Here is a 55,235-nt window from a genome sequence, read left to right as displayed (position 1 = left end):
CGTCGCGCCTGAGCCCTCTTCCGGGTGAACTGCCGGGCACGGACCCCGGCCGGGGCGCGTCGATCACCCACACTCCGGGGAAAGCGCCGAGCACCGCCGGCGCCGGATCAGCCCGAACGACTGGAGCCGCCCGGTGTCCCAGCAGCCCTTCCGCCGTTCCCTCCCGCGACCCCGACGCACCCTGACCCGAGCGGTCCTCGCCGCCGCCCTGCTCCTCGGCGCGGCGGTGACCGGCGGCGTCGCGGCGCACGGAGCGGGGCCCGCGGAGCCGGCCGAGCCCGTCTTCTGGGTCGACCCCTACAGCGCCGCCGCCCGCCAGGTGATCCAGTGGCAGGCGGCGGGCCGCACCGAGGACGCCCGCCTCATCGAACGCATCGCGGGGCGCCCCCAGGCCGTCTGGCTCAGCAACGAACGCCCCGGCGCCGTCGTCCGCACCCATGTCGAGGCGGCGGCGACGGCGGGGCGCACCGCGGTCCTCGTCGCGTACTACATCCCGGACCGCGACTGCGGCGCGTACTCCGCGGGCGGCGCCCGCGACGCCGCGCACTACCGCCGGTGGATCGACGACTTCGCCTCCGGACTCGGCACCCGGGGCGCCTACGTGATCCTGGAGCCGGACGCCGTCGCCCACCTGGTGGCGGGCTGCCCGCAAGCCGACGCCGCCGAGCGGTACGGGCTGCTGGCCCACGCCGTCCAGCGCCTCAAGCAGCAACCGGCCACGAAGGTCTACGTCGACGCGGGGAACGCCGCCTGGATCCCCGACGAGCGGCGCCTGGTCGCCCCGCTGCGCCGCGCCGGGATCGCCGAGGCCGACGGCTTCGCGCTGAACGTGTCCAACCACCAGACGGACCAGGTGACCTCCGAGTACGGCCTGCGGCTCGCCGCGGCACTCGGCGGCGACAAGCACTTCGTCATCGACAGCAGCCGCAACGGCAACGGCCCCTACGCGGGCAGCCAGCCGTGGTGCAACCCCCCGGGCCGCGCCCTCGGCACACCGCCCACCGCCCGCACCGGCACGCCCCTGCTCGACGCCTACCTGTGGATCAAGCGCCCCGGCGAGTCCGACGGCACGTGCCGGGGCGGGCCGCGGGCGGGCCAGTGGTGGCCGGAGTACGCACTGGGCCTGGCGCGCAGGTCGCGCGACTAGGGCCGGTGTCCCCGGCCCTCGGCGACCGGGCCGTCGGGGACGACCGCGGTGGCGGTGATCTCGACGAGCTGGCCGGGGTAGCCGAGACAGGACACGCCGAGCAGCGTCGAGGTGTGCGGGCCCGCGTGCAGGTCGGTGCGGCTGACGGCCTCCCAGGCCGTGCCGAGCGCGGCGGTCGCGTGCCCGACCACGTACACGGTGCTGGCCACCACCTGCGACAGGTCGCTGCCCACCGCGCGCAGGGCCTCGTCGAGGTTGGCGATGACCTGCTCCGTCTGGCGGGCGATGTCGCCCTCCCCGACGAGGTTGCCCTCGGGGTCGAGCGGGACGGAGCCCGCCATGAAGGCGAGCCGGGTGCCGGCTTCGACGACGGCGGCGTGGGCGTAGCCGGGGGGCGGGAAGAGGGTGGGCACGACGGTGCGGGTGGGCGCGGGGGCGCGTTCCGGGGCAGACATGCGGCGATCGTGCGTGAAGCCGGTCGGTCACGCATCCCAATTTCCGCGACACCGGCACCGGCACCGGCACCGCACCGGCACAGGCACCGCACCGGCACCGGCGCCCGACCGGCTCCCCGCGCCTCACACGCTCACGTGCCTCCCGTGCCTCAGCGCACCGCCGCCGGTGAACTGCCGCCTCGTACCCGGAGCGTGGGTTTCCCCGAGCCGTTCGCGGGCGTCGACCAGATGTCATGTTTGCGGCCGTCCTCGCCCGGCAGGGCGTACGCGAGGGTGCCGTCGTCCAGCCAGGCGGCCTGGTCGTCGACGTTGCGCCGCTCGGCCAGGGGGCGCTCGCGCATCGTCCGGAGGTCGAGGACGTACAGCCGCCAGGGGTCCCGGGTCCCCTTCCGCACTCGCTTCTTGAAGGCGATGCGGGTGTTGTCGGGGGAGAGCGAGGGGCACTCGACGTTCGAACGCAGGGCGGTCGCCGCCCACTTCTTCATGTCGCCGCGCACGAGGTACGTCTTGCCCTTGGTGGAGACGGTCGCGTAGAAGACGTTGTCGTCCTTGGTGAAGGTCACGCCCCAGTAGTTGACGTCGGGGGAGTGGTAGCGGCGGCCGTCGAGGGTGAGGGGTATCTCCTCCATGTTCTTGATCAGGTAGCCGGTGCGGGTGTCGAGGATCGAGGTGCGGGTGGAGAAGGACGAGCCCGCGTAGGAGTCGCCGGTGGCGAACATGGTCCAGGACAGCATCCGGCCCGACGCCGAGACCCGGGCCCGGTTGGGAATCCCGGTGAGCGCGATACGCCGCTTCTCGCGGAGCTTGGCGTCGAGGACGACGGCGTACGACTTGGGCGGGATGCCGGCTCGGCGCTGGAGGCACAGACCGGTGCCCCCGGCGGCGTAGAAGCGCTCGCAGGAGGGGCCGCCGGTGGTGCGGGCGCCGGTGGTGCGGGCGGCCTTGCCGGACGCGGGGATGCGGGCGACCCGGCCCGCGCCCGCCTCCGTGCTGCGGAAGTAGAGCTTCCCCCGGTCGAGGCCGAACTCCGAGGGGGCGTCGGCCGACTGGGCGTCCTGCGCCGCGTGCACGGTGTAGGCGACAGCGACACCCGCGAGCACGGCGGCGGACGCGGCGACGGCGACGATCCGGGAGCGGAGGGAGTGGAGGGAGCGAGACGCCCCGACGGTGTCGGTGGCGCTGGTGTCGGGAGGCGAGGTCATGTGGGCCTTTCGGAGGACGGAAGCAGGGCGGCCGCCCCGGCGAGCGCCCCGGTCAGTGCGATCGCCGCGCAGGTCAGCGCGGTCCCCACGCCCCACAGCGTCCAGGCCGCACCGAATCCGGCCGCGGCGAGAAGCCGGGCGAGCGCCTGCCCGGTCTGTAGGACGGCCATGCCGCTGGCCCGCCGCTCCTGGGCGACGACGGGTGCGACCAGGGCCATGAGGACGCCGTCGGTGGCCGCGTAGAAGAGACCGAGCAGCAGCAGTACGCCGATGAGCAGGGGCCAGCCGTCGGTGGGCGAGAGCAGCAGGAGGTAGCCGCCGAGCAGCGCCACGTGCCCCGCGAGGAACGGCATGCGGCGCCCGACGCGGTCGGCGAGCCGCCCGGCCGGAACGGCGAGCAGCAGGTACACGGCGGCGGAGCCCAGCGGCAGCAGCGGGAACCACGAGACCGCGAAGTCGAGCCGCCGCTGGAGGAGGAGGTAGAGGAACGCGTCGCCGATGGTGGCCGCGCCGAGCAGCGCGGCGGCGAGAAGGACGCGCCGGAAGGCGGGGACGCGCAGCAGGTCGAGCGCCTTGGCGCGCCGCCCGGCGGAACCGGACGCGGGCTGCGCGGCACCCTGCGCCCGCACTGGAGTGATCGCTTGCTGCGCCCGATGCCCCGGCACGAACGCGACCAGCATCAGCACCCCGAGCAGTCCGAAGCAGAAGCTGACCACGAACACGGCGTCGTACGCGTCGGCGGTCGCCCACAGCAGCGCGAACGCGGCGAGCGGGCCGAGCAGCGCGCCCGTCGTGTCCATCGCCCGGTGCACACCGAAGGCGCGGCCCAGCGCGTCGGGCGGGCTGCTCAGCGAGATGAGCGCGTCGCGCGGCGCGGTGCGCACACCCTTGCCGATGCGGTCGGCGGCGAGCGCCGCGCCGATCCCGGCGGTGGCGCCGCCCGCGAGGAGCAGCCCGAGCCGGGACAGCGCGGAGAGCGCGTAGCCGCCGCCCGCCACCAGCTTGTGCCGCCCGCCGCGGTCGGCGGCGTATCCGCCGGCCAGCCGCACCAGGGCCGTGACTCCGTTGTAGAGCCCGTCGAGGAAACCGAATTGAAGAGGGGAGAGACCGAGTTGGAGGACGAAGTAGAGCGGCAGTACGGCGGTGACCATCTCCGAGGAGATGTCCGTGACCAGGCTGACCGCGCCGAGCGCGAGGACGGGGCCCGCGACGCGGCCGCGCCGGGCCTCGGACTTCTCCGAGGCCTTGGCGACCGCGTCGGTGGAGGCGAGGTACATGGCGCTCGTCTCAGCGGCAGGTGTAGGACGGGCTGGTGTCCTTCGTCGAGCCGTCCGTGGCGACGAGGTTCCAGGAGAACCCGGTGTCGGTGAAGTTCAGCTTGACGACGCCGAAGGTCTTGGTGAGCCGCTTCTGGCTGTTGGGCTGGACCTCCTCGATGTCGTACGGGTTGGCGCCGCCCATGCCGCCGAGGAGTTCGACGATGCCGTCGTCGTCCGCCTCGCCGTCGGCGTTCTGCGGGGCGAACCGCTCGTAGTGGTGGTCGTGGCCGTTCATGACGAGCTCGGCCTTGTTCTCCTGGAGCAGCTCCCAGACCGGGCGGCTCACCGGGTCGTTGCCGTGCCCTCCGGAGGAGAAGAGGGGGTGGTGCCAGTACGCGGCCACGCACTTCTTGGAGTTGTCGGCGAGGTCGTCCTTGAGCCAGTCGATCTGCTCGTCGTCGTCGAACTTGTTGGAGTCGAGGGCGATGAAGTGCCAGTTGCCCTGGTCGAAGCTGTAGTAGCTCTTGCCGTCGGGGTAGGCGATGGACCCGAAGTAGGACTTGTAGCCCTTGAACGGGCCCGCCGGGTCGTAGCTCTCGTGGTTGCCGGGGACGGGCCGCGTCTTGTTCTTGAAGGCGCCCCAGGTCTTGTCGTAGTACTTCTGGAAGTCCTTCAGGCGCGCGTCGTCGTACTGGTTGTCGCCCATGGTCATGATGAAGGACGGGTTGATCTGCTTCACCAGGGCCGCGGTCTTGGGGTGCTTGCAGCTGCTGCTGCTCGCCGTGCACTGCTCGGCGATGTCGCCCGCGGCGACCGCGGTGAAGGCGCCCGCCGCCGGGGCCGCGGCGGGGGAGGCGCCGGCCTCTTCGGCGGGCGACCACAGCAGCACGCCGCCGACCAGGGCGAGCGAGGCGCCGGTGGCGATGGGGATGCCCCAACGGGCTTTGCGCGTACGGGAGTTGCTCGTGCCGGAGTTCGTGGCGCGGGGGGTGGGCGGCATGTCCGTCTCCTCGGTTGGCGTGGGGGTGCCGGGCCGTCTCGGGGAATCCTGGCGATGCGCCATGTGCGCGTCAATGACTTCGGACGATAATTGTTAGGAAACTTTCCTTCTAGTGTCGGCGGGGGGCTGAGCGGGGCCCTGCGCGGAGGCTGCGCAGGGCCGGTGCGGTCCGCTTTGTCAGTGGCCTCGCCTAGGGTGGCGAGCACGGGTGACAGGTGGCGTGACGCGGGCGTGAGCAGGGGATGAGTGAGGCGGCGGTGGTGATGACGGCGGAGGCGGCAGGGGAGGGGCAGGCCCTTGAGGGCGCCCTTCTCGTCCGTTCGTGCGCCGCCGTCTTCCTGCCGGCGGAGGTGCCCCGGGAGGGACGGATCGCCTTCTGGCGGCCGGATGGCGGGGAGCTGCCGGGGGACATTCCGGCGGTAGGCGACCTTCCGGACGAGGGCGGGCCCGGAGGCGTACGGGAAGGGCTGCCCGGCGCCACGCGGGGCGACCTCGTCGTCGCCCGTAAGCACGGCAAGGGCGCCCGCGCCCGCACCGTCCCCGCCCTGTTCCTGCCCCTCGCAGACGCCGTGTCGCTCCTGCTCCGCACCGCGCGCCCGCACCCCACCGCGGCCTGCTGGACCGCGGCCGCGCGGCACGCGCTGCACCTCGCCGCACGGGGCAGACTGCTGCCCGGCCTGACCGCGCGGGACATGGACGCGTGGCGGGCGGGCCCGATGGACGAGGCCGACGTCGCGCACCTGCGGGCCATCGCCGCCGCGCTGCCCGCAGAGGCGCACGCGGTGCCGCTGGCGGGCCCCGGACCGCTTCGGCTGCCGCAGCCGTTCGCCCTGGTCAGAGCGTTCGTCGACGCGGTGGTCGACGCCCTGCCGCGCACCCCCGCCGCCGCGCACGCGGTCGGCGCGCCCTTCGCCGCGCGCGAGCCGCAGCACCTGCCGGGCGCGCGCGAGTGGGCCGCCGAGGTCGCCGCCGGAATGGACGCCGGAGTCCGGGTCTCGCTCCGCCTGGACCTGCGGACCCACGAGGTGTTCGACGGGGGCGAGTACTCCAGGGACGGGACGGACGACACCGAAGGCGCATCGCGCTCACCGGCTGCCGCCGTCGTCCAGGTGCACAGCCTCGCCGACCCGGCGCTCGTGACGGACGTGCCCCGACTCTGGGCGGGCGCCGACCACTTCGGGCCGCGGGCCCGCGTCGACACGCTGCTCGCGCTGCGCCGCGCGGCCCGCGTGTGGCCGCCGCTCGGCAGACTCCTGGAGCGGCCGCGCCCCGACGTGCTGCCGCTCGGCGAGGAGGAGTTGTACGACCTCCTGGGCGCGGCGGCCGGCCGGCTCGCCGCGGCCGGTGTGGCCGTCCACTGGCCCAGGGAGCTCACCCGGGGCCTCACCGCCACCGCCGTCGTCCGCCCGGCCCCCGGCACCGCCGCCGACAACTTCGACTTCTTCAAGACGGAGAAACTCCTCGAATTCCGCTGGCAGGTGGCGTTCGGCGACCAGGAGGAGCCGCTGACCGACGCGGAGCTCGACGTACTGGCGGAGGCGCACCGCCCGGTCGTCCGCCTCCGCGACCAGTGGGTCGTCGTCGACCCCGAGATGGTCCGCAGGGCGCGCAAGCGGGACCTCGGCCTGCTCGACCCGGTCGACGCCCTGTCCGTCGCGCTCACCGGCACGGCCGAGGTGGACGGCGAGCGCGTGCCCGCCGTCCCCCTCGGCGCGCTGGCCCGGCTGCGCGAGCGCGTGACGGGCGACCTCGACGTCCTCGCCCAGCCGCCGGGCCTGCACGCGACCCTCCGGGACTACCAACTCCGCGGTCTGGCCTGGCTCGACCGCATGACCTCCCTGGGCCTCGGCGGCTGCCTCGCCGACGACATGGGCCTCGGCAAGACGATCACACTGATCGCCCTCCACCTGCACCGCAGGCACCCCGCGCCCACACTCGTCGTCTGTCCCGCGTCGCTGCTCGGCAACTGGCAGCGGGAGATCGAGCGGTTCGCGCCGGGCGTGCCGGTGCGCCGCTTCCACGGGGCGGGCCGCACCCTCGCCGGCCTGGACACCGACGGCGGCTTCGTCCTCACCACGTACGGGACGATGCGCACGAGCGCACCCGAACTGGCCGAGCAGTCCTGGGGCCTGGTCGTCGCGGACGAGGCACAGCACGTCAAGAACCCGCACGCGGCGACGGCGAAGGCGCTGCGCACGATCCCCGCGCAGGCCAGGGTCGCGCTCACCGGCACCCCCGTGGAGAACAACCTCTCCGAGCTCTGGGCGCTGCTCGACTGGACGACGCCGGGGCTGCTCGGCCCCCTCAAGGCGTTCCGCGCCCGGCACGCGCGCCTCGTGGAGGGCGGCGACCCCTCGGGGACCGGTGCGGACGACGAGGCGCTGGAGCGCCTGGCCCGCCTCGTCCGCCCCTTCCTCCTGCGCCGCAAGAAGTCCGATCCGGGCATCGCCCCGGAGCTGCCCCCGAAGACGGAGACCGACCACCCGGTCACCCTCACCCGCGAACAGACCTCGCTGTACGAGGCGGTGGTGCGCGAGACGATGGCCCGCATCGAGGCGTCGGACGGCATGGCGCGCCGCGGCCTGGTCATGAAGCTGCTGATGGCGCTCAAGCAGATCTGCAACCACCCCGCGCAGTATCTGAAGGACGGCACGCTCACGACGCGCACCGGCCGCCCCCGCTCGGGCAAACTGGAGCTGCTTGACGAACTCCTCGACACGATCCTCGCCGAGTCGGAGAGCGCGGGCGCGGTCCTGATCTTCACGCAGTACGTGCAGATGGCCCGCCTCCTCGAAGCGCACCTGACCGCCCGCGGCATCCCGAGCCAGCTCCTGCACGGCGGCACCCCGGTGGCGCGCCGCGAGGAGATGGTGGACCGCTTCCAGTCCGGCGAAATCCCCGTCTTCCTGCTCTCCCTCAAGGCGGCGGGCACGGGCCTCAACCTCACCCGGGCGGGCCACGTGATCCACTACGACCGCTGGTGGAACCCGGCGGTGGAGGAGCAGGCCACCGACCGCGCGTACCGCATCGGCCAGACCCAGCCGGTCCAGGTCCACCGCCTGGTCACCGAGGGCACGGTCGAGGACCGCATCGCCGAACTCCTCGCGGCGAAGCGGGCGTTGGCGGACGCGGTGCTCGGCGACGGAGGCGAGGCGGCCCTCACGGAACTGTCCGACGCGGAGCTCGCGGACCTCGTGGCGCTGAGGAGGACGGCATGACGCAGCGGAGCGGGCGGCCCGGCCGCGGTGGTGGCCTGGGCCGGGCCAGCGGAATGAGCGAGACGAGCCGCATGGGCAGCGGCCGCGTCTTCCCGGCCCTGCCCGCGAACCCCGACCCGGGCGCCCCCTTCGCCACCTCCTGGTGGGGCAACGCGTGGCTCGACGCGCTGGAGGGCAGCGCCCTGGACCAGGCCCGCCTGGCCCGCGGCCGTGCGTACGCGCGCGAGGGCGCCGTCGACACCATCACCGTCGCGCCGGGCCGCATCGTCGCGTACGTCCACGGCAGCCGCCCCCGCCCGTACCGCGCGGAGATCCGCCTGCGGACGATGCTTCCCGAGCACTGGGACCGCTTTCTCGACGCCGTGGCCACCGACCCCGCGCGCATCGCGGCGCTGCTCGACAAGGAGATGCCGCACGCCCTGGCCGACGCGGCGGTCCGGGCGGACGTGCCCCTGCTCCCCGGCGCCCGCGAGCTGGCCCCCTCCTGCACCTGCCCGGACCGGGGCCACCCCTGCAAACACGCGGCCGCCCTCGCCTACCAGACGGCCCGCCTCCTGGACGCGGACCCCTTCGTGCTCCTGCTGCTGCGCGGCGGCGAGGAACAGGACCTCCTGGACGAACTCTCGCGCAGGAACACGCGGTTGTCGGCGGCGGAACAACACGAGTCGGCAGCACGGCAGTCACTGGCACCCCACACACCCGCGCCCCACACAGCCGAGTCCCCGCCGGACCAGACCACCCCCGACCCTGCCTCCGCGACCCTCCCAACCCCCCCGACCCTCCCGACCGTCCTGGCGCGAGAGGCACTGGCCACGGAGTACCGCTCCCCGCTCCCGCCCCCGCTCGCACCACCGGCGCACGCGGGCGACCCCCCGGTCCTCCCGTCCCTGCCCGGCGCGCCGGACCCGACGGCGCTGGAGTTCCTGGTGACGGACGCGGCGGCCCGCGCCCACGCGTTCCTCACGACGGGCACGGACCCCTTCACGGCCGTCTCCCCCTGGCACGACGCGGTCCGCCTGGCCGCCTCGCACCCCGGCCTCACCGGCCGCCGCACGTTCAGCCGGCAGTTCGCCGAACTGGCCAGGTCCGTGGGGCACACCCCCGCGGACCTCTCCCGGGCCGCGGCGGCCTGGCGGCAGGGCGGCGAGGAGGGCCTGACGGTCCTCGAATCCCCCTGGGACCCCCCGGCGGGCCCCTTCGACCGCGCCCGCGGCGCCCTGACCGCGGCGGACCTCCCCCGCATGACGATCCACCACAACCACCTCACGAACCCCGAGGGCACCCTCCAACTCCGCTACGGCCGCGACGCCCGCTGGTACCCGTACCGAAGCGAGCCGGGCGCGGACGACTGGTGGCCGGAGGGGGAGGCGGACGTGGATCCGGTGGGGGCGCTCGCGGGAGTTGTGAGGGACTAGCCGGAGCGCGGTCGTAGGACAGTCATCTGCAAACCGAAAGGAGGCCATATGGTTCGCGTTCTGATCTCTCCGTCGTACGGGAGTGCTGAGACGCGGCGCCACTGGGCGGACACCGTTGATCAGGAAGTCGACTTCACCGCAGCGCGATATGAGCGGTTGCTTGCCCCGGTGCAGCATGAGCAGTTACAGATTCTGCACTCTGACGGGCGGGCTCGATTCTGGGGAGCGACGCCCACCCATGACAGGAAGATGGCCGATGTCGCCACAGGTGATGTGGTGCTCTTCACTGGGCAGAACAGGGTGCGCGCGATCGGGGAAGTAGGGGTGATCTTCCGCAATCGAGCGTTCGCCGATCTCTTGTGGCCGCCCGAGAACAGTGGGAAGAGCTGGCACACCGTCTACACGCTGATGGATCTCGTCCCCGCGGACATTCCGTACGCGCAGTTGAACGCGTCCATCGGTTACAAGGCGGCGCACAGTTTCCCGGGGCAGATGGTTCTACGGGGTGACAAAGCGCAGTCGGTTCTCGAAGACTTCATGATCACTCCAGGGGCGGCATGGGACGGTAGCTCCTCCTCGGCTCCGGTGCGACCGCGGACGACCCCGGCGCGCGACGGTGTGCGCATAGCGGCCATGGAGGAACTGCGTACACGTCGTGCGGGCTATGAGCGTGCCAAGCGGCTGGTCGTCGTCGAGCGTCGCGAGGCCGAACTCGTTCGTGCATTCCGTCGGCACCTTGCCGTCGAGGGCCGATCCGCCAAGCGCTTCTTCTGCCCCGCTGGGATCAGTGACATATACGTCGAGGACGGTGCGAACACTGAAGTCATAGAGGCAAAGAGCGCATCGGGTCACCACCATGTTCGCCAAGCGCTGGCACAGCTCCTGGACTACGGGCCGCACAGCCCGATCCCCGCGCAGCGTCTGGCCGCGTTGTTCCCCAGTGCGCCGTCGAGCGAGGACGTCGGGCTGCTGCACAGGTACGGCATCGACTCCATCCACCAGGTGGCCAGTGGGGGTTTCCGGCGGTTGCCGGCGCCGAGTGAACGGAGGTCGCTCATGCGGAAGATCTGGTCCGACGGGCGCGTTTGAGAGTTTTTCCGGCTCAGTCCCGGACGAGATGGGTCAGGACATGAGATGACACGCTCGGCGAGCGACGCGGCCAACGGTGTGAGCGCGGGGCATCGGAGGCGACCACGAACAGGCGTGTGGGGGCGCGGCCCACTGGGCAACGCCCCCACATAACGCTAACCGCCCTGCTTCTTGACGTAAGCGACGGCCATCATGCAGAGGCCGAAGGTTCCGGCGAAGACTGCGGCTCCAGTACCGACCGCCGACTCCGGCGGCATACCGAGCGCAGCCCAGAGGAGGCCGCTCACCAAGCCCGCGACCACGGACACCAGAAACACGATCACGACTTCGTAGACCCGGTGGTTACACACCGGCACCTGAGTGGACAACGACGATCCTTCCGAGTTCTGTCAGAACATCGGCGTCCGGATCTTGCAGGGTGCAACACACATGCCGGCCGGACGACCAATGCCTACGCACTGAGGTCGTAGCCAGAGCGCCTCGCCTGTATAGCGAACGCCTGGGCACCACGGGGTGGAGTCCACGTGGTCTAAGCACTGCATGTGATGTGCATCCCCCTGATCTTGTCCTCAACCGCCGCTGAAAGACGGGCGGTTGAGCAAGCCTAGCGCGTATGGCGCTCAATGTCCGTGGACTGTGCGGGAGTTGAGGGCCCTATAGGTGCTGCGGCGGGCTGGCCACTCAGTCGCTCACCCACGTTCTGGGGGGTCAGTTGGCGCCGAGTGACGTGTGATGGACGAAGCGCGATGGTGACCCAGGCCAAGCCTTGTTCAGGGTTCTCTCCGTGGGCGGTGCGCCGTGCACGGAAGTGACGGGAAGAGGGCGGCCACGGCGGCAACGAGGAAATCGTCGTACAGGACAAGCGCTATCGCCACACGGTGCCGCTCACTGCCGCATGTGACTTGTACGGGACCGCGCAGGGCGGATCTGATGGTTCATGATCGAACAGCGTGCAGCCGGTGGCGTCGGGCCGCCAGCGAATTGTCGGTGCTGCGCGCTACCGTGAAAGCCTCGTGTACGGAGAAGGGGGTCCGGTGGACGCTGAGTTGACGGCGCTGGCGGCGGCGGGGGCGACGGCGCTCGTGCAGCAGATGGTGACCGAGAGCTGGGCCCAGGCGCGGGACCGGGTCGCCCGGTTCTTCGCGCGGGGCAGCGGTGACGAGGACGCCCTCGCGGGGGAGCTGGAGGAGGCGCGCAGCGAAGTCGTCGCCGCGCGGGGCGCCGCGGACGAGGCGACCGCGGCCGATGTGCAGGCGGAGTGGCGCTCCCGCCTCCGCCGCAGACTCGCGGCGGACCCCGAGGCAGCCGCCGAGCTGCGTGCCCTGCTCGACGAGCTGGCCCCGCGGCCCGACGCGCGGGCACAGCACGTCAGCATCACGAACAACACCATCAGCGGTGGCACGTTCAACACCACGGCGATCCAGGCAGGGACCATCGGCACCCAGCACAACTACGGCACCGGTCAGTGAGGTGGCGGTGGTGAGGTGGCGGCGGTAGCAGCTCGCTGCCGGCTGCTTCCGTCCGCCTGTCCGTCCGCCCTCCCCACGCCGGGCCGTTCCGTCGTCTAGAAGTCGACCCGCGTCCGCTCGTCCAGCCGCGCCACCGAGTCCTGCGCGAACGCCTTCTCGTAGTCGCTGCGGATCTCCTCGATCTGCCTGTCCCGCTTGCGCGCCTCCGTCGTCGGGTACAGCAGGATCAGTTCGTACGACCGCTCCCGCTCGATCCTGCCGTTGGAGTCGCGCCACTGCCCGCGCCCGTCCTGGATCGTCAGCCCGTCCGGGAAGCCCGGCGTGACTTCCTTGTCGATGAAGGCCATGAACTGCTTGTCGGTCACGGCGGGCCCGCCGTCGGGCCGTTCCGTACCGAAGAAGAGCCGCGTCTCGGTGTACGGCTTGCCGCGGGCGACGGTCGATGTGGCGGCCGGGCCGGCGCCGGACGGGCCGTCGTCCTCCAGCGAGGCGTACGCGGCGGGAGCGCCGACGGCCAGCACGGTGGTGGCAGCGGCGGCCACGGCGAGCCGGGTGCCGGAGACGCGGGGGAAGGTGAGGGCCACAGGGCGTTCCTTTCGAGGGGGGGGCCATGACGGCGGCAAACCGTAGCGGACCACCGCGCGTCCGGTGCCCTTCATCCGGCGATATGGCCTGATTGGCCCCCACCGGTTTCACGCTCGTGTCGCACGCCCGTCACAGAGGCGCGGATTCGCCCCGAGGCGCGGATTCGCCCCGAGGCCCCGGATTCGCCCCGCCCAGCCGGTACGTCGTGAGGTCCCGCCAGCCCTTGCCCGCCCCGTCCGTCACGATCAGATGGACGGTGGCCACGTGGCTGACGATCGGGAGCGCCGGGGCGAGGGCCGTCTCCAAGGTGTCGTAGGCCGCCTCGTAGGTGGCCGGGCCCTCGTGGTTCGCGAGGGTGAGGTGGGGGGCCAGGGGCGGGGTGAAGATGCCGCGGTAGGGGACGGCTTCGGGCCAGCGCGCCGTGAGGGAGCGGGTGAGGGCGCGGACCGGGGCGTCGGGGGCCGGGGGGAGGTAGAGGACACCGGGGTAGCGGCCGAACTCGCGGAACGTGAGGGTGAAGGGGGCGTGGGCGGCGAAGAGGTCCGTGAGCTCCGTGTGGGTGGAGGGGGTGAAGCGGGCCTCGTTGAGGAACGGGTAGAGCACCGTCACGTGGGCCGGGAACCCCGCCTGCACCAGGGGGTTCGCCTCGGGGATGCGGATGGTCAGGGCCGTGTCGCCGGGAAGGTCCGGCCAGCCGTCCCGCTCGGATGCCCCCGACCTCGCCGTCGTCCGTTCCCGTGTCCCGGTGCTCACCGCGCGCGGTGCAGGCGTGCCGAGAGGTGGTGCTGCAACGGCTGGCCCACAGCCGCGAGGTCGTGGGTGAACGTGAGGGTGGCGTCGTCGGTCAGCGTGTAGCGGCGGCGGGTGGCCGTGACCTCCTTTGCGGTGGGGGTGAGCGCCACGTCGTGCGTGGCGAGGTCGACCGTGCCGTCGGCCGCGTGGCCCACCGCGATCTCCGCGATGCCGGTGGGCTGGGTGACCAGCGCCTCCACCCGGCCGTCGGGCTGCAACCGCCACCAGCCGCTCTCCCGGGCCGCGGGGCGCAGCGGAACAGCGTCGGCCCCGGCGCCGACATCGGAGTCAGCGTCGGCTCCGGTGTCGAGCAGCCACGCCCGGGCCTCGTAACGGAGGAAGGGCCTGCCGTCGTGGCTGAAGGTGACCTCCTGCGCGTACACGAAATCCGCGGGGAGCGTCGGATACCCGCCGCGCCCCCGCCCGTGCCACGTGCCGAGGAGCCCGAGCACGGGCCCGAGCAGCGCGTGCGGCGCGGGCGCCTCGTCCGGGTGGTGGCTGTCGGGGTAGGGGTGCTCCGGTGCGGGCTCGAACACGGTGGGGGCTCCTGGGGCTAGACGGTTGGGCTAGACGGGCGGGCTGGTCGGTCGGGCTAGACGGGCGGGCTGGTCGGTGGGGCGCGGCGGGGTGCCGGGGTGCTGGGGTGCCGGGGGGAAGCTTAGGGGGCGCGCCCTTCGGTGGGCGGCACGCACTCCGCCGCCGTAACGTGCCGTCTTCCCCCGCGTCACCCAATTCCCGTACGTTGCCCCGGACTTGCCAAGGTGTGGCGGGAGAGGGCGGTGGGCGTGATGGTGCGCAGGGGTTCGGGCAGGAGTGTGGGCGGGCTGCTGGTGGGGGCCCTCGTGTGCTGGGGCGTACTCGGCGGGGCCGGGGCCGGGGCCTCCGCGGCCCCCCGCGGCGCCGACGACCCCGCCCCGGGAACCCCCTACTCCGCCACCACCGGCGTCGGCGTCCACAACGCCTACGAGAAGGCGAAGTACCCGTACTTCGCCGACGCCCTCGACTCCGGTGCCGCGATGCTCGAACTCGACGTATGGACCAACGCGTCCGGCAGCGGATGGCGGGTGTCGCACAACAACCCCGTCGGCAACGACAACAACTGCGAGAACGCCCAGAGCCCGGCCGAGCTGCGCACCAAGGCGCGCAACCAGAGCCTCGCGGGCTGCCTGAAGGACATGCGCAGCTGGCACGACGCACACCCCGGCCACCGGCCGGTCCTCGTGAAGGTCGAGTTGAAGGACGGGTTCCAGGGCAGACGCGGGCGCGGCCCCGCCGACCTGGACGCGCTCCTCACCGGCGTGCTCGGCGACGCCGTCTACCGCCCGGGACAGCTCGCCGCCGGACACGCCACCCTCGACGACGCCGTACGGGAGAAGGGCTGGCCCGGACGCGCCGAGCTCGCCGGCAAGTTCGTGGTCGAGCTGATCCCCGGCACCGTCGAGCGCGGCAACCCCGCCGACACCCTCTGGACCGACCGCGAGTACGCCACCCACCTGCGCGACCTCGCCGCCGCGGGGCGCCTGGGCGACGCCGCCGCCTTCCCCGCCGTGCTCGGCGCGGAAGCGGGCGATCCGCGCGGCCGGTACCAGGACGCGTCACTGCGGCCGTGGTTCGTGCTGTTCGACGGGGACGCCGCCGCGTACGCGGGCGGCGCCATCGACACCCGCTGGTACGCCGACCGGCGCTACCTCGTCGTCATGACCGACGCCCACAACGTCGCCCCCGCCATCGACGGGACGCGTCCGACCGAGGCCCAGGCCAGGGAGCGGGTCGCGCTGCTCGCGCGGAAGCACGCCAGTGTCGTGTCCGCCGACTGGTACCCGCTGCCCGGCGTCCTCTCGACCGTGCTCCCGCGCGGCTGAACCCACGCCCGTCTCCCCGCGGGGCCCGAGCTCCCGCCCCCCCCGGGACGACCCGAGGCCCCGCCACAGCGCACGCTCAGGGCTGGATCCGTATCCACACCGGCGCGTGGTCCGACCCGGTCGCGTCCCTCCGTACCGCCGGATCGCCGTCCGCCACCGACGGCAGCGCGCCGGCCGCGGCACCCGGCGCGCCCGTGTCCGCCGTCCGCACCTGGTCCATCAGGCTCCGGCTCACCAGGACGTGGTCGATGAGCTCGCGGCGGCCGGCGTGGATGCGGGAGAAGCGCCGGTCCGGCGGGATCAGCGGGGCCACGTTCCACAGCCGCGCCGCGTCGCCCTTGTCCGGTCGGTCGAAGCCGGGCGTGCCGATCTCGGAGCCCGGCGGGCCCAGCAGGATCTGCGTCGTCGCGGCCCCGACCTCGTCGTTGAGGTCGCCGAGCACGGCGACCCCGTGCTCGCGGCCGTCGCCGTGCAGCAGCCGGTCGGCGAGCGCGCGCACCGCGGTCGCCTCGGCGGCGCGGCGGTGCAGGGCGTACGCCGCGTACCGCGCGCGCTCGCCCTCGTCCAGGGGCTGGAAGCGGCCGCCGGGATAGGACAGCAGCTTCGACTTGAGGTGGCACACCACCACGTCGAAGAAGAACGCCCGCGTCGACACCGTCACCGCGAGAATCCCGCGCCCGGCGCGCGCTGTCGTGCGGCCCGTGTCATCGGTCTGCACCGGCCGCACCGGTTCCGGGAAGGCGTCCTCGTCGGCGACGACGGAGACCGGGAGATTGCTGAGGAAGCCGACCCGGATGCCCCGGTCGTCCGCGCGCCGGGAGAGCGTGACGTGCCAGGTGCCCTCCAGCAGGCCCGCCAGATCCTCCAGGGCGGCCCGCTCGCCGACCTCCTGCACACCGAGGACGCTGGGGCCCAGCGCGGTGACGGTCGCCGCGAGCGAGGCCAGCTTCGCCTCGTAGGTGGCCTTGTCCTTGGGGCCGAACTCCCCGCCGGGGCGGTAGAGGTTCTCCAGGTTCCATGTGCCGACGATCATGTCCGCCTCCCGTGCGGTCGGACCCGTTCCCCTCGGCCGGTCGGCGGGTGAGGCCAGCGTGCCCGCGAAACCGTCCCCGCGACAGGGCCGCCGGATGCGCACTCGCACTACCGTGAAGAGATGACGCCGCCTCCCGCGCCGGGCCCCGCCGGACTCACCCCCCACGGCGACCGCGCCCCCGCCGACCTCGTCGTCACGGGCTGCACGGCCCTGACCCACGACGCGCACGGCGAGATCGTCTTCGTGGACGACGCCACGATCGTCGTACGGGACGGGCTCATCGCCTCCGTCACGGCGCCCGGCGCGGAAACCGCCACCGCAGCCGACCACCGCCCCGCCCCCGAGCACCGCACCGCCACTGAGCACGGCACTGCTCCCGAGCACAGCACCGCATCCCAGCCCCGCGCCGCCACCGACCACCGCCCCGCATCCCAGCCCCGCGCCGCCACCGACCACCGCCCCGCATCCCACCACCGCCCCGCCCTCGAGCACATCGACGGACGCGGCACCGTCGCCCTCCCCGGCCTCGTCAACTGCCACACCCACACGCCGATGGTGGCCCTGCGCGGCCTCGCCGAGGATCTGCCCGCCCACGCGTGGTTCAACGACTGGATCTGGCCCGTCGAGTCCAACCTCACCGAGCGTGTCGTCGGCCTCGGCGCGCGGCTCGCCTGCGCCGAGATGATCCGCGGCGGCGTCACCACCTTCGCCGACCACTACTTCGCCATGGACGAGGTCGCCGCCGCCACCGACGAGAGCGGCCTGCGCGCCGTCCTCGGCCAGGCCTACTTCAGCACGCAGGGTCCCGAAGGGCGCGCCGCCTCCCTCGACTTCGCGCTGCGGCAGCGCGGCGCGGCCGACGGGCGCATCACCACCTGCCTCGCCCCGCACGCCCCCTACACCGTCGACGAGCCCGACCTCGCCGCGACCGCCGAACTCGCCCGCCGGCACGGCCTCCTCGTCCACATCCACGCCGCGGAGAACCGCGAGCAGACCGACAACAGCCTGGCCCGCCACGGCCGCACCCCCGTCGAGATCCTGGAGCGCGCCGGACTCCTCGACGTCGACCTCCTCCTCGCCCACGCCACCGGCCTCGACACCGCCCGCGACCTGCCGGTCCTGCGCCGCGCCGCGGAACGCTCCGGCGGCCGCGTCGCCGTCGCCTCCGCACCGCGCGGTTACCTCAAGTTCGGCTGGGACACCACGCCCGTACGGGCCCTGCGCGAGGCGGGCGTCCCGGTCGGCCTGGCCACGGACGGCGCCGCCTCCAACAACACCCTCGACGTGTGGGAGTCCACGACGCTGACCGCGCTCGTCCAGAAGTACGTGGAACGGGACCCGACCTGGCTGACCGCCCGCCAGGCCCTGGACCACGCAACCTTGCAGAGCGCGCGGGCCGTCGGGCTCGGGGGCGAGATCGGCAGCCTCGCCGAAGGGCGGCGCGCCGACCTCGTCCTCGTCGACGTGACCGGGCCGCACACCCAGCCCGTGCACGACCTCGCGGCCACGCTCGTGCACAGCGCGCGCTCCGGCGACGTGCGCACCACGATCGTGGCCGGCCGTGTCCTGATGCGCGACCGCGAGCTGCTGACCGTCGACGTGCCGGACGTGGTGCGGGAGTTGAACACCCTGCTGCCGGATCTCGTCGACCGGAGCCACGGGAAGCGCATCCAGGAGTACGAAGGATGATCCCTCGGAAGTACGAGGGATGATTCCCCGGAAATTCTTCGCCCGCGAGCGATGAGTTCCGCGAACCCGGCCGGTCCACCCTTCGCAGACGTACGCCCGAAGGGTGGAGGAGACACGCCATGGGACTTCCGGACATCGTCACGCGCGAGGAGTGGCTCGCCGCGCGTGAGGAGCTGCTGGCCAAGGAGAAGGCGGCCACCCGCGCACGCGACGCGCTCAACGCCGAGCGGCGCCGGCTGCCGATGGTCGAGGTCGACAAGGAGTATTACTTCGACGGCTCCGACGGGAAGGCGACGCTGCTCGACCTCTTCGACGGCAAGGACCAGCTGATCGTCTACCACTTCATGTTCGCCCCGGAGTGGGACGCGGGCTGCCGCAGCTGCTCCGGTTTCCTCGACCAGATCGGGCACCTCGCGCACCTGCGGGCCCGCTCCACGAACTTCGTCGCCGTGTCGCGCGCGCCGTTCACCAAGCTGCTGTCCTTCAAGGCCCGGATGGGCTGGACAGTGCCCTGGTACTCGACGAACGGCGGCGACTTCAACTACGACTTCAAGGCGTCGTCCCTGGAGGAGCCGCACGACGTGCCCGCCATCAACTGCTTCCTGCGGCACCGCGACCGGGTCTTCCACACCTACGCGACGTTCGCCCGCGGCTTGGACGGCATCGGCTCCACCACCAGCCTCCTCGACCTCACCGCGCTCGGCCGGCAGGAGGAGTGGGAGGAGCCCGCGGGACGGGCCTCGGTGTACGGGGCCCCGGCGGGCAGCTCCCGGGTGCGGTACCACGACGAGTACGAGGACTGACCCGAGCCGGACCCCCGCCTCAGCCCTGGCCTCGACCCCAGCCCCGGTCCCGGTCCCGTCCCGGTCCCGGCCCCGGGAGAACCCTGGGAATCGTCCCCACTCCGTCTCAGTTGCGTCACGCCGCGCATCCGCGGGGCCGCCCCGCGCGTTCTCCTCAGTACGGAAGCGACAGAACGGCACGGGGGACAGGGATCATGATGAACGGACGAGTGGTGTTGGAGCGGTTCCCCGCGGGCGGCCCGCGCGGATCGTGGCCCGCGGAGGAGTTCGCGCGGGCCCGGCGGCAGGAAGGACAGCCCGCGGAGGTCGTGATGGACCTCGCGTCGGACGCCTTCCTGGTGATCGTGCGCGCGCGGCCTCAGGCCACCGTGGAGCGGGAACCGGAACCGGCGCTCACGCGCTGAGGGCCCGCGACCAGCCCGGCGTGGTTCCCGTGACCCGGCACAGCGCCAGATACAGCGGGATCGGCGGCGTGTAGGGCACGTCGTCGGCGGGACGGTTGATCAGGACCGGCCGGCAGTCGGCGTCCCGCACCACCGCGCCCGCCGAGTAGGCGACGGGCGAGGGCCACTCCATGGCGACGTCCGAGTCCGCCGGCACGATCCACCACCAGCGCGCCCCGTCCTCGTACACACACCCCACGCGGGGCAGCCTGGACATCAGCCGGGGGCCGAAGGCCGCGGGCACCGCCACCGCGTCGCAGCCGAGCGGCTCGGTCATCCCCTCGGGCAGATCGAGCCGCAGGGGCGGTGGTGTCGGTCTCCCGGTGCGCTGCCGCCGTCGCGACAGACGGACCAAGGTGTTCAGATCCAACGGCCGCACCGTACCCGCGCTCACATGCCCCCCGCCCGTGTCACTGCCACGCTCGTTCGATTCGTTCTCCGCGTGCGCCGGTCCGCGCACACGCCATTCCGTACAACTCGTTCCGTACAACCCGTTCCCGGCACACGCCGGCGCCGGTCAGGACGCCGACCGCCGCAACTCCGCCCACACCGTGAGCCCGAAACCGGGCCCCGCGTCGTGGACGCCCCACGCGCTGCTCACCGCGTCGACAAGGAGCAGTCCCCTCCCGTGCTCCTCGTCGGCCCCCCTGTGCGCGGGGCGCGGCATCCCTGAACCGCACCCCTCGTCACGTACGGCTATTCGCAGCTTCTCCGGATCCGCGCAGAGCTCGCAGATGATCCGCCGGCTCGCGGTGTGCACCACGGCATTGGTGACCAGTTCGGAGAGAACGAGTGCCGCCGCGTCGCAGGCGTCGTCGTCACGCACCGCCCACCGGTCCAGCTGCGTGCGCATCAGGCGTCTCGCCTGTGCGACGGAGCCCGGACGCGGTGCGAGGGCGAAACTGACGCAGACCTCGGCGGCCTCGGGCCAGGCCTCGGCGAGATCGCCAAGTCGGCCTTCAGCGGCGTCGGTTCGTAACGGCGCGGGCGGAGTCACGCTCTCCACTATCGCCCCGCCCAGAACACCTTGGCAAGACCCACTCTGAAAAGTGCACAGTGGCGTGTTCCTCTGTGACGGCACATGGCACACTGCTCGCTACAGCTCGCGGTGCGGTGTGAGTTGAAGCAACGCGGAGTCAGGTGGAGGTAGGAGACGTGAGCGAACCGCGGTCAGCCCCGACCGTCGGCCAGGTCGTTCTCGGTCGTCGCCTGCAGGATCTGCGCGAGAGCGCGGGCCTGAAACGCGAGGAGGCCGCGAAGATCCTCCGCGTCGCCCCCGCCACCGTCCGGCGCATGGAGACGGCCGAGGTCGCGCTGAAGATCCCGTACCTCCAGCTGCTCCTGAAGTCCTACGGCGTCGCGGACGACGAGGCCGACGCCTTCGTCACACTCGCCGAAGAGGCCAACAAACCCGGCTGGTGGCAGCGGTTCCACGACATCCTGCCGGGCTGGTTCAGCATGTACGTCAGCCTGGAGGGGGCGGCCAGCCTCATCAGGTCGTACGAACCCCACTTCGTGCCCGGCCTCCTCCAGACCGAGGAGTACGCGCGCGGCGTGATGCGCTCCGGCGCCATCGGCCAGACCCGGCCCGCCGACATCGAGCGGTACGTGGCGCTGCGCATGGAACGCCAGTCGCTGCTCACCCGTGAGGACGCGCCCCGGCTGTGGGTGGTCATGGACGAGACCGCGCTGCGCAGGCCCGTGGGCGGCGCCGACGTGATGCGCGAGCAGATCGACCGGCTCCTCGAAGCCGCCGAGCTGCCCCATGTCACCTTGCAGGTCGCCACCTTCGCGGCGGGCCCGCACCCCGGAACGTACGGACCGTTCGTGCTCTTCCGCTTCGCCATGGCGGAGCTGCCCGACATGGTCTACAGCGAGTACCTGACCGGCGCCGTCTACCTGGACGCGCGCAAAGAGGTGGCCACCCACCTGGAGGTCATGGACCGCATGGCGGCGCAGGCCGCCACCGCACAACGCACGAAGGAGATCCTCCGGGACCTCCGCAAGGAGCTGTGACATGGACCGACATCGAGCCGGAACGCGCCCTGCCGGTCCGCGTTCACCCGGAGCCCGCGACGACTCGCGCACCGAGCTCAGGGAGTCCCGGATATACAACGGCATGCCCGCCCGCGACCTGGGCACCGAGGGCTGGCACAAGCCCTGGAGCGGCGGCAACGGCGGCAACTGCCTGGAAGCCATGAAGCTGGCCGACGGGCGCGTCGCCGTGCGCCAGTCCGCCGACCCCGACGGTCCCGCGCTCATCTACACGCACGGGGAGATCACCGCGTTCATCGAGGGCGCCAAGGCGGGCGAAGCGGACTTCCTGCTGTCGTGACCGCCCACGGCCCGTCACTTTCCGCCCGCCGCCCGGCCGTACGCCGTCGACGCTTGGAGTCCGCATGACCGACCCGTCGTACATCGACACCAGCAAGCCGCACCCCGCACGGATGTACGACTGGTTCCTCGGCGGCAAGGACAACTACCCGGTGGACGAGGAGATGGGCCGGCAGCTCGTCGCCATGGACGGGCGGGTCCTGACGACGGCGCGGGCCAACCGGGCGTTCATGCAGCGCGCCACGCGCTGGCTCGCCTCCCGGGGCGTACGGCAGTTCCTGGACATCGGCACCGGCATACCGACCGAGCCGAACCTCCATCAGATCGCGCAGGCGATCGTCCCGGACGCCCGCGTCGTCTACTGCGACAACGACCCCATCGTCCTCGCCCACGCCGAGGCGCTCCTGCGCTCGACGCCGCAGGGCGTCACCGAGTACATCCAGGCGGACTTCCGCGAGCCGGCGAAGATCCTCGAAGAGGCCGGGCGCGTCCTGGACCTCGACCGGCCCGTCGCCCTGTCGCTCGTCGCGCTCCTGCACTTCATCGCGGACGAGGACGGTGCGTACGACCTGGTGGACCGGGTGATGCGGGCCCTGCCGGCCGGCAGCCACCTGGTCCTCTCGCACGGCACGGCCGACTTCACCCCGGCCACCGCGAAGCAGGCCACGGAGCTCTACAAGGCGCGCGGCATGACCCTGGCGCTGCGCACGCGCGCGGAGGTGGAGCGCTTCTTCGAGGGGTACGAACTGGTCGACCCCGGCGTGGAGATCCTCGACCGGTGGAAGCCGGAGCCGGGCGAGCCGGGGCCGGCGCCGGAGGACGGGCCGACGCCGGGATACGGCGGGGTGGCGCGGAAGGTCTAGGTCAGGCCGAGGATGAAGCACGCCGTCGCGGCGAGCGACGCGGCACCGCGGACGTGATTCCAGGCGGTCCACTCTCCGACGTACGTACGCCAGTACGCGGCGCCCTCCGCGCTCTCCGGGTCGACCTTGGCGAGGGCGTCGTTGCGGGGGATGTTCGCCACGACGGTCACGCCGAACGAGCCGACCAGGAACAGCGCGCTGCCGAGCAGCAACTCGACCGTGCCGTCGTCCGGCCAGAGCACGAACGTCACGACGGCGAGCACCGCGCACAGGCCCGTCGCCCCCAGGAACACGGCCATGAAGGCCGGGGTGACCGCGGTGACGTTGATCCGGTTCATCGCGGCGATGCCCCGGTCCGGGGGCAGCGCCGCGAGACCCTTCATCACGAAGGTGGAGAACGCGGCGAACACCCCGGCGACGAGGCCGCAGGCGAGCGCCCCGAGCACGGTGAGCACGAAGTACGGTCCGTCGATCATGACAACTCCCGTGTGGCTGGGGCGGTTGCTTCGGTGGAGACCACGTCGGCCGGTGGGGGAGTGATCCTCCAGCGCGGCCCCGATCACCACAAGTCATTTGCCGTGCGGCCTCGGCCCACCGCAAGTCGATTCCCGTCGGCCCGCGACCGTCATACGCGACGCTCGCCGCCGCATACGCCGCCGTCCCGGGGCGTCACCCGCCCGCCCGGCGCAGGCCGGCCTCGTCCGGCGGCTCGCGCCACTCCCGCAGCGTCGCCTGCACCGCGGCGCCGATCCGCCGCCGCGCCTCCCCGCGCGGCACCCCGCTCATCAGCAACCGGTCGTACGGCGTGGCCGTGTGCCGCACCGCCGCCACGACCGCCGCCGTCACCGCCCCCTCCGAGAGCGCCCGCCCCGCCGCACTGCGCCCCACCCGGCCGCTGCCGCGCACCGAAGCGTGGGCGGCGACGGCACGGGCCCGCTCCGGCGGGCAGCCGGGAAAGATCCGGCGTATCTCCGCGGCGAACGCGTCCGTGAACCGCACGTCCTCCGCGGCCCGCCGCGCCGCGTCGCGCGCCCGGCGCCGCGCCCGCGCCTCCGCGTCGGCCAGGCACCGCTCCTCGGCGCGCGCGAGCGCCGCCTCCTCGACGAGCACCCCCTGCCGTTCGTAGCGGGCGCGGCGGCGGTGGAAGCGGACGACCACGGCCGAGAGGCCGCTGTCCTCGCGGGCCCGCCGCGTGAGTGCCGTGTCGCCGCGCGGCAGGTACACGAGGTGCCCGAGGTCGGTGCAGTCCAGGCAGCGCGGCTCGCCGCCCTCGAGGACGAGCAGCGGGAGCGGTCCGGAACGGCACTCCGCGCAGTGCCTCCGCCGCAGCGGCTGGAAGACCAGGAGTCCGGCGCGGGCGGAGGGGATGGCCGGGGAGCTCGTCATGCCCCTTTCATCCCCGCGACCGTTCTCCGTGAAGCGGCGCCTGCCGGTGCCTGTGGTGCCGGTGACTGTGCCGGCACCGGGCATCATGGGCCCGTGCGACTCGAACCGATCACCTGGGAACGCCTGGCCGACACCCTCGCCGACCGCCTGCTCGACCTGAAGACGGCCGACGGCGGTCCGTGGCCGCGGGTCGCCGTCGACGGGGCACCGGCCGGCGGCACCGGTGAACTGGCGCGCCTGGTGGGCGACGCGCTGCGCACGCGGGGGCGCGGCGCTTTGGTCGTCGGCGCGCAGGGCTTCCTGCGGCCCGCGTCGCTCCGCTTCGAGTACGGCCACGAGGACGTGGAGGCGTACTACAGCGGGTGGTTCGACACGGGCGCGCTGTGGCGCGAGGTCTTCGGGCCGCTCGACCCCGGCGGCACCGGGCGGGTCCTGCCCGATCTGTGGGACCCGGCGACCGACCGCGCGACCCGCAGCCCGTACGTCGAACTCCCGCCCGGCGGACTGCTGTTGCTGCACGGGCCGCTGCTCCTCGGCCACTGGTTCCCCTTCGACCTGACCGTGCACGTGCGCCTCACGCCCGGCGCCCTGAGGCGGCGCACGCCGGAGGGCGAGCGGTGGACGCTGCCGGCCTTCGAGCGGTACGAGGCGGAGGTGGACCCCGCGGCCGCGGCCGATGTGGTGGTGCGGGCGGACGACCCGCGGCATCCGGCGTGGAGCGGCTGATCACCTGCGCGCCCCGCCCGGCCCCGGATGCGGGCCGCCCCGGCCGCCGCGAGAATGAGGTACGCCGGGACCAGCCGCGCCTCCGCGCCGCTCCGGACACTGCCCGGCAACGGGAGGTAGTGATGACCACCGCCGGAGACATCATGCACCGGGGTGCCCAGTGGATTCCCGCTCACGAGACCCTGGACCGCGCCGCCCAGCTGATGCGGCGACTCGACGTCGGCGCGCTGCCCATCAGCGACGAGAACGAACGGCTCTGCGGCATCCTCACCGACCGCGACATCGTCGTCGGCTGTGTGGCCATGGGGCACGACCCCGCCCAGGTCACGGCGGGCGAGATGGCGAAGGGCACGCCGCGCTGGATCGACGCGGGCGCCGACGTCGACGAGGTCCTGCGGGAGATGCAGGGCCACCAGATCCGCCGACTGCCGGTGATCGAGAACAAGCGGCTCGTCGGCATGATCAGCGAGGCCGACCTCGCCACCCACCTCACCGACGACCAGCTCGCGGGCTGGGTCGAGAGCGTGTACGCCAAGGGGTGACCCGACCCCGACCCCGACCCCGGTCCCGGTCCTGGCCCCGGTCCTGACGCCGGAGCCTCACAGCCAGCCGTTCCGCCGGAACCCGCGGTACAGCAGCACACAGGCCGTCACGATGACCGACATGACGAGCGGATAGCCGAACCGCCAGTGCAGCTCCGGCATGTGGTCGAAGTTCATGCCGTACATGCCGCAGACCATGGTGGGCACCGCGATGACCGCCGCCCATGCGGTGATCTTCCGCATGTCCTCGTTCTGCGCGACGGTCACCTGCGCGAGGTGGGCCTGGAGGATCGAGTTCAGCAGCTCGTCGAACGCGGCGATCTGTTCGGTGGCCCGCTTCAGGTGGTCGTCGACGTCCCGGAAGTACGCCTGTATCTCCGGGGCGATGATCCGCATCGGCTGGGTGGCGAGCACCTGGAGCGGGCGGCCGAGCGGCACCACCGCACGCTTCAGTTCGAGCAGCTCGCGCTTGAGCTGGTAGATGCGGCCCGGGTCGGCCCGCGCGCCGTCCGGGGCGAACACGTCCGTCTCGACCTGGTCGATGTCCGACTGCATCGCGTCGGTCGACGCGAGATAGTCGTCCACGACCTGGTCGGCGATGGCGTGCAGCACCGCGGCCGGGCCCTGGGCTAGCTGCTCGGGCGAGGCCTCCAGTGCCTCGCGCAGCGGCCCGAGCGAACCGTGCCGGCCGTGCCGGACCGTGATGACGAAGTCCCGGCCCACGAAGACCATGATCTCGCCGGTGTCCACCACCTCGCTGGTCGCGGTCAGCTCGCCGTGCTCCACGTAACAGACGGTTTTGAACACGGCGAACAGCGTCTGGTCGTACCGCTCCACCTTGGGCCGCTGGTGCGCGTGCACCGCGTCCTCCACCGCGAGCGGATGCAGTCCGAAGAGGTCGGCGATGTCGGCGAACTCGTCCTCCGTCGGCTCGTGCAGCCCCAGCCAGACGAAGCCGTCCCCGGACTTGCGGATCCGCTCCACCGACTCGACCAGATCACGGCCCTGCGGCTCGCGCACCCCTTCCCGGTACGTCACGCAGTTGACCACCGACGAACCCAGCGGAGAGCGGGCCGGGTGGCTCAGGTCGACGCGGGTCCCGCGGCGGGCCAGGCGCGCGACCTTTCGCAGGCCGCCGACTCTGCGCAGGCCGCCGACCTTGCGCAGGTTCCCGACCTTTCGCAGATTGCCTGCCATCGACATAGGGGCTCCTCGCAGTGACGACTTGGCGTGCCAGTCTGTCAGCACCGTCCGGCCGCCCGCCAAGGCCTGTGGGAACGGAGTGCTCCGTTCCGGATTGACCGGTTCTGCCTACCGGGAGCAAGCGGGACAACTGGGATGATCGCGGCATGACGCACATCGACGGTCATCTCCTCGACCCCCGGCGGTACTCCGGCCCGAGACAGCTCGCCGAGCACCGGCAGCTCTCCGTCTCCCGCCCCTGCGAGGCGCGGTCCCGCTCCGACGCCTTCGCCGCCCTCTTCGACCCCACGACCTTCGCGCACATCGAACGCCTCGGCATCGGGCCGGGCTGGCGCTGCTGGGAGGTCGGGGCGGGCGGCACCTCCGTGATCTCCTGGCTCGCCAGGCGCGTCGGTCCCACCGGCCGGGTCCTCGCGACCGACATCGACACGTCGTGGCAGACGCGGGCGGCGCGCGCACCCCTCGAAGTGCGCATCCACGACGTCGCCGTCGACCCGCCGCCCGCAGGGGGCTTCGACCTCGTGCACGCCCGGCTCGTCCTGGCCGACGTCGCCGACCGTGAGCGGGCCCTGGCGTCGATGCACAGGGCGCTGCGGCCAGGCGGCAGACTCCTCGTCGAGGAGCCCGACCCGGCGCTCCAGCCGCTCGCCTGCCCCGACGAGCACGGCACCGCCGAGGAGGCGGCGAACCGGGTGCGCCGCGCGGTGTGCGCACTGCTCGCGGAGCGCGGCGCCGACGTGGCGTACGGGCGCAGGCTGCCCCGGCTGCTGCGCGAGGCGGGCCTGCGCCAGGTCGAGGCCGACGCGTATTTTCCGCTCGCCTCACCGGCCTCCGCGGCCCTGGAGACCGCCACGCTCCAGCAACTCCGCCCCGAACTGACCGCCTCGGGCCTGGCCACACCCGAGGACATCGACCGGTACCTGACCGACATCGCGACAGGCACCCTGGATGTGGCGGCCCCGCCACTGATTTCTACGTGGGGGAGGAAGGCTTAGTCGGTGTGGGCGGGGCGACCCCTGCGGAGGCGCGAGCGGAGCGACGCCTGCGGGGGCGTGGGCGGGGCGGCCCTTGCGGGGGTGTGGACGGGGCAACGCCTGCGGGGGCGCGGAGGGGGGACAGCTCCTGCGGAGGCGTGGCCGGGGCCGCCCTCGCGGAGGCGTGGCCGGGGCCGCCCTTGCGGAGGCGTGGGCGGGGCGGCCCTTGCGGGGGTGTGGACGGGGCAACGCCTGCGGGGGGTGTGGGCGGAGCGGCGCCTGCGGGGGCGCGGAGGGGGGGGATAGCTCCTGCGGAGGCGTGGCCGGGGCCGCCCTTGCGGAGGCGCGGACGGAGCAGCCCCTGCGGAGGCGTGGGCGGGGCAGCCCCTGCGGAGGCGTGGCCGGAGTAACCCCTGCGGAGGGCGCGACGGATGTCACGTCGGCGACGGTGGGGCCGGTGGTCTGCCGCCGACCAGTTCCACTGCCCGCGCCCCCGCCCGGCACCCCTCCGCCGCCGCCTCGCCCAGCTCCGCCCCGTCGAGCCGCGCCGCGAGGAACGCGCCGGTGAACGCGTCGCCGGCCCCCGTCGTGTCGCACACGCGCGCGGGCACCGCCGGAACGCGGACCAGCACCCGTCCGTCCCGCGCCACCAGCGCCCCTTCGGCGCCCAGCTTGACCACCACGGCCGGAAACCGGTGGCTCAGCTTCGACGCCGCGTCCGCCGGGTCGGCGAGCCCGGTGAGCAGCTCCGCCTCGTCCCGGCTCGGCAGCAGCACGGCCACCCCGTCCACCGCCGAGAGGAACCGCTCCACCCCGGTCTCCGCGAGGAACCCCGCCGACGCCGGGTCCACGGTCACCGGCACCCCGCGCGCGTGCGCCGCCACGAGGGCCGAGCGGGCCGCCGCCCGGCCGGGGTCGGCGAAGAACAGGTAGCCGGACAGATGCAGCAGCGCCACGCCGTCGAGGAGGCCGGGGGACCAGTCGGCGGGAGAGAGCCGCAGCGCGGCACCGCTGTCCGTGAGGAACGTCCGCTCGGCCGCGGCGCCCCCGTCCACCAGACAGATCACCGTCCCCGTGGGCGCCTGCGCATCGACGACCAGCCGGGGCCGCACCCCCGCGCGCGTGAGCGCGGCCTCGTGCCACGCCGCGGAGTCGGCGCCCACCCGCCCGAGCAGCCGTACGTCGGGGCAGCCCCGATGTGCCGCCCAGCACGCCACGTTGGCGCCCGCGCCGCCGGGCACGGTGCGGATGGCGGCGGCCGTGTCGGTGCCGGGTGCCAGCGCCGTACGGTGCCGGGCCACGACGTCCGTGACGACGTCCCCGACGACCAGCAGGCCACCGGAGCCCGGGGGCACGGTCGCCCGCTCCCTCACCGGCTCCGCCCGGCCCAGGCCGTCGCGATCCGCCCCGCGAGCCCGACGTTGCCGCGGACGGCCGCGAGGTTGGCCTCCAGCGACGCGCCCCCGGTGCGCCGCACCAACTCGCCCAGCAGGAACGGCGTCACCGCCTGCCCCGTGATGCCCCGCTCCTCGCACGCCTCCAGCGCCTCGGTGAGCACGCGCGCGTGGAGCGATGGATCGAGCTGCTCGTCCCGCGGCACCGGGTTGGCCACGATCAGCGCCGACTCCGGCCCGCCCAGCGCGTCCTGGGCCCGCATCACCTCGGCGACCTCGCCGGGCGTGCGCAGCGTCCACTCCACCGGGTGCCCGGAGTCGGCGAGGTAGAAGCCCGGAAAGCGGTCGGTCCCGAACCCCGCCACGGCGACGCCCAGCGTCTCCAGGCGCTCCAGTGTCGCCCCGACGTCCAATATCGACTTCACGCCCGCGCACACCACCGTGAGCCGCGTGCGGGCGAGCAGGCCCAGGTCCGCCGACTCGTCCTGCGACTGCGTCCACTGCCGGTGCACTCCGCCGAGCCCGCCCGTGGCGAACACGCGTACGCCCGCGCGCGCGGCGAGCAGCGCCGTCGCCGAGACCGTCGTCGCCCCGCTCGCGCCCGTCGCGACGGCGAGCGCCAGATCGCGGTGGCCCAGTTTGCGGATGCCGTCCTCGTTCGCGACCCGGTCCAGCTGCCCCTTGTCCAGGCCGACCCGGGGCCTCCCGTCCAGTACGGCGACCGTCGCGGGCACGGCGCCCTCGTCCCGTACGACCGCTTCGAGTTCCTCGGCCACCTGGAGATTGCGCGGGCGCGGCAGGCCGTGCGCGATGATCGTGGACTCCAGGGCCACCACGGGTCGTCGCTCCGCGACAGCCGTCTGCACCTCGTCGGACACCACCAGCACGGGCCTGCCTCCTGCCTGTCGGGTCTCCCCTCATCCCTGGCGGGCGGCGCGTCCCGTCAAACCATCGCTGTCGTACCCCGCTCTCAAAGCCCCGCCCGGGAGCGGTGTCCCGGGCCCCGGCTAGGGTGACCGGCCATGACCACGAATGATCAAACCGTTTCGTCTTTTGCCGTGCACATTCCGGATGTCGAGCTGGTGGCCGAGCCGCTGGACCCGGCCCAGATCGTCTCCGGCGACCCGGTGGTGACCGGCAAGGTGCTGTGGGAGTCCGCCGACGGCAAGCAGCTGCGCGGCATCTGGCAGATCACGCCGGGCGTGGTCACGGACACCGAGGCCAACGAGCTGTTCGTGGTCGTCAGCGGCCGCGCCACCGTCGAGGTCGAGGGCGGCGACACCCTGGAGATCGGGCCGGGTGACGCCGCCGTGCTGCGCGAGGGCGACCGCACCACCTGGACCGTGCACGAGACGCTGCGGAAGGCGTACCACATCACGCTTCCGTGACCACCCGGCATGAGGGCGCGGTCAGGTCTTCTTGACCGCCCTGCGGACGGCGAGCGCGGCCATCGGCAGCAGTACGCAGACGCCGATGAGGTTGAGCCAGCCGTAGCTCGCCCGTGCCACGACGAGGCCGGCGGCGGCGCCACCGATGCCCGCCGCCGCGTTCATCGTAAGGTCCGACAGGCCCTGCACGGCGGCCCGGGCGGGCTGCGGCACCGAGTCGGTGAGCAGCGCGGAGCCGGCGACCAGCCCCGCGGACCAGCCGAGGCCCAGCAGGAAGAGCCCGGCGGCGGTCCGGCCGTGGCTGGGCCCCGCCGTGCCGGCGAGCAGCGCGGCACAGCACAGCAGCCCCACCGCGAGCCCGATCACGGAGAGCCTGCCGAACCGGTCCGCGAGCCAGCCCATCACCGGCGAGAACGCGTACATGCCCGCGATGTGGCCGCTGATGACCAGGCCGATCAGTTGGAGACTCGCGCCGTGGTGGCCCAGGTCGACCGGGGTCATCACCATGATCGAGACCATCACCGTGTGCGACGCGGCCACCGTCACCAGGGCGAGCCGGGCCATGGGCGACGCGGCCACGGCGGCGATGCCGGCCTTCAGCGAGCGGCTCTGCGCGGTCCCGCTCTCCTGCGGGGCGAGCGCGCGGGCGGTGAGCAGCGGGTCGGGACGGAGCAGCACCGCCACCATCAGGGCGGCGACCGCGAAGATCCCGGCGGCGAAGAGGAAGGGCCCTGCCTCCTCGGGGATGGAGGTGTCGGTGAAGACCCGGCTCGCGGGCGCGGAGATGTTCGGGCCGAGCACGGAGCCGATGGTGGTGGCCCAGATGACGTGGGAGATCGCCCGGCCGCGCCGGTCGGGCTCGGCGAGGTCGGCCGCGGCGAACCGCGCCTGCAAGGTGGCCAGCGAGCCCGCCCCGAAGGCCGCCATGCCGAGCAGCAGCAGGGCGAAGCTCCCGACGACCGAGGCGAGCACGACGATCCCCGCGCCCAGCGCGCCGATCGCATACGCGAGGACGAGCCCGGCGCGCCGCCCGCGCGAGTTCATCAGCGCGGCGAGCGGCAGCGACAGCAGGGCCGTGCCCGCCACGGAGGCGGTCGGCGCGAGACCGGACAGCGCCTCCGTGCCGCTCACGTCGGTGGCCAGCATCGGAGCCAGGGCGATGCCGATGGGCACTCCGAGCCCGCCCAGTATCTGACTGGCGATCAGTACCGCGTTCGTACGGCGGCGGAGGGCGGGCAGCGCCTCCGGCCCCGGTATGTCAGGCGCGTCGAGGGTCGAAGTCACTGACGCAGTGTGCCAGGGCGTTCCCGCACACGAAACGGGAGCTCCCAATGGGGAGTTCTCAGAACAGCGGCTGCGGCAGCACGCCCTCCAGGGCCAGCAGCTGCCGCTTGGTCTCCAGGCCGCCGCCGAAACCGCCGATGCCGCCGTCGCTCTCCACCACGCGGTGGCACGGCACCACGACCGGCAGCGGGTTGGCACCCATCGCGATGCCCACGGCCTGGGCCGCGCCGGGACTGCCGACCCGGCGGGCGAGGTCGCCGTACCCCACCACGGTGCCGTACGGCACGCCGGTGGCGAGCTCGCGCAGCACCTGGCGGTTGAAGCCGGATATCAGCGACCAGTCGAGCGGCAGCCCGAAGTCGCGCAGCTCGCCGGCGAAGTAGGCCGCGAGCCTGCGTATCGGCTCGGTGAGCAGGGGGGAGTCCGGCGCGTGGACCGGCTCGGCGCCCAGGCGGGAGCCGAGCCGGTCCACAGTGGTGTCGCGCACCGCCTCGGTGGCGTGGAAGGCCACGGTGGCGAGCCCCTCGCCGGTCGCGGCGAGCAGCAGTGGACCGATGTCGCTGTCGACGACGGCCCACACGGCCGCGCGCCGGTCCTGCGCAGTGGCGTTCATGTCGACCACCGTACGTCCGGCCACTGACAACGCGGCCGGACGCCGGCGCAGGGTGGTCCGTCAGTCGTCGCCCAGGGCCTTGCGCACGACGTCGGGCTTGTTGGTGATGATGCCGTCCACGCCGAAGGCCGCCGCGCGCACCGCGCCCGGCGCGTCGTTGACGGTCCACGTGAAGATCTCCAGCGGCTTGCCGTGCGGGCCGTCGAGCGTGTGGATCGCGGAGACGTAGGCGGCCGAGATGGACGTGTGCGTCGAGTTGATCTGGTCGGCGAACCGCGCGTAGGCGGGCAGCTCGGCGACCGAGGGGGTGCCGAGGAAGCCGGTCTTCACATCGGGCCGCAGCTTGTGCACCGTCTTCACGCTGTCCGCGCTGAAGCTCTGGATGACCAGCTTGTTCTTGACGTGGTGCCGGTCGAGCCAGCCCTCCTTGCGCAGCACCTGAAGGCCCTGCTTCTCGATCCCCGGGTACAGCTCCGGCTTCTTGAACTCGAAGACCAGCTTCTGGTGGTTGTGCGACACCCGCCGCATGTACTGCTTCAGGGTCGGTACGCGTTCACCGGCGAACTCCGGTCCGAACCAGCTGCCCGCGTCGAGTTTCGCTATCTCCGCCGCTGTGAAGTCCGCGACCTTCCACGGAGCGCGGTCGGGGAAGACCTCCTCGACGTTGGTGGTCCGCTTCAGGGTGTCGTCATGCATGATCACCAGCTCGCCGTCCTTGGTCCGCTGGACGTCGTTCTCGACCCAGCGGAACCCCATGGCACGGGCCTTGTCGATGGCCGCGAGGGTGTTCTCCGGAGCGTAGGCGGAGGCACCCCGGTGGGCGACGACCAGCGGGCTGTCGTGCCAGGCGGAGCTCGATTCCGTGGTGGCCGTGCGGGGCTGCGCGGTGGCGGTGGCGGTGGGGAGGACGAGCGCACCGGCCCCCAGGAGGGCGGCGGTGGCGGCGGCAGCACGTGCGTACACGGGTACTCCTCGCGTCGTGTGATCGCGGACCGGTCGAGAGTGACAGTCCTCTGCCAACGGGAAACAGGTGCAGGATGGCCACAGGTTGAACGGAGTCATCAAAGACGAGGACCCCGCGCGTGGGGAAAGCGATTCTTTGCCGGAAAATCGTTCGAACGTCCCGGCGTGAGCTTTACTCTCTGCCTCAGCCGACGGTCTTTCACATGGCCGACGGTAGGGGGTAAATGGGACGTTTCATTGCATTTAGGCACGAAAAGCGGAAGGGCTACCGCGCATGCAGGGCACGGTCGACGGGTTCAGCTACGGAGTCGTCACACCGGTGGTGGCCTATCTCATGGCCTGCCTCGGGGGCGCGCTCGGCCTGCGCTGCACGACCAGATCGCTGCTCGTCGCGCACTCCTGGCGGCCCGGCTGGCTCGCGCTCGGCTCGGCCGCGATCGGCTCCGGCATCTGGACCATGCACTTCGTGGCGATGATGGGGTTCACCGTGGAGGAGGCCCCGATCCACTACGACAAGGCGCTGACCTTCGCGAGTCTCGCCGTCGCCATCGTCATGGTCGGCATCGGCATCTTCATCGTCGGCTACCGCGGAGCCACGGGCACCGCCCTCTTCACCGGCGGAACGATCACGGGCCTCGGCATCGCCTCGATGCACTATCTGGGAATGGCCGGTATGCGTCTTCGCGGGACGCTGGAGTACGACACCCTGACCGTCGCCGCCTCCGTGGTGATCGCCATGGCCGCCGCCACCGCCGCGCTCTGGGCGGCGGGACAGGTCAGGGGAATCCTGTGGAGCCTCGGCGCCAGCCTCGTCATGGGCCTGGCCGTGAGCGGCATGCACTACATGGGCATGGCGGGGCTCAGCGTCCATCTGCACGAGTCGGGCGCCACGCCGCCCGGCGACTCGCCCGCCGAGATACTCGCGCCCATGATGATCGGGCCGCTCGCCTTCCTGCTCCTCGCGGGCGTGATCGTGATGTTCGACCCGCTCATGGTGATGGGCGGCCAGGCGGAGGTCAGGAACCCCGCGAACGGCGGCCGCGCCCGGCAGTCCTACCCCGTCCCGCGCCCGGGCGACCGGCACGTGCCCGCCCGCCGCCGGACCCGGCCGAGGTCCCGCACCCGCCCCGGCTCCCGGTCCCCGCAGAGCTGGTGAGCGGGGCGCGCCACCGCTGACCCGGCCGCCGCCGGGCGGCCGATCCGGCCCGGTTGTCAGTGCGGGGTCGTACGGTTGATTCCATGCGGCCCGTATCCAAGATCGAACGCACGGTGGCACCTTTCGAGGTCGTCAGTCCGTACCAGCCCAGTGGCGACCAGCCGGCGGCCATCGCCGAGCTGGACCGCCGCATCCGCGCAGGTGAGAAGGATGTCGTCCTCCTCGGCGCGACCGGCACCGGCAAGTCGGCCACCACCGCGTGGATGATCGAGAAGCTCCAGCGCCCCACCCTCGTCATGGCGCCGAACAAAACGCTGGCCGCCCAGCTGGCGAACGAATTCCGCGAGCTCCTGCCGAACAACGCGGTGGAATACTTCGTCTCGTACTACGACTACTACCAGCCCGAGGCGTACGTCCCGCAGTCCGACACCTACATCGAAAAGGACTCCTCGATCAACGAGGAGGTCGAGCGCCTGCGCCACTCCGCGACGAACTCGCTGCTGACCCGCCGCGACGTGGTCGTGGTCGCCTCCGTCTCCTGCATCTACGGCCTCGGCACCCCGCAGGAGTACGTGGACCGGATGGTCCCGCTCAAGGTCGGCGACGAGATCGACCGCGACCAGCTCCTGCGCCGCTTCGTCGACATCCAGTACACGCGCAACGACCTGGCGTTCACCCGCGGCACCTTCCGCGTCCGCGGCGACACCATCGAGATCTTCCCGGTCTACGAAGAGCTGGCCGTCCGCATCGAGATGTTCGGCGACGAGATCGAGGCGCTCTCCACCCTCCACCCGCTCACCGGCGAGGTCATCAGCGACGACGACCACCTGTACGTCTTCCCGGCGTCCCACTACGTAGCGGGCCCCGAGCGCCTGGAAAAGGCGGTCAACGGCATCGAGAAGGAGCTCACCGAGCGCCTCGCCGAGCTGGAGAAGCAGGGCAAGATGCTGGAGGCCCAGCGCCTGCGCATGCGCACCACGTACGACCTGGAGATGCTCCGCCAGATCGGCTCCTGCTCCGGCGTCGAGAACTACTCGATGCACTTCGACGACCGCGCCCCCGGCACCGCCCCCAACACCCTCCTGGACTACTTCCCCGAGGACTTCCTCCTCGTCCTCGACGAGTCGCACGTCACGGTCCCGCAGATCGGCGCGATGTACGAGGGCGACGCCTCCCGCAAGCGCACCCTCGTCGACCACGGCTTCCGGCTGCCGTCCGCACTGGACAACCGCCCGCTGAAGTGGGAGGAATTCCTCGGCCGCATCGGCCAGACGGTCTACCTCTCGGCCACCCCGGGGAAGTACGAGCTCTCGCGCGGCGACGGCTTCGTCGAGCAGATCATCCGCCCCACCGGCCTCGTCGACCCCGAGGTCGTCGTCAAGCCCACCGAGGGCCAGATCGACGACCTGGTGCACGAGATCCGGCTGCGCACCGAGAAGGACGAGCGTGTCCTGGTCACCACGCTCACCAAGAAGATGGCCGAGGACCTCACGGACTACTTCCTGGAGCTCGGCATCCAGGTCCGCTACCTCCACAGCGACGTCGACACGCTGCGCCGCGTGGAGCTCCTGCGCGAGCTGCGCGCCGGTGAGTACGACGTCCTGGTCGGCATCAACCTCCTGCGCGAGGGCCTCGACCTGCCCGAGGTCTCCCTGGTGGCGATCCTCGACGCCGACAAGGAGGGCTTCCTGCGCTCCGGGACCTCCCTGATCCAGACCATCGGCCGCGCCGCGCGCAACGTATCGGGCCAGGTCCACATGTACGCCGACAAGATCACCCCGGCGATGGAGAAGGCCATCGACGAGACCAACCGGCGCCGGGAGAAGCAGATCGCGTACAACAAGGAGAAGGGCATCGATCCGCAGCCCCTCCGCAAGAAGATCAACGACATCGTGTCGCAGATCGCCCGCGAGGAAGTCGACACCGAGCAGCTCCTCGGCTCCGACTACCGCAAGCCCAAGGCGGGCAAGGGCGCCAAGGCCCCGGTGCCCTCGCTCGGCGGCGAGGCGACCGCGTCCGCCAAGGGGAAGGCCAGGGGCAAGAAGGGCGCGGAGACCGTCCCGACCGCCCGCCCCGCGGCCGAGCTGGCCGAGCAGATCGAGGAGATGACCGAGCGCATGCGCGCGGCCGCCGCCGACCTTCAGTTCGAGATCGCCGCCCGGCTGCGCGACGAGGTGTCCGAGATGAAGAAGGAGCTGCGCCAGATGAGGGAGGCGGGACAGGCCTAGAGAGCAGCCCGGGGGAGGGGAGAGGGCGTACTGCCCGGTCTGTTGCAAGACCGCCACAAAGTGCGGCCCGCGGTGCTGCTCCGCAGGTCGGCCTGCATAAGGTGCTGGGCAACCGCAAGAGGCGGTTGCCCAGGCAGTACGAGAGGGGACAGCGCGTGACGGTCAATATGACCAAGGGTCAGGCCATCAGCCTGCAGAAGGACGACGGGGGCGCCCTGTCCGCGGTGCGCATGGGACTCGGGTGGCAGGCGGCCCCGCGCCGCGGCCTGTTCGGCTCGCGCACCCGCGAGGTCGACCTGGACGCCTCGGCGGTGCTGTTCGCGGACAAGCAGCCGGTGGACGTGGTCTTCTTCCGGCATCTGGTCAGCGACGACGGCTCGGTGCGGCACACCGGGGACAACCTCGTGGGCGGCGTCGGCCAGGGCGGGGACGACGAGGCGATCCTCGTCGACCTCCAGCGGGTCCCCGTCCACATCGACCAGATCGTCTTCACGGTGAACTCCTTCACCGGCCAGACCTTCCAGGAGGTGCAGAACGCGTTCTGCCGCCTGGTCGACGAGACCAACGGCCAGGAGCTCGCCCGCTACACCCTCGACGGCGGCGGGCAGTACACCGCGCAGATCATGGCGAAGGTGCACCGCGCGGGCAGCGGCTGGCAGATGACGGCCATCGGCACCCCGGCCAACGGCCGCACCTTCCAGGACCTGATGCCGTCGATCCTGCCGCACCTGTAGGCGCCGTCCGCGGTGAGCACCATCCGCATGTGAGCCCAACCCGCATGTGAGCACCATCCGTACGTACGAGGGGGAACGAACGCGATGACGGCCGAGCTGGTGCGGGGGCAGAACCACCCGCTTCCCGCGACCCGCCTGGAGATCCGCGTGTCGGCCGGCCTGCCGGTCGTGGCGGGCGCCACGCTCGGCGACGACCGCGGCAGGGTCCGCGGCGTGGAGTGGGTGGCCCACCCGGGCTCGCCCACCCTGCCGGGCCTGGAGGTCTCGAAGCAGGCGGCGGCCGATCACCGCCTCGCCGTCGACCTCGACGCCCTGCCGGACGCCGTCCACCGCGTCAGCGTCCTGCTGGCGCTGCCCGTCGGCGCCGGAGTCCCGGGCAGCTTCCGCGCCCTCGCCGCCCCCTTCGTGGCGGTCACCGGGCTCGACGGCACCGAGATCGCCAGCTACACCATCACCGACCTGGACGCCGAGTCCGCCGTCGTCGCCCTGGAGCTCTACCGCCGCGAGGCCGCCTGGAAGGTCCGCGCCATCGGCCAGGGGTACGCGGCGGGCCTCGCCGAGATGCTCACCGACCAGGGCCTGCCCCAGGCCCGCGAGCTGGCAGGCGCGATCAACGACGCCGTGGCCCAGGGCCTGGCCCGCTCGGTCGCGGCGCCGCCGCCCCGCCCCACCGACACCCGTGTGCGCACCTCACCGCAGGGCCCGACCGCCACCGACCGTGCGCCGCAGGGCCCGGCGGCCCCGGAGCGGACCTCGACGCCCCAGGACCGGGCCGCCGCGGACCGGACGGCCACCGCGCCCGCCGCCCCCGTCGACTACACCCACCCGGCACGACGGCCGGCCGCCGCGCCCCCGCCGCCCCCGCCCGCCGTGCCCCCCGCCCAGCCAGGGCAGGCCGCCCAGCCGGTCGCCGGGGACGCCACCGGTTGGTCCTTGGAGGAGCGGCTCTACAACCAGGTGTGGGGGATGTTCGAAGACCTGGCCCGCACCACGGCGGCGTACCGGAGCGCCGTCGACTTCGCCGACTCCCGCATGGAGCAGGAGCTCGACAAGGTCCTCTCCGACCCGCGCAGCCGCATCGGCGGCGCGGCCGACCCCGCTCGCGAGGCCGCCCGTGCCCGGCACGCCGACCTCGTCGACCGGGCCAGGGCCGCCCTCGACCGCGACCTGGCCCAACTCGCCGCCGAGGCTGAGGTCGTCGAGCCCGCCCTCCCCCCGGCGTACGCGGCGTGGCACAGCCCCGTCTGGCACGCCTACCGCGCGCCCATGGAGATCCCGATGGCGCTGCGCCTCGGCGATCTGCACCTGCCCGAGCGCGTCGGCCTGCGCATCCCGCTGCTCGTCCGGCTGCCCCTGGAGCGGGGCCTGTGGATCGACAGCGGCAAGGCCCTGACCAACCACGCCACCGACTCGACCGAGCTGCGGCGGCTGGCCGTCGACACCGCGGTCTCGCACGCGGCCCGGCTGCTCGCGGCCTATCCGGCGAACGAGTTCCAGGTCCACGTCATCGACGCGGCGGGCGCCGCCGCGCCCGCTCTCGCGCCGCTGGTGACGGCCGGTGTGCTCGCCGGACCCCCGGCCTCCGGCGCGGCCGGCGTCTCCGAGGTGCTCGCCAGGCTCACCCAGCGCGTCGACCTGGTGCAGATGGCGGTGCGCGGCGGTGCCGCCGACGCGCTGCCCCCGGACCTGGACACCGCCGAGCAGCTCCTGATCGTCAACGACTTCCCGCACGGCTTCGACGACCGTGCCGTGACCCAACTGCGCTACCTCGCGGACGAGGGTCCGGCCGTCGGCGTGCACCTCATGATGGTCGCCGACCGTGAGGACGCCGCCGAGTACGGCCCGCTGCTCGACCCCCTGTGGCGCGGGCTCCTGCGGCTGACGCCGGTCCCCGACGACCACCTCGCCGACCCGTGGGTCGGTCACGCGTGGACGTACGAACCACCGGTCGTCCCGCACGGCAGCCAGATCCTGCGGCGGCTCCTCGAACAGGTCGCCACGGCCCGGCGCAACGGCGGGCGTTGACGGCAAAGCGACTTTTGCACCCCACCGACCAGGCATTTTGGTTTCTGTTTGCCGTCTTCTTTACCAACGCTTGGTGTTTCGCGTACTCTGGTGCCAGCGGAGGGGAGTACTCCCGGCTGCGACGTACCCGTCAATACGGACCGCCATCGGTCCCGGGGCGTCGGCCCGATCCATGGCGGTGACCGCCTCGGGTGGAAGAGACCTCCGGCAGCGACGACGCTGATCAGTAGCCGTACGAAGCCGGAGGCGCAGTGGACGTTTCAATGACCATATGGGTGACGACCGTTCTCGGTCTGTGTGCCCTGATCGCGGTCGACTTCTTCATCGGGCGCAAGCCCCACGACGTATCGATCAAGGAAGCCGGAGTCTGGACGGTCGTCTGGATCGTCCTCGCGGCGCTCTTCGGCCTCGGCCTGCTGATCGCCGGTGAGAGCCAGGCGTCCGGCGAGTTCTTCGCGGGCTTCATCACCGAGAAGTCGCTCTCCGTCGACAACCTCTTCGTCTTCATCCTGATCATGGCGAAGTTCTCGGTGCCGAGCCATCTTCAGCAGCGTGTGCTGCTGTTCGGTGTGCTGATAGCGCTGGTCCTGCGCGCGATCTTCATCGCCGCCGGCGCCGCGGTCATCGCCAACTTCTCCTGGGTCTTCTACATCTTCGGCGCGTTCCTGATCTACACCGCCTGGAAGCTCATCCAGGAGGCGCGTGCCGACGAGGAGGAAGAGGACTGGGAGGAGAACCGCCTCCTGAAGTCCATCGAGAAGAAGTTCGGCGTCTCCGACCGGTACGAGGGCACGAAGCTGTTCGTCCGGAAGAACGGCAAGAAGATCATGACGCCCCTCATGGTCGTCATGCTCGCCATCGGCACCACCGACGTGCTCTTCGCGATGGACTCCATCCCCGCGATCTTCGGCCTCACCCAGGACCCGTACATCGTCTTCACCGCCAACGCCTTCGCCCTCATGGGACTGCGGCAGCTGTACTTCCTCATCGGCGGCCTGCTCAGGAAGCTGGTCCACCTCAGCTACGGCCTGTCGGTGATCCTCGGCTTCATCGGCGTCAAGCTCGTCCTGCACGCCCTCCACGAGAACGGGGTGCATGTCCCCGAGATCTCCATCCCGGTCTCGCTCGGCGTCATCTGCGGCGTCCTGGTGATCACGACGATCACCAGCCTCATCGCCTCCAGGAAGCAGGAGCGGCAGGCCGCGGCCGAGGCCGCGGACGACGCCCGGAAGGACAGCGTCGAGGCCTGATCAAGGCCTGACGGCCGGTTCTCCCGCCCGGTGCGGGGCGGGAGACACCGAGTAGCGACACCCAGGCGCCCGGGGCAGCATCGAGTCATGGTCACTCGGCTCCGGGCGCTCGGCATGCAGTGGACGGCCGTGGTGCCGGTCCTCGCGATCGTTCTCCTCGCGCTCACCTGGGGGCGGGACCTGCCGGGACCGGTCGTCGCCGTGGTCACCCTGGTCCTCGCCGGGGCGGTGCTCGCCGCCGTCCACCACGCCGAGGTGATCGCGCACCGCGTCGGCGAACCCTTCGGCTCGCTCGTCCTCGCCGTCGCGGTGACGATCATCGAGGTGGCCCTCATCGTCACCCTCATGGCCGACGGCGGCGACAAGAGCTCCACGCTCGCCCGCGACACCGTCTTCGCCGCCGTGATGATCACCTGCAACGGCATCGTCGGACTCTGCCTCCTGGTCGGCGCGCTGCGCCACCGCACCGCCGTCTTCAACCCCGAGGGCACCGGCGCCGCCCTCGCCACCGTCGCGACCCTGGCCACGCTCTGCCTGGTCCTGCCGACGTTCACCACCACCAAACAGGGCCCCGAGTTCTCCACGGCCCAGCTGACCTTCGCCGCGGTCGCCTCCCTCGTCCTCTACGGCATCTTCGTCACCACCCAGACCGTGCGGCACCGCGAATACTTCCTGCCCCTCACCAAGCAGGGCGAGGTCATCGACACCGACGGCCACGGCGGGGGCCCCTCGGCGCGGGCGGCGCTGCTGAGCCTCGTGCTGCTCGCACTGGCGCTGATCGGGGTGGTGGGTCTGGCCAAGGGCGTCTCCCCGACGATCGAGTCCGGCGTGGAGAGCGCCGGCATGCCGCACGCCGTCGTCGGCGTGGTCATCGCGCTGCTCGTGCTGCTCCCGGAGACCATCGCGGCCGTGCGCGCCACCCGCCGCGACCGCGTGCAGACCAGCCTGAACCTCGCCCTCGGCTCGGCCATGGCCAGCATCGGGCTGACCATCCCGGCCGTCGCCGTCGCGTCCGTGTGGCTGTCGGGACCACTCGTCCTCGGACTGAGCTCGACCCACATGGTGCTGCTCGCGCTCACCGTGATCGTCGGGACGCTCACGGTCGTACCCGGGCGCGCCACACCGTTGCAGGGCGGCGTCCACCTGGTGCTGTTCGCGGCGTTCCTGGAGCTCGCGGTCACCCCGTAGCGGGCGCCGGCTCGGTGCTCACGGCCGGCCGTGTCTCCGGAAGCAGCGCGAAACAGCCGAGGCTCAGCAGCGCGATGCCCGACAGGTACGCGGCCACACCCCACGGCTTCCCGTCCCCCTGCGCCGCCGCCGTCGCGACGATCGGGGTGAGCGCGCCCCCGAGCACCCCGCCGAGGTTGTAGCCGACCGCGGCGCCGGTGCAGCGCACCCGGGGCTCGTACAGCTCCGGCAGATACGCGCCGATCACCGAGAACATCGTGATGAACGAGAGCATCGCCACCAGGAAGCCGGTGAACATCAGCAGCGGCTCCCCGGTCGAGAGCAGAGCGACCATCGGGAACATCCACAGGGCCGACGCGGCACACCCGAGCAGGCACAGCGGCCGCCGTCCGTACCGGTCGCCGAGCACGGCCGCCACCGGCGTCAGGGCGCCCTTCACGAGGACCGCCGCCATGACGCAGGCCAGCATGACCGTGCGGCTGACGCCGAGCCGCTCCACGCCGTACGAGAGGGACCAGGTGGTCACGGCGTAGAACACCGCGTACCCGACGGCGAGCGCGCCCGCCGTCAGAAGTACGAGCCGCCAGTGTCCGCGCACCACTTCGGCGAGCGGCACGCGCGCGTGCTCACGCAGGCGCAGGAAGTCCGGGCTCTCCGCGAGGGAGGAGCGCAGCGCGAGACCCGCCACCACGAGCAGCCCCGCCGCCCAGAACGGCACGCGCCACCCCCAGGCCGCGAACTGCGCGTCGGTGAGCGTCGCCGACAGGGCGAGCATGACGCCGTTGGCCAGCAGGAACCCGATCGAGGGGCCGACCTGCGGGAAGCTCGCCCACAGGCCGCGCCGCTCGGGCGGCGCGTGCTCCGCGGTCAGCAGCACGGCACCGCCCCACTCGCCCCCGAGGCCGAGCCCCTGGAGGAACCGCAGGACGAGGAGCAGCACCGGAGCGGCGACCCCGATCGACCCGTACGTCGGTACGCAGCCGACCGCGACCGTGGCGACCCCGGTGAGCAGCAGCGACACGATGAGCACGGGCCGCCGTCCGTGCCGGTCGCCGATGTGCCCGAAGAGGACGGAGCCGAGGGGCCGTGCGACGAAGCCCACTCCGAAGGTCGCGAAGGCGGCGAGCGTGCCCGCGAGCGGCGAGAAGGTGGGGAAGAACAGCGGGCCCAGGACCAGCGCGGCGGCCGTTCCGTAGATGAAGAAGTCGTAGAACTCGATGGCGGTCCCGGCGAGCGAGGCGGCCGCGAGCCGCGGCAGTGACGGCGGTGCGGTCGGACGTGCCGGCTTCGGCGGCTTCGTGTTGCGCATGCCGGATCAACTACCCACAGTCACGACCCGTAACGCATGGCGACCGCCTCGCGATGGCCGGCTACTGGATCACGGCTAGTAGGTCACGGTGATGCGGCGTGCCGGGCCGTCGACCCGCACGATTCCCCCATAGGGGATGACGACTTGTGGGTCGGTGTGCCCGAGATCCACGTCGAAGACCACCATGGTCTCGGGCGCGTACGTGGCGAGCGCCTTCTGGACGGCCTCGCGCTGCTCGCGGACGTACGCCGCCTTCCCGTCGGCGTCCGAGGGGCGCTGGAAGGACCAGGCCTTGGCGCGGCCCATCAGGAGCGCGGGGAAGCGGTGCAGCAGCCCGCGCTCGCCCATGTTCCGCAGGATGCGGAACACCTCGTCGGCGGTGGGCAGTTCCTCCGAGGTCTCCAGGAACAGGACGCAGCCGTCGTACGCGGACAGGTCCCGCTGGATCTCGCGGTCCGCCATCAGGAGCCAGGAGAGTATCTCCAGGTTGCCGCCCCAGGAGCGGCCCTCCACGACCCGCTCGGGCCCGTGCCAGAGCCAGCCGCCGCCCGGCTCGGTGGGCGGTTCCGTCAGGAGGAGCGCGGGGTCCTCCCAGGGCAGGTCGACGTCGCGGTAGCGCTCGGCGGGGCGCAGTTCGTAGGGGCCGGAGGTGAAGAGCGCGGCGCGCAGCGACTCCGCGGTCTGCGGTGCCATGGCGCCGGGGCGGCCGAGCTCGCACATGACGGACGCGCCGTGATAGCCGACGATGCCGGACTGCCACAGGTGGGCGAGCAGATTGGTGTTGTCGCTCCAGCCGAAGAACGGCTTCGGGTGCGCGCGGATCAACTCCCGGTCCAGGTACGGCAGCACGGTGATCTGGTCGTCGCCGCCGATGCTCGCGATGACCGCCTTGACGGTCGGGTCGGTGAACGCAGCGTGCAGGTCGTCGGCCCGCTCGCGCGGCGTCGAGCCCATCTTCCGGGTCGTCGGATACTCGACGGGTTCCAGGCCGAATTCCTCGCGGAGGCGCTTGAGGCCCAGTTCGTAGGGGAGCGGGAAGAGTTCGGGCAGCCCGCTGGAGGGGGAGAGCACGGCGACGCGGTCGCCCGGCGAGGGCTTCGGCGGATACACGGGTTCGACGATCATGGCGGGAGCGTAGGCGGGCGCTACGGAGAGCGCATCCGACTTAGGGCCCCTCCCGCGCGCGGGAGGCGTGATAGACCTCCCTTATGACGCGCAGCCTCGCCACCGCCCCGATCATGGTCCTGAACGGCCCGAACCTGAACCTCCTCGGCCTCCGCCAGCCGGAGATCTACGGCACGGACACCCTCGCCGACGTCGAGGCCCTGTGCGCCAAGGCGGCGGCCGCGCACGGCGGGAGCGTGGACCTGCGACAGAGCAACCACGAGGGCGAGTTGGTCGACTGGATCCACGAGGCGCGCGAGCACCACGTGGGCATCGTCATCAACCCCGCGGCCTACTCCCACACGTCCGTCGCGATCCTGGACGCGCTCAACACCTGTGACGGCATGCCGGTGTTGGAGGTGCACATCTCCAACGTGCACCAGCGCGAGGCGTTCCGGCACCACAGCTACGTCTCGCAGCGCGCCGACGGTGTCATCGCGGGCTGCGGCGTGCAGGGGTACGCGTTCGCGGTGGAGCGGGTGGCGGCGCTGGTCGCCGCCCGCTCCTGACGCGCACCCCTCACAGGTGGCGCCGTGCGCGGGTCACCAGCCGCGCGCGCGCCACTCGGCGAGATGCGGCCGCTCGGCACCGAGCGTCGTGTCGCCGCCGTGGCCGGGATAGACCCACGTCTCGTCCGAGAGCGCCCCGAAGATCTTCGTCTCGACGTCGTCGATGAGGCTCGCGAAGGCCTTCGGGTCCTTCCACGTGTTGCCGACGCCGCCCGGGAAGAGGCAGTCGCCGGTGAACACGTGCGCGTGGCCGTGCGGGTCGTCGTAGACGAGCGCGATCGAGCCCGGGGTGTGCCCCACCAGGTGGCGCGCGGTCAGCGTGACCCGGCCGACCGTGATGGTGTCGCCGTCGTCGACCAGGACGTCCGTCGGGACGGGGATGCCCGCGGCGTCCTCGCGGCCCGCGTACGTCCTCGCGCGGGTCGCCGAGACGACGGCGGCGAGAGCCTGCCAGTGGTCGCCGTGCTGATGCGTGGTGACGACGGACGCGATGCCGTCGTCACCGATCAGCGTCAGCAGCGTCTCGGCGTCGTTCGCCGCGTCGATCAGCAGCTGCTCGCCGGTGGCCCGGCAGCGCAACAGGTAGGCGTTGTTGTCCATCGGCCCGACCGCGACCTTCGAAATCATCAGGTCCGGCAGCTCGTGCACATCCGCGGGCCCGCCGACCTTCACCGCTCCGCTGTACGTCATGTGCGTCAGCCTATAGCGGGGGCAGGGCGGGCAGGAGGCCGCCTTCGGCCGTCAGCGCGGAGCCGTCGCGGCGGCCCGCGAGCCAGCCGACGAGGTCGGGCGCGGACCCGGAGACGGTGACCTCGGCGTCGCCCCGGCGGCCGGTGCTCCAGGTGTGCGTGCCGTTCGTGATCCAGGTGGGCGGCACGTCGGGGTTGCCCGAGAAGCGTGCCGTCAGGAACGTGATCTCCCGCTGCACGAATTCCTCCGGGAGGTCCTCCAGCTCGTAGCCGATGCCGAGGTCGACGTGGTGCAGCTCGACCTCCACCCACCGCCGGAACGGCACACGCGACGCGGAGTCGGTCACTCCATTGCGCATCGTGATCGTCCGGGACCAGTCGGCGGGGACGGCGGCCTGCGCCTCGAAGCGGGCCGCGCTCTCCCGCACGTCGTCCAGGTGCGCGGGCAGCGGCCGCGGGGCGTCGCGTGCGATGTCCGCGTCCCGCGCCTCCGCGCTGACGTACATCGGGCGGCCGGCCAGGACGTTCACCAGGGCGTCCGCGTTCCGCGCGAGGTGTGCGAGCACGTGACCGCGGGTCCAGCCGGGGAGCCGGGACGGCTCGGCAGCCGCAGCACTGTCCAATTTCGCCGCTGCGCTGAGCAGCCGTTCGGTCGCGTCACGTACAGACGCCAGGTCGCGCACATGATCAATCATGCGGTCGACGATAGCTGCGCCACACGTTCGGGTGAAGGGCTCAGGAGCCGACCGTAATTCGAATGCACGTGCTATATGGTCGAAGGCGGCATCGGGCATTCTTGAAGGTCCGGGTTTGTTGTGTACGTGGAACCAGGGAAGCAGCCCGGCGTTGTCAGTGGCTCGCCCTAGTCTGTGAACGACCGGGGTTCTGCCCCTGTCACCACTCTCAAGAAAGGTGCGGACCGGCGTGGCCGACCGTCTCATCGTCCGTGGCGCGCGCGAGCACAATCTCAAGAACGTCTCGCTCGACCTCCCGCGTGACTCCCTCATCGTCTTCACCGGACTCTCCGGGTCGGGCAAGTCCTCGCTCGCGTTCGACACGATCTTCGCCGAGGGCCAGCGGCGGTACGTCGAGTCCCTCTCCTCGTACGCCCGGCAGTTCCTCGGTCAGATGGACAAGCCGGACGTCGACTTCATCGAGGGCCTCTCCCCGGCGGTCTCCATCGACCAGAAGTCGACCTCGCGCAACCCCCGCTCGACGGTCGGCACGATCACCGAGGTCTACGACTACCTGCGCCTGCTCTTCGCGCGCATCGGCAAGCCGCACTGTCCCGAGTGCGGCCGCCCCATCTCCCGCCAGTCGCCGCAGGCCATCGTCGACAAGGTCCTCGAGCTGCCCGAGGGCAGCCGCTTCCAGGTCCTGTCGCCGCTGGTGCGCGAGCGCAAGGGCGAGTTCGTCGACCTCTTCGCCGACCTCCAGACGAAGGGGTACTCCCGCGCGCGGGTCGACGGGCAGACCATCCAGCTCTCCGAGCCGCCCACGCTCAAGAAGCAGGAGAAGCACACCATCGAGGTGGTCGTCGACCGCCTCACCGTGAAGGACTCCGCCAAGCGCCGCCTGACCGACTCCGTGGAGACCGCCCTCGGCCTCTCCGGCGGCATGGTCGTGCTCGACTTCGTCGACCTCCCCGAGGACGACCCCGAGCGCGAGCGGATGTACTCGGAGCACCTCTACTGCCCGTACGACGACCTGTCCTTCGAGGAGCTGGAGCCCCGCTCCTTCTCCTTCAACTCGCCCTTCGGCGCCTGCCCGGACTGCACCGGCATCGGCACGCGCATGGAGGTCGACCCCGAGCTGATCGTCCCGGACGAGGACAAGTCGCTCGACGAGGGCGCCATCCACCCCTGGTCGCACGGGCACACCAAGGAATACTTCGGCCGGCTCGTCGGAGCCCTCGCCGACGCCCTCGGCTTCTCCACCGACATGCCCTGGGCGGGACTCCCGCAGCGCGCCAAGAAGGCCCTCCTCAACGGCCACAAGACGCAGATCGAGGTTCGCTACAGGAACCGTTACGGCCGCGAGCGGGTCTACACCACCGCCTTCGAGGGCGCCGTCCCCTTCGTCAAGCGCCGCCACAGCGAGGCCGAGAGCGACGCCAGCCGCGAGCGCTTCGAGGGGTACATGCGCGAGGTGCCCTGCCCCACCTGTGAGGGCACCCGCCTCAAGCCGATCGTCCTGGCCGTCACGGTGATGGGGAAGTCCATCGCCGAGGTCTCCGCGATGTCCATCAGCGACTGCGCGGACTTCCTCGCCGAGCTGAGGCTGGGCGCCCGCGACAAGAAGATCGCCGAGCGCGTCCTCAAGGAGGTCAACGAACGGCTGCGCTTCCTGGTCGACGTCGGCCTGGACTATCTGTCGCTGAACCGCGCCGCGGGCACCCTCTCCGGAGGCGAGGCCCAGCGCATCCGCCTGGCGACCCAGATCGGCTCCGGCCTGGTCGGTGTCCTCTACGTCCTGGACGAGCCGTCCATCGGCCTCCACCAGCGCGACAACCACCGCCTGATCGAGACCCTCGTCCGCCTGCGCGACATGGGCAACACCCTGATCGTCGTCGAGCACGACGAGGACACGATCAAGGTCGCCGACTGGGTCGTCGACATCGGCCCCGGCGCGGGCGAGCACGGCGGAAAGGTCGTGCACAGCGGCTCCATGAAGGAGCTCCTGGCCAACGACAAGTCGATCACCGGTCAGTACCTGTCGGGCAAGAAGGCCATCCCGGTGCCGGACGTGCGCCGCCCGACCGACCCGGCCCGGCAGCTGACGGTCCACGGCGCCCGGGAGAACAACCTCCGGGACATCGACGTCTCCTTCCCGCTCGGTGTCCTCACGGCGGTCACCGGTGTCTCCGGCTCCGGAAAGTCGACGCTGGTCAACGACATCCTCTACACCCACCTGGCCCGCGAGCTGAACGGCGCCAGGTCCGTCCCCGGCCGCCACACGCGCGTGGCGGGCGACGACCTCGTCGACAAGGTCGTCCACGTCGACCAGTCGCCCATCGGCCGCACCCCGCGGTCGAACCCGGCGACGTACACCGGAGTCTTCGACCACGTCCGCAAGCTCTTCGCGGAGACCATGGAGGCGAAGGTGCGGGGGTACCTCCCGGGGCGCTTCTCCTTCAACGTCAAGGGCGGTCGCTGCGAGAACTGCTCCGGTGACGGCACCATCAAGATCGAGATGAACTTCCTCCCGGACGTGTACGTGCCGTGCGAGGTCTGCCACGGCGCGCGGTACAACCGCGAGACGCTGGACGTGCACTACAAGGGCAAGTCCATCGCCGAGGTCCTCGACATGCCGATCGAGGAGGCGCTCGACTTCTTCGAGGCCGTGCCCGCCATCGCCCGGCACCTGAAGACACTCAACGACGTCGGCCTCGGTTACGTGCGCCTCGGCCAGTCGGCGCCCACGCTCTCCGGAGGTGAGGCCCAGCGCGTGAAGCTGGCCTCCGAGCTCCAGAAGCGGTCGACGGGCCGGACCGTGTACGTCCTGGACGAGCCGACCACCGGTCTGCACTTCGAGGACATCAGCAAGCTGATCACGGTCCTCTCCGGCCTTGTCGACAAGGGCAACACGGTCATCGTCATCGAGCACAACCTCGATGTGATCAAGACCGCGGACTGGGTCGTCGACATGGGCCCCGAGGGGGGCAACGGCGGCGGTCTGGTCGTCGCCGAGGGCACCCCCGAGGAGGTCGCGGGAGTCCCGGCCAGCCACACCGGCAAGTTCCTGCGGGACATCATCTCGGCCGACCGGATCAGCGACGCGATGCCCTCGCAGGGCCGCGGGGCAGGCAAGAAGTCCCCGGCCAAGAAGGCCGGCGCCAAGACCGCGGCCAGGAAGACGGTGGCCGCGAGCACCACGGCCGTGAAGAAGACGGCCACGGCCAGGACGGACGCCCCTTCGAAGGCGGCCGCCACGACTCGGAAGGCGACCGCCGCGAAGAAGACGGCCGCTCCGAAGAAGGCGGCCACCACGAAGAAGGCTGCCGCCGCGAAGAAGACGACGCGGGCCCGCAAGGCCTGAGCAGGCTCAGCCGGGCCGGGCCCGCCCAGCAGGGCCTGACTCGTCCCGCCGGGCCTGACCCGTCCGGCCGGGCCCGGCCCGCGGTGCCTGACGGGATGGGCCCGCACCGTCTCACCGGCCCCGGCCGGGCCGGGGCAGGCCCGCAAGGCCCGGCTCGCCCGGCGGGGCAGGCCCGCAAGGCCCGGCTCGCCCGGTCCGGTCCGATCGCAGCGCGAAGCGCCCCGCCCCCACCAGGGCGGGGCGCTTCGCGCTGCGCCCGGCGGGGGGCGTGGTCGGCGGCCCGAACACGTCTTGTCGGGTGCCGCGTTCCCGTGGTCGGCTTGCCCCATGCCCGTACGCAGCGAACGCGCAGGCCCCGTCACCACCATCGTGCTGTCCCGCCCCGCCGCGCGGAACGCCGTCGACGGCCCCACCGCCCGCGCCCTCGCCGACGCCTTCCGCGCCTTCGAAGCCGACCCGGACGCCGCTGTCGCCGTGCTGTGGGGCGAAGGCGGCACCTTCTGCGCCGGCGCGGACCTGAAGGCCATCGGAACCCCCGACGGCAACGAGGTGTCCGAGGACGGCGACGGCCCCATGGGCCCCACCCGGATGCGCCTGTCCAAACCGGTGATCGCGGCGATCTCCGGCCACGCCGTCGCCGGAGGCCTCGAACTCGCCCTCTGGTGCGACCTGCGCGTCGCCGAGGAGGACGCCGTCCTCGGGGTGTTCTGCCGCCGCTGGGGCGTCCCGCTCATCGACGGCGGGACGGTGCGCCTGCCGCGCATCGTCGGGGAGGGCCGCGCCCTTGACCTCGTCCTGACCGGCCGCCCCGTCGACGCCGCGGAGGCGCTCGGCATGGGGCTGGTGAACCGGACCGTCCCCGTGGGCACCTCGCGCGCCGCGGCCGAGCGCCTCGCCGCCGAGATCGCCGCGTTCCCGCAGACCTGCCTGCGGCACGACCGGCTCTCCCTGCTCGAACAGAGCGGCCTGCCCGAGCGGGAGGCGATGGCCGGCGAGCTCCGCCACGGCCTGCACTCCCTGGCCGGGGCGGCCGAGGGCGCGGCCCGCTTCGCCGCGGGAGCGGGCCGGCACGGGGCGTTCACGGATCGGTGAGGACGGGGCTCGCGGGGCCTCGCGCGGTGGTGCGCCCGGGACCGCCCGCAGGACTCAGCGCGGGACTCAGGCCAGTTCCGCCGCGTACGGCGGCTCCGCCCCCGCCCGTGAGCAGGTCACGGCCGCCGCGCGGGCCGCGAACCGCAGTACGTCGGTCCAGCCCCCGGCGCCCAGGCGGTCCAGCGCCTCCGGCGACAGCGCGTCCCGTGCCGAAAGGCCGTGCAGCAGCGCCGCGTTGACGGTGTCGCCCGCGCCGATCGTGTCGACCACGTCGACCGGCTCGCCGGGCACGCACAGCTCGGTGCCGTCCCGGGTGTAGAGCGACAGGCCGTCCCCGCCCCGGGTGACGACCACGGCGGCGGGCCCGGCGGTCAGCCACTCGTGCGGGGTGCCGCCGAGCCACTCGGCGTCCTCCTGGGACAGCTTGAGGAGCGAGACCGCCGGCAGCCAGCTCTTGAACCGCGCCCGGTAGGCGTCCGCGTCCGGAATCAGACCGGCCCGTACGTTGGGGTCGAGAGCGGTGAAGACGCCGCGCGCCGCCGCCCGGCGCATCAGCCGCTCGTACGCGCTCGCGCCCGGCTCCAGGACGAGCGAGCAGGTGCCGAACGACATCGCCCGTACGCCGTCGGGGACCCGGTCGGGCGCCTCGAAGAGCCGGTCGGCCGTGCCCTCGACGTAGAACGAGTACCCGGCCGAGCCGTCGGCGCCGATCGAGGCGACGGCGAGCGTCGTCGGCTCCGGGCCGCGCTGCACGGGCAGCCCGTCGGCCGCGACCTCCACACCGGCCGCCCGCAACCCGCCGAGCAGCGCCTCGCCGAACGCGTCCCGCGAGACGCGCGAGCAGAAGGCGACGGGTGAGCCGAGCCTGCCGAGTGCCACGGCGGTGTTGTACGGGCCGCCGCCGAGCCGCGGCGCGAGCACGGGCAGCCCCGCGCCCGCCGCCTCCACGCCCGTCCCCACCCCTGTGCCCGTGCCCGTGGCCTTCTCCGTGCCTCCGCCCGCCCCTTGCGGTACGAGGTCGATCAGGGCCTCTCCTGCGACGACAATCACGGGTGGTTCCTCTCGGGCGCTGTCTGGGCCGTCTCGCCCGCCCAGGCTAGGCCGTGCGGGCGGCCGCGGACGGGGACGGGCGGCACTCGGGCACGCCCGTGCCCGACACGGACGCGGAGCTGTGCACCGGTATGGTCTGATCCGTCACCGATGCCGCCTCTGACCTGTGGAGACACCATGTCCGGCACGCCCCCCGCCCGCCGCACCGTGCTGCGGGCCGCCGCTCTCGCCCCGGCCGTCGGACTCGGGCTCACCGCCTGCTCGTCCGGGGACGGGTCGAACCGGTCGGCCCCGACCGCGCCGGTGGACCTCGGGAAGGCCGACGACGTGCGGGTGGGCGCGTCGAAGCTGTACACGGACCAGAAGGTCGTGGTCAGCCGGATCTCCGACGACGAGTACAAGGCGTACAGCACGATCTGCACCCACGCGCGCTGCCCCATCCAGAACCTGGAGGGGCACAAGCTGATCTGCCAGTGCCACGGCAGCCAGTTCGACGCCACCAACGGCAAGGTGCTGAAGGAACCGGCCGTCGAGCCGCTCGTCGAGCTGCCGGTGAAGGTGGAGAACGGCAAGATCGTCGCCGGCCCGGCGAAGAAGGCCTAGCCCTCTTCCGGGGCCTGGCCCTCTTCCGGGGCCCGGCCCCCTTTAGGAGGGCACGGCTTCACTCCCAGTCCCACGCGATCCCCAGGATTCCCGCCCGGACCTGCGGTTCGACCACGTGCACCGAGCGGTGGCTGCCGCTCAGCGTCAGCTCCTGGCGGCCGCCGCGCGGGGCCGCGGCGGAGTGCTGGGTGAAGCGGTGGCAGCGTACGGGCAGGGCCGCGTCGTCGTAGCGGATCTGGAGCGCGTACTGGCCGCCCGTGTAGGTGAAGCCGCGCATGTACTCGGTGGCCTCCCCGGCCGTGCCGTCCTCGAAGCCGTAGCCGAACAGCTGGGTGTCGCCCGCGCGCAGCCGCGCGTCGAAGAGCAGCTCGGCGACGAGCACCCCCGTCCCCTGGTGCCAGCGCACGCGTCCCGTACGGCAGTTCTCCAGGGCCCGCACGCGGACGCGGTCGGGTGCGCACCCGGGATCGCCGTGGTGGATGGCCACATAGCGGTCCACGCCGTCCCGGTGGGCGCGCACGATGTGCTGCGACTCGCGGCCGACCAGCTCGCGGCCCGCGCCGATCCGCACCCGCTCGTGGTGGCCGATGGTGTGCAGCCCGCCGTCGACCGGGGAGCCGAGCTCGGCCAGGAGTGAGCGCAGCACGTCGGACGCCTCCACCAGGGAGCGGTACGAGCGGGCGGCGGGCCGGTTCCGGTCGGCGCGCTCGGCAGGCCGGACGAGCAGCCGGATCAGTGACTCCTCCGGCAGCTGGAGGATCTCCTCCAGGGCCCGCACGGCGCGCAGGGACTCGGCGCGCTGGGGGCGCCGGGCGCCCTGCTGCCAGTAACTCAGGCTCGTCACGCCGACGTTGACGCCGTGCCGGACCAGATGGTGGCGTATGCGCTGGAGCGGCAGCCGCCGGGTGGCGATGGCGGTGCGCAGGGCGAAGTGGAACGGGCCGGTGCGCAGGGCGGCCGCCAGCTCCGCAGGCTCTTCGCCCGCGGTCCGTGCCGGGTCGCCCGCGGCCCGTGCCGCGTCGGCCGCAGTCCGTGCCGGATCGCCCCCGGCCCGTGCCGGATCGCCCCCGATCCGTGCCGCGTCGTCCGGGGTCCGTGCCGCGTCGTGCGTGGTCCGTGCCGGGTCGTGCGTGGTCCGTGCCGGGTCGTCCGCCGTCCGTGGCGCTTCCGTGGGCGCGCCTTGCGCGAACCGGGTGGCGTGCCGCATGGGGGCCCCTATCTGTGAACGTTCACTCCAGCCGCCCGGCGTTCGCGCCGGTCGGAGCGGGCCACCAGGTCGGCGCACGACGTCCGTTCACATCCGTACGCCGCCGTTCACGGCCCGATTGCTTCCGCATTGAAGCGTGTTGACCTGCACCCGACAACACTCGATGCTCAATCGCAGCGTCCGGACGCGCTCCTCCACACCCCACATCCCGCTCGGGAGGAACGCGATGCGCCCACCGATCAGCAGGAGCAGCAGCACGGGCAGACGCAGACGTCTCTGCGTGCTCGCCGCCGTCGCCGCGGCGCTCCTGACCGCACCCACGGCCACGGCTGCCCCGGCCCCCGCCACGCCGGCCACGTCCGCCGCCGACCCGTCCGTACTCGCCGCCAAGCGCCTGAACATCACCATGCAGGCACAGCAGAAGACCAACTGGTGCTGGGCCGCGGGCGGCAACACCATCGCGGCCTTCATGGGCCGCAACTACAGCCAGAACCAGTTCTGCAACGCCGCCTTCGGGCGCAGCCAGAACACCGAGTGCCCCAACAACCAGGCCACGCTCGGCAACGTCCAGAGCGGCCTGCGCTGGGCGGGCGTCAACCCCGGCTCGTACGTCACCGGATGGCTGCGGTACTCGACCGTGCAGACCGAGATCAACGCGAACCGCCCGGTGGAGACCCGCATCCAGTGGTCCAACGGCGGTGGCCACATGCATGTCATCTACGGCTACGACGACGCGAGCAGCTGGGTCTACTGGGGCGACCCGTGGCCCTCCAGCGACCGCTACAACTGGGCGTCGCACGCCTGGTACGTCGACAACAACACCTTCTCCTGGACCCACTCGCTGTACCGGATCGGGGCGTGAGAGCGATGACCCGTCACCTTCCCCGCCCTCTGACGGCAACCGCGCTCGCGGGCACGGCCGCCACCCTGCTCCTCGGCCTCACGGCCCCCACCGCCTCCGCCGACGACGGACCGGCGGCGCCCTCCGCCGCCTCCCGCGACGCGGCGCACCGCGCGGCCGCGGCGCCGAAGACCCTCGACACGCTCTCCCGCTTCTTCTCGCGGGAGGGAGCGGTCACCAGGTCCGCCGCCGATCCGCGGGTCGAGGGCGGAGCCGTGCCCGTGTACTACCTCTCCGCGGACTTCGTCGCGGGCAAGAAGGGCGTACCGATCGCCCGCCTGGAGTTCCTCGCCAGCAAGGCGGTCTCCTCCGACGGCCAGGAGGCCTCCCTCTGGACCGTGCGGCGGGGCGGCTCCTGGCAGGTCGTGAACATCGCCACAGGGGACGACGAGACCCACTACGCGCGCGTGGGCGCACACAAGGCCCCCGGAGGCACCGTCTTCCACGAGCCGCAGATCAACGCCTGGTACGTCCGGGACGGTGACCACGCGCGCGTGCTGCCCCTCGACAAGGACGCGGTACGCGCCGTGGGCGCCGGGGGGACCACGGTCGCCGCCTACCGCGAGCGCGTCCGCAAGGCGTACGGCGACAAGCTGCCCGGCTCCGCGTACGAGAAGTCCGGCAAGGCGGGCGGCTACGACACGGGGAAGCCCGCGCAGACCTCCGTGCGGAGTTCCGGGCAGGAATCCGGCCAGGACGACGGCCCGGTCACGGTGGCCTCCTCGATGGCGGGCGCGGGCGCCCTGCTCGCCCTCGGCCTCTGCGGAGCGGCGCTCGTCCGGCGCCGCGCCGCCCGGCGGCAGGTCTGACCCCCGCGAGCGGCGGCCGGGGCACCGGCCGCCGCTCCCACCGGCGGACCCGTACGCCGCCCCGGAGTGTCGGTGCCCGCCAGTAGGCTGTCCGACATGGCCGACCCTTCCAGCTACCGCCCCAAGCCGGGACAGATCCCCGACGCCCCGGG

General features: G+C 72.5%; 55 protein-coding genes (2 of these 55 running past the window's edge). 30 read left to right on the top strand and 25 right to left on the bottom strand.

The features are described 5' to 3' along the window. On the top strand, positions 1-12 hold the final stretch of the coding sequence (gene pip, locus ACZ4Z4_RS18505; RefSeq protein WP_468328083.1) for a prolyl aminopeptidase. Its footprint begins 942 nt before the window's first position; the window shows 12 of its 954 coding nt (coding positions 943-954); its start codon lies off the left edge, out of view; it ends in the stop codon at positions 10-12. Between the two features lie 121 nt (positions 13-133). Continuing rightward, entirely contained in the window at positions 134-1,147 is a 1,014-nt protein-coding gene (locus ACZ4Z4_RS18500; protein WP_468328081.1) for a glycoside hydrolase family 6 protein, read from the top strand. Here ACZ4Z4_RS18500 and ACZ4Z4_RS18495 read toward each other — a convergent pair. The 4 genes from ACZ4Z4_RS18495 to ACZ4Z4_RS18480 form a co-directional block, all read right to left on the bottom strand. Further along, positions 1,144-1,602, bottom strand: a complete 459-nt coding sequence (locus ACZ4Z4_RS18495) for a RidA family protein (protein WP_468328079.1) — start codon at positions 1,600-1,602, stop codon at positions 1,144-1,146. The two genes, ACZ4Z4_RS18500 and ACZ4Z4_RS18495, sit on opposite strands and share 4 nt — an antisense overlap. A 149-nt stretch (positions 1,603-1,751) precedes the next feature. Beyond that, a complete protein-coding gene (locus ACZ4Z4_RS18490; protein WP_468328077.1) occupies positions 1,752-2,804 on the bottom strand; it encodes a TolB-like translocation protein in 1,053 nt (350 codons plus the stop codon). After that, positions 2,801-4,081 carry an MFS transporter gene (locus tag ACZ4Z4_RS18485; protein WP_468328075.1) on the bottom strand — a complete coding sequence of 427 codons (1,281 nt, stop codon included), beginning with the start codon at positions 4,079-4,081 and terminating at the stop codon, positions 2,801-2,803. Before ACZ4Z4_RS18485 ends, ACZ4Z4_RS18490 begins: the two co-directional genes overlap by 4 nt. Positions 4,082-4,091: 10 nt before the next feature. Further along, the gene (locus ACZ4Z4_RS18480) at positions 4,092-5,063 is read right to left on the bottom strand and encodes a metallophosphoesterase family protein (protein WP_468328073.1); all 972 of its coding nucleotides are present in this window, start codon (positions 5,061-5,063) and stop codon (positions 4,092-4,094) included. Between the two features lie 242 nt (positions 5,064-5,305). Here ACZ4Z4_RS18480 and ACZ4Z4_RS18475 point away from each other — a divergent pair, with 242 nt between their 5' ends. From ACZ4Z4_RS18475 to ACZ4Z4_RS18465, 3 genes are read left to right on the top strand one after another with little or no spacing between them, the layout of a single operon-like run. Continuing rightward, positions 5,306-8,281, top strand: a complete 2,976-nt coding sequence (locus tag ACZ4Z4_RS18475) for a DEAD/DEAH box helicase (protein ID WP_468328071.1) — start codon at positions 5,306-5,308, stop codon at positions 8,279-8,281. After that, positions 8,278-9,696: an SWIM zinc finger family protein gene (locus tag ACZ4Z4_RS18470; protein WP_468328069.1), complete on the top strand. Its 1,419-nt coding sequence runs from the start codon at positions 8,278-8,280 to the stop codon at positions 9,694-9,696. Before ACZ4Z4_RS18475 ends, ACZ4Z4_RS18470 begins: the two co-directional genes overlap by 4 nt. Positions 9,697-9,744: 48 nt before the next feature. Beyond that, positions 9,745-10,785 carry a hypothetical protein gene (locus tag ACZ4Z4_RS18465; RefSeq protein WP_468328067.1) on the top strand — a complete coding sequence of 347 codons (1,041 nt, stop codon included), beginning with the start codon at positions 9,745-9,747 and terminating at the stop codon, positions 10,783-10,785. A gap of 155 nt (positions 10,786-10,940) precedes the next feature. Here the strand turns inward: ACZ4Z4_RS18465 and ACZ4Z4_RS18460 are convergent, their stop codons facing one another. After that, positions 10,941-11,153, bottom strand: a complete 213-nt coding sequence (locus ACZ4Z4_RS18460) for a hypothetical protein (RefSeq protein ID WP_468328065.1) — start codon at positions 11,151-11,153, stop codon at positions 10,941-10,943. Between the two features lie 666 nt (positions 11,154-11,819). Here ACZ4Z4_RS18460 and ACZ4Z4_RS18455 point away from each other — a divergent pair. After that, positions 11,820-12,254 (top strand): hypothetical protein, encoded by a 435-nt coding sequence (locus tag ACZ4Z4_RS18455; protein ID WP_468328063.1) that lies wholly within the window; start codon positions 11,820-11,822, stop codon positions 12,252-12,254. 95 nt (positions 12,255-12,349) lie between these two features. On the opposite strand, the gene ACZ4Z4_RS18450 is transcribed toward ACZ4Z4_RS18455, so the two are convergent. The 3 genes from ACZ4Z4_RS18450 to ACZ4Z4_RS18440 all read right to left on the bottom strand — a co-directional run bounded on the left by ACZ4Z4_RS18450 (position 12,350) and on the right by ACZ4Z4_RS18440 (position 14,167). Further along, positions 12,350-12,838 (bottom strand): DUF3574 domain-containing protein, encoded by a 489-nt coding sequence (locus tag ACZ4Z4_RS18450; RefSeq protein WP_468328061.1) that lies wholly within the window; start codon positions 12,836-12,838, stop codon positions 12,350-12,352. A gap of 130 nt (positions 12,839-12,968) precedes the next feature. Continuing rightward, entirely contained in the window at positions 12,969-13,592 is a 624-nt protein-coding gene (locus ACZ4Z4_RS18445) for a 2'-5' RNA ligase family protein (protein ID WP_468328059.1), read from the bottom strand. Next, positions 13,589-14,167 (bottom strand): nitrobindin family protein, encoded by a 579-nt coding sequence (locus ACZ4Z4_RS18440; protein ID WP_468328057.1) that lies wholly within the window; start codon positions 14,165-14,167, stop codon positions 13,589-13,591. Before ACZ4Z4_RS18440 ends, ACZ4Z4_RS18445 begins: the two co-directional genes overlap by 4 nt. 252 nt (positions 14,168-14,419) lie before the next feature. Here ACZ4Z4_RS18440 and ACZ4Z4_RS18435 point away from each other — a divergent pair, with 252 nt between their 5' ends. After that, a complete protein-coding gene (locus tag ACZ4Z4_RS18435; RefSeq protein WP_468328471.1) occupies positions 14,420-15,493 on the top strand; it encodes a phosphatidylinositol-specific phospholipase C domain-containing protein in 1,074 nt (357 codons plus the stop codon). 76 nt (positions 15,494-15,569) lie between these two features. On the opposite strand, the gene ACZ4Z4_RS18430 is transcribed toward ACZ4Z4_RS18435, so the two are convergent. Further along, positions 15,570-16,526: an endonuclease/exonuclease/phosphatase family protein gene (locus ACZ4Z4_RS18430; protein WP_468328055.1), complete on the bottom strand. Its 957-nt coding sequence runs from the start codon at positions 16,524-16,526 to the stop codon at positions 15,570-15,572. Between the two features lie 120 nt (positions 16,527-16,646). Between ACZ4Z4_RS18430 and ACZ4Z4_RS18425 the strand changes: the two genes are divergently transcribed. The 3 genes from ACZ4Z4_RS18425 (at position 16,647) to ACZ4Z4_RS18415 (ending at position 19,422) form a co-directional block, all read left to right on the top strand. Continuing rightward, entirely contained in the window at positions 16,647-18,215 is a 1,569-nt protein-coding gene (locus ACZ4Z4_RS18425; RefSeq protein WP_468328053.1) for an amidohydrolase, read from the top strand. Between the two features lie 119 nt (positions 18,216-18,334). Continuing rightward, complete coding sequence (locus tag ACZ4Z4_RS18420) at positions 18,335-19,018, top strand: DUF899 domain-containing protein (protein ID WP_468328051.1); 684 nt, start codon at positions 18,335-18,337, stop codon at positions 19,016-19,018. A gap of 197 nt (positions 19,019-19,215) precedes the next feature. Then, a complete protein-coding gene (locus ACZ4Z4_RS18415; RefSeq protein WP_468328469.1) occupies positions 19,216-19,422 on the top strand; it encodes a hypothetical protein in 207 nt (68 codons plus the stop codon). Here the strand turns inward: ACZ4Z4_RS18415 and ACZ4Z4_RS18410 are convergent. Then, positions 19,412-19,840 (bottom strand): hypothetical protein, encoded by a 429-nt coding sequence (locus ACZ4Z4_RS18410; protein ID WP_468328467.1) that lies wholly within the window; start codon positions 19,838-19,840, stop codon positions 19,412-19,414. The two genes, ACZ4Z4_RS18415 and ACZ4Z4_RS18410, sit on opposite strands and share 11 nt — an antisense overlap. Positions 19,841-19,978: 138 nt before the next feature. Further along, positions 19,979-20,458 (bottom strand): ATP-binding protein, encoded by a 480-nt coding sequence (locus tag ACZ4Z4_RS18405; protein WP_468328049.1) that lies wholly within the window; start codon positions 20,456-20,458, stop codon positions 19,979-19,981. A 158-nt stretch (positions 20,459-20,616) separates the two neighbouring features. Between ACZ4Z4_RS18405 and ACZ4Z4_RS18400 the strand changes: the two genes are divergently transcribed. The 3 genes from ACZ4Z4_RS18400 to ACZ4Z4_RS18390 all read left to right on the top strand — a co-directional run bounded on the left by ACZ4Z4_RS18400 (position 20,617) and on the right by ACZ4Z4_RS18390 (position 22,658). After that, on the top strand, positions 20,617-21,477 hold the full coding sequence (locus ACZ4Z4_RS18400; RefSeq protein ID WP_468328047.1) for a helix-turn-helix domain-containing protein: 861 nt from the start codon (positions 20,617-20,619) through the stop codon (positions 21,475-21,477). A 103-nt stretch (positions 21,478-21,580) separates the two neighbouring features. Then, positions 21,581-21,796: a DUF397 domain-containing protein gene (locus ACZ4Z4_RS18395; RefSeq protein WP_362995613.1), complete on the top strand. Its 216-nt coding sequence runs from the start codon at positions 21,581-21,583 to the stop codon at positions 21,794-21,796. Between the two features lie 64 nt (positions 21,797-21,860). Further along, positions 21,861-22,658, top strand: a complete 798-nt coding sequence (locus ACZ4Z4_RS18390) for an SAM-dependent methyltransferase (RefSeq protein ID WP_468328045.1) — start codon at positions 21,861-21,863, stop codon at positions 22,656-22,658. Here the strand turns inward: ACZ4Z4_RS18390 and ACZ4Z4_RS18385 are convergent. Next, entirely contained in the window at positions 22,655-23,134 is a 480-nt protein-coding gene (locus tag ACZ4Z4_RS18385; protein ID WP_468328043.1) for an anthrone oxygenase family protein, read from the bottom strand. The two genes, ACZ4Z4_RS18390 and ACZ4Z4_RS18385, sit on opposite strands and share 4 nt — an antisense overlap. Positions 23,135-23,327: 193 nt before the next feature. Next, complete coding sequence (locus tag ACZ4Z4_RS18380; protein ID WP_468328041.1) at positions 23,328-24,044, bottom strand: DUF2293 domain-containing protein; 717 nt, start codon at positions 24,042-24,044, stop codon at positions 23,328-23,330. A 93-nt stretch (positions 24,045-24,137) separates the two neighbouring features. On the opposite strand from ACZ4Z4_RS18380, the gene ACZ4Z4_RS18375 reads away from it, so the two are divergent. Together ACZ4Z4_RS18375 and ACZ4Z4_RS18370 are read left to right on the top strand one after the other, a co-directional pair. Continuing rightward, positions 24,138-24,770, top strand: coding sequence for a nucleoside/nucleotide kinase family protein (locus tag ACZ4Z4_RS18375; RefSeq protein WP_468328039.1), 633 nt, complete (start codon positions 24,138-24,140; stop codon positions 24,768-24,770). Between the two features lie 122 nt (positions 24,771-24,892). Beyond that, positions 24,893-25,312 (top strand): CBS domain-containing protein, encoded by a 420-nt coding sequence (locus tag ACZ4Z4_RS18370; RefSeq protein WP_468328037.1) that lies wholly within the window; start codon positions 24,893-24,895, stop codon positions 25,310-25,312. Between the two features lie 57 nt (positions 25,313-25,369). Here ACZ4Z4_RS18370 and ACZ4Z4_RS18365 read toward each other — a convergent pair whose 3' ends face one another. Beyond that, positions 25,370-26,497 (bottom strand): magnesium and cobalt transport protein CorA, encoded by a 1,128-nt coding sequence (locus ACZ4Z4_RS18365; RefSeq protein ID WP_468328465.1) that lies wholly within the window; start codon positions 26,495-26,497, stop codon positions 25,370-25,372. 164 nt (positions 26,498-26,661) lie between these two features. Between ACZ4Z4_RS18365 and ACZ4Z4_RS18360 the strand changes: the two genes are divergently transcribed. Beyond that, the gene (locus ACZ4Z4_RS18360; protein ID WP_468328035.1) at positions 26,662-27,510 is read left to right on the top strand and encodes a methyltransferase domain-containing protein; all 849 of its coding nucleotides are present in this window, start codon (positions 26,662-26,664) and stop codon (positions 27,508-27,510) included. Positions 27,511-27,923: 413 nt separating this feature from the next. Here the strand turns inward: ACZ4Z4_RS18360 and ACZ4Z4_RS18355 are convergent, their stop codons facing one another. Continuing rightward, positions 27,924-28,844 (bottom strand): carbohydrate kinase family protein, encoded by a 921-nt coding sequence (locus ACZ4Z4_RS18355; protein WP_468328033.1) that lies wholly within the window; start codon positions 28,842-28,844, stop codon positions 27,924-27,926. 14 nt (positions 28,845-28,858) lie between these two features. Next, the gene (locus ACZ4Z4_RS18350) at positions 28,859-29,770 is read right to left on the bottom strand and encodes a pseudouridine-5'-phosphate glycosidase (RefSeq protein WP_468328031.1); all 912 of its coding nucleotides are present in this window, start codon (positions 29,768-29,770) and stop codon (positions 28,859-28,861) included. 135 nt (positions 29,771-29,905) lie between these two features. On the opposite strand from ACZ4Z4_RS18350, the gene ACZ4Z4_RS18345 reads away from it, so the two are divergent. Then, on the top strand, positions 29,906-30,271 hold the full coding sequence (locus ACZ4Z4_RS18345; protein WP_468328029.1) for a cupin domain-containing protein: 366 nt from the start codon (positions 29,906-29,908) through the stop codon (positions 30,269-30,271). A 21-nt stretch (positions 30,272-30,292) separates the two neighbouring features. Here ACZ4Z4_RS18345 and ACZ4Z4_RS18340 read toward each other — a convergent pair whose 3' ends face one another. The 3 genes from ACZ4Z4_RS18340 to ACZ4Z4_RS18330 are packed head-to-tail and all read right to left on the bottom strand — an operon-like array spanning position 30,293 to position 33,131. Beyond that, the gene (locus tag ACZ4Z4_RS18340; RefSeq protein ID WP_468328027.1) at positions 30,293-31,555 is read right to left on the bottom strand and encodes an MFS transporter; all 1,263 of its coding nucleotides are present in this window, start codon (positions 31,553-31,555) and stop codon (positions 30,293-30,295) included. 58 nt (positions 31,556-31,613) lie between these two features. Beyond that, positions 31,614-32,168, bottom strand: coding sequence for a methylated-DNA--[protein]-cysteine S-methyltransferase (locus ACZ4Z4_RS18335; RefSeq protein WP_468328025.1), 555 nt, complete (start codon positions 32,166-32,168; stop codon positions 31,614-31,616). Between the two features lie 60 nt (positions 32,169-32,228). Further along, positions 32,229-33,131 carry a glycerophosphodiester phosphodiesterase gene (locus ACZ4Z4_RS18330; RefSeq protein ID WP_468328023.1) on the bottom strand — a complete coding sequence of 301 codons (903 nt, stop codon included), beginning with the start codon at positions 33,129-33,131 and terminating at the stop codon, positions 32,229-32,231. 274 nt (positions 33,132-33,405) lie between these two features. Here ACZ4Z4_RS18330 and ACZ4Z4_RS18325 point away from each other — a divergent pair, with 274 nt between their 5' ends. From ACZ4Z4_RS18325 to ACZ4Z4_RS18300, 6 genes are all read left to right on the top strand, one after another. Then, positions 33,406-34,287 carry an MHYT domain-containing protein gene (locus tag ACZ4Z4_RS18325; protein ID WP_468328021.1) on the top strand — a complete coding sequence of 294 codons (882 nt, stop codon included), beginning with the start codon at positions 33,406-33,408 and terminating at the stop codon, positions 34,285-34,287. An 83-nt stretch (positions 34,288-34,370) separates the two neighbouring features. After that, positions 34,371-36,515, top strand: a complete 2,145-nt coding sequence (uvrB, locus tag ACZ4Z4_RS18320; RefSeq protein ID WP_468328019.1) for an excinuclease ABC subunit UvrB — start codon at positions 34,371-34,373, stop codon at positions 36,513-36,515. Positions 36,516-36,670: 155 nt separating this feature from the next. Further along, positions 36,671-37,249: a TerD family protein gene (locus tag ACZ4Z4_RS18315; RefSeq protein ID WP_468328017.1), complete on the top strand. Its 579-nt coding sequence runs from the start codon at positions 36,671-36,673 to the stop codon at positions 37,247-37,249. 84 nt (positions 37,250-37,333) lie between these two features. Further along, on the top strand, positions 37,334-39,274 hold the full coding sequence (locus ACZ4Z4_RS18310) for a TerD family protein (protein WP_468328015.1): 1,941 nt from the start codon (positions 37,334-37,336) through the stop codon (positions 39,272-39,274). A 251-nt stretch (positions 39,275-39,525) separates the two neighbouring features. Continuing rightward, positions 39,526-40,524: a TerC family protein gene (locus ACZ4Z4_RS18305; RefSeq protein WP_468328013.1), complete on the top strand. Its 999-nt coding sequence runs from the start codon at positions 39,526-39,528 to the stop codon at positions 40,522-40,524. Positions 40,525-40,611: 87 nt separating this feature from the next. Further along, positions 40,612-41,712, top strand: a complete 1,101-nt coding sequence (locus tag ACZ4Z4_RS18300) for a calcium:cation antiporter (RefSeq protein ID WP_468328011.1) — start codon at positions 40,612-40,614, stop codon at positions 41,710-41,712. Here the strand turns inward: ACZ4Z4_RS18300 and ACZ4Z4_RS18295 are convergent. Then, positions 41,702-42,970, bottom strand: a complete 1,269-nt coding sequence (locus ACZ4Z4_RS18295; RefSeq protein ID WP_468328463.1) for an MFS transporter — start codon at positions 42,968-42,970, stop codon at positions 41,702-41,704. The two genes, ACZ4Z4_RS18300 and ACZ4Z4_RS18295, sit on opposite strands and share 11 nt — an antisense overlap. 126 nt (positions 42,971-43,096) lie before the next feature. After that, on the bottom strand, positions 43,097-44,146 hold the full coding sequence (locus ACZ4Z4_RS18290) for a S66 family peptidase (protein WP_468328009.1): 1,050 nt from the start codon (positions 44,144-44,146) through the stop codon (positions 43,097-43,099). A gap of 83 nt (positions 44,147-44,229) precedes the next feature. Between ACZ4Z4_RS18290 and aroQ the strand changes: the two genes are divergently transcribed. After that, a complete protein-coding gene (gene aroQ, locus ACZ4Z4_RS18285; RefSeq protein ID WP_468328007.1) occupies positions 44,230-44,694 on the top strand; it encodes a type II 3-dehydroquinate dehydratase in 465 nt (154 codons plus the stop codon). A 33-nt stretch (positions 44,695-44,727) separates the two neighbouring features. Here aroQ and ACZ4Z4_RS18280 read toward each other — a convergent pair whose 3' ends face one another. Further along, on the bottom strand, positions 44,728-45,384 hold the full coding sequence (locus ACZ4Z4_RS18280; RefSeq protein ID WP_468328005.1) for an MBL fold metallo-hydrolase: 657 nt from the start codon (positions 45,382-45,384) through the stop codon (positions 44,728-44,730). Between the two features lie 10 nt (positions 45,385-45,394). Continuing rightward, positions 45,395-46,078 (bottom strand): maleylpyruvate isomerase family mycothiol-dependent enzyme, encoded by a 684-nt coding sequence (locus tag ACZ4Z4_RS18275; protein WP_468328003.1) that lies wholly within the window; start codon positions 46,076-46,078, stop codon positions 45,395-45,397. Between the two features lie 229 nt (positions 46,079-46,307). On the opposite strand from ACZ4Z4_RS18275, the gene uvrA reads away from it, so the two are divergent. After that, on the top strand, positions 46,308-49,421 hold the full coding sequence (gene uvrA, locus ACZ4Z4_RS18270) for an excinuclease ABC subunit UvrA (RefSeq protein ID WP_468328001.1): 3,114 nt from the start codon (positions 46,308-46,310) through the stop codon (positions 49,419-49,421). A 327-nt stretch (positions 49,422-49,748) separates the two neighbouring features. Next, a complete protein-coding gene (locus tag ACZ4Z4_RS18265) occupies positions 49,749-50,513 on the top strand; it encodes a crotonase/enoyl-CoA hydratase family protein (RefSeq protein WP_468327999.1) in 765 nt (254 codons plus the stop codon). Between the two features lie 66 nt (positions 50,514-50,579). On the opposite strand, the gene ACZ4Z4_RS18260 is transcribed toward ACZ4Z4_RS18265, so the two are convergent. Further along, positions 50,580-51,563, bottom strand: a complete 984-nt coding sequence (locus ACZ4Z4_RS18260) for a carbohydrate kinase family protein (RefSeq protein ID WP_468327997.1) — start codon at positions 51,561-51,563, stop codon at positions 50,580-50,582. Between the two features lie 177 nt (positions 51,564-51,740). Between ACZ4Z4_RS18260 and ACZ4Z4_RS18255 the strand changes: the two genes are divergently transcribed. Continuing rightward, on the top strand, positions 51,741-52,166 hold the full coding sequence (locus tag ACZ4Z4_RS18255) for a QcrA and Rieske domain-containing protein (RefSeq protein WP_468327995.1): 426 nt from the start codon (positions 51,741-51,743) through the stop codon (positions 52,164-52,166). Positions 52,167-52,224: 58 nt separating this feature from the next. Here ACZ4Z4_RS18255 and ACZ4Z4_RS18250 read toward each other — a convergent pair whose 3' ends face one another. Continuing rightward, positions 52,225-53,373 (bottom strand): hypothetical protein, encoded by a 1,149-nt coding sequence (locus ACZ4Z4_RS18250; RefSeq protein ID WP_468327993.1) that lies wholly within the window; start codon positions 53,371-53,373, stop codon positions 52,225-52,227. Positions 53,374-53,599: 226 nt separating this feature from the next. Between ACZ4Z4_RS18250 and ACZ4Z4_RS18245 the strand changes: the two genes are divergently transcribed. From ACZ4Z4_RS18245 to uvrC, 3 genes are all read left to right on the top strand, one after another. Next, the gene (locus ACZ4Z4_RS18245; RefSeq protein WP_468327991.1) at positions 53,600-54,235 is read left to right on the top strand and encodes a papain-like cysteine protease family protein; all 636 of its coding nucleotides are present in this window, start codon (positions 53,600-53,602) and stop codon (positions 54,233-54,235) included. 5 nt (positions 54,236-54,240) lie between these two features. Continuing rightward, positions 54,241-55,083 carry a hypothetical protein gene (locus ACZ4Z4_RS18240; protein WP_468327989.1) on the top strand — a complete coding sequence of 281 codons (843 nt, stop codon included), beginning with the start codon at positions 54,241-54,243 and terminating at the stop codon, positions 55,081-55,083. Between the two features lie 96 nt (positions 55,084-55,179). Further along, positions 55,180-55,235: the 5' end (the start) of an excinuclease ABC subunit UvrC gene (uvrC, locus tag ACZ4Z4_RS18235; protein WP_468327987.1), read on the top strand. Its footprint extends 1,969 nt past the window's final position; only the first 56 of its 2,025 coding nucleotides appear in the window; it begins with the start codon at positions 55,180-55,182; its stop codon lies off the right edge, out of view.

Source organism: Streptomyces sp. NPDC030245 (assembly GCF_055572995.1).
This window is presented reverse-complemented; position numbering and strand designations above follow the sequence as displayed.

What these genes read in the sequence shown, in the direction of transcription:
- ACZ4Z4_RS18495 (WP_468328079.1), bottom strand. Translation starts at nt 1,602, where the DNA reads ATGTCTGCCCCGGAACGCGCCCCCGCGCCCACCCGCACCGTCGTGCCC.
- ACZ4Z4_RS18490 (WP_468328077.1), bottom strand. Translation starts at nt 2,804, where the DNA reads ATGACCTCGCCTCCCGACACCAGCGCCACCGACACCGTCGGGGCGTCT.
- ACZ4Z4_RS18485 (WP_468328075.1), bottom strand. Translation starts at nt 4,081, where the DNA reads ATGTACCTCGCCTCCACCGACGCGGTCGCCAAGGCCTCGGAGAAGTCC.
- ACZ4Z4_RS18480 (WP_468328073.1), bottom strand. Translation starts at nt 5,063, where the DNA reads ATGCCGCCCACCCCCCGCGCCACGAACTCCGGCACGAGCAACTCCCGT.
- ACZ4Z4_RS18475 (WP_468328071.1), top strand. Translation starts at nt 5,306, where the DNA reads ATGAGTGAGGCGGCGGTGGTGATGACGGCGGAGGCGGCAGGGGAGGGG.
- ACZ4Z4_RS18470 (WP_468328069.1), top strand. Translation starts at nt 8,278, where the DNA reads ATGACGCAGCGGAGCGGGCGGCCCGGCCGCGGTGGTGGCCTGGGCCGG.
- ACZ4Z4_RS18465 (WP_468328067.1), top strand. Translation starts at nt 9,745, where the DNA reads ATGGTTCGCGTTCTGATCTCTCCGTCGTACGGGAGTGCTGAGACGCGG.
- ACZ4Z4_RS18435 (WP_468328471.1), top strand. Translation starts at nt 14,420, where the DNA reads ATGGTGCGCAGGGGTTCGGGCAGGAGTGTGGGCGGGCTGCTGGTGGGG.
- ACZ4Z4_RS18430 (WP_468328055.1), bottom strand. Translation starts at nt 16,526, where the DNA reads ATGATCGTCGGCACATGGAACCTGGAGAACCTCTACCGCCCCGGCGGG.
- ACZ4Z4_RS18425 (WP_468328053.1), top strand. Translation starts at nt 16,647, where the DNA reads ATGACGCCGCCTCCCGCGCCGGGCCCCGCCGGACTCACCCCCCACGGC.
- ACZ4Z4_RS18420 (WP_468328051.1), top strand. Translation starts at nt 18,335, where the DNA reads ATGGGACTTCCGGACATCGTCACGCGCGAGGAGTGGCTCGCCGCGCGT.
- ACZ4Z4_RS18415 (WP_468328469.1), top strand. Translation starts at nt 19,216, where the DNA reads ATGAACGGACGAGTGGTGTTGGAGCGGTTCCCCGCGGGCGGCCCGCGC.
- ACZ4Z4_RS18395 (WP_362995613.1), top strand. Translation starts at nt 21,581, where the DNA reads ATGCCCGCCCGCGACCTGGGCACCGAGGGCTGGCACAAGCCCTGGAGC.
- ACZ4Z4_RS18390 (WP_468328045.1), top strand. Translation starts at nt 21,861, where the DNA reads ATGACCGACCCGTCGTACATCGACACCAGCAAGCCGCACCCCGCACGG.
- ACZ4Z4_RS18385 (WP_468328043.1), bottom strand. Translation starts at nt 23,134, where the DNA reads ATGATCGACGGACCGTACTTCGTGCTCACCGTGCTCGGGGCGCTCGCC.
- ACZ4Z4_RS18380 (WP_468328041.1), bottom strand. Translation starts at nt 24,044, where the DNA reads ATGACGAGCTCCCCGGCCATCCCCTCCGCCCGCGCCGGACTCCTGGTC.
- ACZ4Z4_RS18370 (WP_468328037.1), top strand. Translation starts at nt 24,893, where the DNA reads ATGACCACCGCCGGAGACATCATGCACCGGGGTGCCCAGTGGATTCCC.
- ACZ4Z4_RS18360 (WP_468328035.1), top strand. Translation starts at nt 26,662, where the DNA reads ATGACGCACATCGACGGTCATCTCCTCGACCCCCGGCGGTACTCCGGC.
- ACZ4Z4_RS18345 (WP_468328029.1), top strand. Translation starts at nt 29,906, where the DNA reads ATGACCACGAATGATCAAACCGTTTCGTCTTTTGCCGTGCACATTCCG.
- ACZ4Z4_RS18335 (WP_468328025.1), bottom strand. Translation starts at nt 32,168, where the DNA reads ATGAACGCCACTGCGCAGGACCGGCGCGCGGCCGTGTGGGCCGTCGTC.
- ACZ4Z4_RS18325 (WP_468328021.1), top strand. Translation starts at nt 33,406, where the DNA reads ATGCAGGGCACGGTCGACGGGTTCAGCTACGGAGTCGTCACACCGGTG.
- uvrB (WP_468328019.1), top strand. Translation starts at nt 34,371, where the DNA reads ATGCGGCCCGTATCCAAGATCGAACGCACGGTGGCACCTTTCGAGGTC.
- ACZ4Z4_RS18310 (WP_468328015.1), top strand. Translation starts at nt 37,334, where the DNA reads ATGACGGCCGAGCTGGTGCGGGGGCAGAACCACCCGCTTCCCGCGACC.
- ACZ4Z4_RS18300 (WP_468328011.1), top strand. Translation starts at nt 40,612, where the DNA reads ATGGTCACTCGGCTCCGGGCGCTCGGCATGCAGTGGACGGCCGTGGTG.
- ACZ4Z4_RS18290 (WP_468328009.1), bottom strand. Translation starts at nt 44,146, where the DNA reads ATGATCGTCGAACCCGTGTATCCGCCGAAGCCCTCGCCGGGCGACCGC.
- aroQ (WP_468328007.1), top strand. Translation starts at nt 44,230, where the DNA reads ATGACGCGCAGCCTCGCCACCGCCCCGATCATGGTCCTGAACGGCCCG.
- ACZ4Z4_RS18280 (WP_468328005.1), bottom strand. Translation starts at nt 45,384, where the DNA reads ATGACGTACAGCGGAGCGGTGAAGGTCGGCGGGCCCGCGGATGTGCAC.
- ACZ4Z4_RS18275 (WP_468328003.1), bottom strand. Translation starts at nt 46,078, where the DNA reads ATGATTGATCATGTGCGCGACCTGGCGTCTGTACGTGACGCGACCGAA.
- ACZ4Z4_RS18265 (WP_468327999.1), top strand. Translation starts at nt 49,749, where the DNA reads ATGCCCGTACGCAGCGAACGCGCAGGCCCCGTCACCACCATCGTGCTG.
- ACZ4Z4_RS18255 (WP_468327995.1), top strand. Translation starts at nt 51,741, where the DNA reads ATGTCCGGCACGCCCCCCGCCCGCCGCACCGTGCTGCGGGCCGCCGCT.
- ACZ4Z4_RS18250 (WP_468327993.1), bottom strand. Translation starts at nt 53,373, where the DNA reads ATGCGGCACGCCACCCGGTTCGCGCAAGGCGCGCCCACGGAAGCGCCA.
- ACZ4Z4_RS18245 (WP_468327991.1), top strand. Translation starts at nt 53,600, where the DNA reads ATGCGCCCACCGATCAGCAGGAGCAGCAGCACGGGCAGACGCAGACGT.
- ACZ4Z4_RS18240 (WP_468327989.1), top strand. Translation starts at nt 54,241, where the DNA reads ATGACCCGTCACCTTCCCCGCCCTCTGACGGCAACCGCGCTCGCGGGC.